This window comes from Pyruvatibacter sp. (assembly GCF_040219635.1).
Classification (GTDB): Bacteria; Pseudomonadota; Alphaproteobacteria; order CGMCC-115125; family CGMCC-115125; genus Pyruvatibacter.
The window spans coordinates 400,516-456,420 of the sequence record NZ_JAVJSC010000004.1 but is presented as its reverse complement, the minus strand read 5'-3'; the positions used below and the strand labels follow the sequence as shown (position 1 = coordinate 456,420).

Here is a 55,905-nt window from a genome sequence, read left to right as displayed (position 1 = left end):
CGGATAATGCGGATCATGGTCTTGTAGTCATCGACCACCAGAACCGGCATGGACATGTTCACAGCCATTTTTCTGCCTCAGCTTGCTCAATCTGTACGTGCAATTTCTCTGCACCCATCGGCAAAGTAGAGCGCTGGCTTTGAAAAACCGTTAACGCGCAGCATTTGTGCGCAATTCCGGCGTAACCATGATAATTTGTCATTTGGTCCGGGCATCTCGCTCAGGCCCGCGTATGCGGCACTTGACGGATCAGGACCGGGTGCCTAGGTGGACGCGGCCCGAATGTCCGCGCCTCACGTCTCAATATCGAAATCTCAGGGAAAGCCACGCCCCCGTCATGCGGATACTGCGTCATTACAACAAAGTGCCTGATGCAGCGCGCGGTGCCGTGGTGGCCATCGGCAATTTCGATGGCGTGCATCTTGGCCACCAGGCAGTGATTGCGCAGGCCCGCGAGACGGCGCGTGAGCTGGGTGTGCCCCTGGCTGTTCTGGTATTCGAGCCACATCCGCGCCAGTTCTTTGCGCCGGAGGCGCCGTTTTTCCGCCTGTCGTCATTTCGCGCCAAGGTTGCGCTGCTGGCCGGTGAAGGCGTGCAAATCGTCTTTGCCCTGCCGTTTGACGCCGACATGGCAGTTCTCACAGCACCGGATTTTGTCACCGACGTTCTGGTGCGCGGCATGGGTGCCGTGCAGGTGGTGGTCGGCTACGATTTTTGTTTCGGCAAAGGGCGCGCCGGTGACATTTCGGTGCTGCGCTATATGGGCGAGATGGAAGGCTTTGGTGTCACGGTTGTGTCAGCCAAAGGCGCGCGTGACGGCGAGGTGTTTTCATCAACCCGCATCCGCGATGCCCTGAGTGAGGGCAGGGTGGGGGACGCCGCCGCCATGCTGGGCCGCCCCTGGTTCATTGAGGGCAGGGTGCTGGATGGCGACAAACGCGGTCGGACCATCGGCTTTCCCACCGCCAATGTGCCCCTGGATGGTCTGGTGACGCCGAAGCTGGGCGTTTATGCGGTTGAGGTGGAAATAGAAGACGGGCCCCATGCGGGCACTTACAAGGGCGTGGCCAATCTGGGCAGGCGGCCGACCTTCAATAAAACCGACGTTTTGCTTGAAGTGAATCTGTTTGATTTTGCCGGCGACATCTATGGCGCGCATCTTCGCGTATCGCTGATAGACTTCATCCGCCCCGAGCAAAAGTTTGATGGTCTGGACGCTCTCAAGGCGCAAATTGCCAAAGATGCATCCACCGCGCGCGCCGTGCTGGGCGGATAGGCGGCCCAAAGGCTTTGCGCCGCCTGAATCGCACTGCTACAAGCATGTCATGCAGTGGATACCATCACGATTTGGCGGGCGAATTATCAGCCCGGTCCGGGGTTGATGCAGCCGTCAAGGCGCGTCACGGCCGGATCGGGGCTTTAATACCCAAACATTTCCCTCACGTCCTGCGCCTTCGGCCCGTCCGGCACCCGCCGGCACATCCTCAAGGCCCCTATCGAGCCCCTGAGACACATGTCTGAAACACCCGACTACCGCCCGACACTGTTTTTGCCGCAAACCGAGTTTCCCATGAAGGCGGGGTTGCCCGCGCGTGAGCCGGAGCTTCTGGCGCGCTGGGCCGAACTTGATCTGTATGCCCGGCTGCGCGAGGCGCGCAAGGGCGCTGAGGTGTTCAGCTATCACGACGGTCCGCCCTATGCGAACGGCAACCTGCATATGGGCCACGCCCTCAACAAGATATTGAAGGATATGGTGTGTCGTTCCCAATCGCTGCTGGGTCGCGACGCGTCCTTCGTGCCCGGCTGGGACTGTCACGGTCTGCCGATCGAGTGGAAGGTTGAGGAGAAATACCGCAACGCCGGCAAAAACAAAGACGAAGTGCCGGTGCTTGAGTTTCGGCGCGAGTGCCGCGACTTTGCCGCCCACTGGGTGGATGTGCAGCGTGAAGAGTTCAAGCGGCTGGGCATTCTGGCCGATTGGGATCGTCCGTACACCACCATGTCAAACGATGCCGAAGCGGCCATCGTTACCGAGTTCCTGAAGTTTGCCGTGTCCGGCGCGCTGTATCGCGGCTCCAAGCCCGTGATGTGGTCCACCGTTGAAAAAACTGCGCTGGCGGAAGCCGAGGTCGAGTATCACGACCACAATTCGCCCACCATCTATCTGGCGTTTCCCGTGCAGCGGTCCAAAAGTCCGTTTCTTGCGCCGGACCACGACAAGCGCCAGCCGCATCTGGTGATCTGGACCACCACCCCGTGGACCATCCCAGCCAACCGCGCCATCGCCTATGCGCCGGACATGAGCTATGTGCTGCTTGAGGGTGGCCACGACGGCCCGCGCGGCCTTGAGCGAAAATCCTATGTGATTGCAGAACCGCTGCTGGAAGCCTTCCTCAAGGACACCGGCCTCGACCAACCACAGATTGTCACAACCCTCAAGGGCACCGACCTTGAAGGAACCGTATGTGCGCACCCGCTGCGCGGGCAGGGCTATGACTACGATGTGCCCGCATTGGCAGCTGACTTTGTAACCGACGAACAGGGCACGGGCTTCGTGCATGTCGCCCCCGGTCATGGTCAGGACGACTATGTGCTGGGCATGAAGCACGGCATTGAGGTGCCGCACACAGTCTCTGAAGATGGCAGCTACTATGATCATGTGCCGCTGTTTGCGGGCAAGACCGTGCTGCGCCCCAACGGCAAGGATGGCGATGCCAACAAGAGCGTGATGGAAGCCCTGCGCGCGACAGGCCATCTGGTGGCGTCCGGCAGGCTCCAGCATTCCTACCCGCATTCATGGCGTTCAAAAGCGCCGCTCATTTTCCGCAACACGCCGCAGTGGTTCATCTCCATGGAGCATGATGACCTGCGCAAGAAGGCGCTTGCAGCGATTGATGCGGTTGAGTGGTTCCCTGAGCGCGGCCAGGCCCGCATCCGCGCTATGGTGGAAAGCCGGCCTGACTGGGTGGTGTCGCGCCAACGCGCCTGGGGCGTGCCGTTGACGATTTTTGTCAACAAAGACACCGGCGACGTATTGCGCGACGACGCTGTGAATGCGCGCATCCATGAAGCTGTTGCCATGCGCGGCTGTGATGCCTGGTACGACACTGACCCGCAGGTGTTTCTGGGCGAAGCCTACAAATCCGACGACTACGATCAGGTGATGGACATTCTGGACGTGTGGTTTGATTCAGGCTCCACCCACGCTTTTGTGCTGGAAGACCGCGAAGACCAGACATGGCCCGCCACGTTGTATCTTGAAGGCTCGGACCAGCACCGCGGCTGGTTCCAGTCGTCGCTGCTTGAAAGCTGCGGCACCCGCGGCGTTGCGCCCTATCAGCAGGTTGTGACCCACGGGTTCATTCTGGACGAGACCGGCAAGAAAATGTCGAAGTCCGGCAAGAATGCCATGTCACCGGAAAAAATCATTCAGCAGTCCGGCGCCGAGATTTTGCGCATCTGGGTGGCAAGTTCCGACTATCAAAACGACCTTGTGGTCGGCCCCACCATCATCAAGGCGTGTACGGAGAGTTATCGCAAGCTGCGCAACACGGTGCGTTTCCTGCTTGGCAATCTCGCAGGCTTCGATGATGCGGAGCGGGTGAGCGTGGCCGACATGCAGGCGGCACCAGAAGCCGACGGGCTGGGGTTGGAGCTGTTCATTCTCCACCGCCTGTCGGAGCTGGATGCCACCGTGCGTCAGGGCTATGAGACCTACGACTTCACCCGCGTGTTCCATGCCCTCACCAATTTCTGCGTCACTGAACTGTCAGCGTTCTATTTCGACATCCGCAAGGACGCGCTGTATTGCGACGCTCCTGACAGCCTGCGTCGCCGCGCTGCGCGAACGGTGATGGACGAGGTGTTTTCGTGCCTCACCGCGTGGCTTGCGCCGGTGCTGTCGTTCACCATGGAAGAAGCCTGGCTGTCGCGCTTCCCTGACGAAAAAGGGTCCGTGCATCTGCGCACGTTCCCGGACGTGCCGGAAGATTGGCGCAATGCGGATCTGGCAAGCCGCTGGCAGCGTCTGCGCCAGTTCCGCCGCGTGGTAACCGGAGCGCTTGAAGTTGAACGCCGCGAAAAGCGCATCGGTGCAAGCCTTGAGGGTGCGCCACATGTGTACGTAACAGACGACGCCATTCGCGCGGCGCTGGGCGATGTACCGCTGGATGATCTGTGCATCACCTCTGACCTTACCGTCATGCCTGCGGGCGCGTCCGTTCCCGATGGCGCGTTCTCCCTCGACGACGTTCGCGGTGTGGCGGTCATGCCGGTGCACGCGCAGGGTGAAAAATGCGCCCGCTGCTGGAAGCTGCTGCCAGACGTGGGCAGCAACCCGCATCACCCGCAAACGTGCTCACGGTGCGCAACCGCTGTTGCCGCGTGTTCTCAAACGGCGAGCGCGTGACCATGATTGAGTGGCTCAAACGTCATGCGCGGGACGCGGTAACGTCTGTCAAAAACCCCGAACAGCATTTCAGGTCCGGCATCATTCTGGCGGTTGTGCTGGCGGTGGTCGATCGCCTCAGCAAATGGGCAATCCTGTATTGGGTTGATCTGCCCGCACGCCAGAAAATCACCATCACGCCGTTCTTTGATCTCACAATGGTGTGGAACCCCGGCATCAGCTATGGCCTGCTGCCGGCGAACTCGGCTTGGGCGGTGGCAGTGCTGGTGGTGTTTGCGCTCACAGTCGTTGTTGCGCTTGTTGTCTGGTTGTCACGTATTGAGCACAGGTTGCTGGCGGTTGCCGTTGCCATGGTCATCGGCGGGGCCGTCGGCAACGCCTATGATCGGGCCATTTACGGGGCCGTGGCAGACTTTTTCAGCTTCCATGCCTTTGGCTATTATTGGTACGTTTTCAACGTGGCTGATGTAGCCATCGTTTTTGGTGTAGTGTTGCTCATATGGGACTCGGTCTTTGGTCCCTCTGCGCAAAGTGAGCGCGACAAACGATCCTGAGCCCGCGCGCGGGCGGTCAGGCAAATCCGTTGGGTTAATGAGTGCCCCTTTTCCCCGGTGGCGCGGCACAAGAGTGAGAGTGAAGCACGTGACACAGGTTATTGGTTTTTCAGGTTCACGCCTCAAAGGGCTGTTTGCTGCCATTTTTGCTGCCGGATTTCTCGCAGGCTGCGGTGGCGGCGTTGAGGATGCGCTGGGCCTTGGCAAGAACCCGCCCGATGAGTTTGCGATTGTCACCAAGGCCCCGCTCGCCATTCCGCCGGACTTCTCCCTGCGCCCGCCTGTGCCCGGCGCACCCAACCGGCAGGCCCGCTCGGCGCAGGAAATTGCCGCCAGCGCGCTATACCCGAACCGCAGCACCATTCCCGGCAGCGCCGTTTCCGGCAGCGCGGGCGAAGTAGCCCTGCTTGAAGGCGCAGGTGCGACCAATGCCAGCCCGGAAGTGCGTCGTCTGATCGAGAACGAATACCAGTCGCTGATCGAGGCGGACCGCAGCTTTGCCGACCGCATCATTTTCTGGCAGGATCGCACGCCCCAGCCCAGTGCCGTTGATGCCCAGGCTGAAGCCCAGCGCCTGCGCCAGAACGATGCTCTGGGGGAACCTGTGACCGAGGGCGAAACGCCGCGCATTGAACCAAAGCAGGATCGTGGCCTGCTTGAAGGTATCTTCTAGTCACCTTGCTTGCGGCCATCGGCGCCGGTCCCACTTCACCCATTTTTGAACCAGCGCTGCCCCGTGGCGGTAGTCGCATCTTCACGTTTGCGCCACACTCCCGCAGGATACTGAACTTGAATCTCTCCTATCCTCAACCGGACCTTTAGCCTCATGCGCTCAACGTTGCATCTGTCATCCGCCCTTATGCTTTGCCTTGCCATGCCCTTGCTTGTGGCCTGCGGTGAAGACACACCGGCCCCTGGCGACGATGCACAGGTGCCCGCAGTTGACGCTGTTCAGTCTGCGGCTGTTCAGTCTGCGGCTGTTCAGGATGCGCTTCCGCCGCAGCAATACGTGCCCCGTCCCGACGGCGAGGAGCGGGTGGTGGAGGCCACCGGCCAGCCGATCCCCGAAAGTTTCACTCTCGACAACGGTTTGCAGGTCGTCGTCATAGAGGATCGCCGCGCGCCTGTGGTCACCCATATGGTGTGGTATCGCGTCGGCTCTGCTGATGAACCGCGCGGCAAATCCGGCATAGCTCACTATCTTGAGCATCTGTTGTTCAAGGGCACTGAAAAGTTTCCCCAGGGTGAGTTCTCGGCCCTGGTTGCCCGCAATGGCGGCCGTGAAAACGCCTTCACTTCCTATGATTACACCGGCTATTTCCAGCGCGTGGCGCGGGACCGGCTGCCACTGGTGATGGAACTTGAAGCCGATCGCATGACCGGCATCGTCCTGACGCCTGAAAACACCCTGTCTGAGCGCGATGTCATTCTCGAAGAGCGGTCGGCACGGATCGAAAACGACCCCGGTGCCCTGTTGGCCGAGCAGATGAACGCGCTGCTTTACCTGTCGCATCCCTATGGCACGCCGATCATCGGCTGGGAGCACGAAATGGCCGCGCTGACCTATCAGGACGCGCTGGACTTTTACCGGACCTATTATGACCCCGCGAATGCCACGCTCATTGTGGCGGGCGACATCAATGCCGCGGAACTGTTTCCCCTCGCTGTTGAGTTTTATGGTGCTGTTCCCAGCAAAGGCGACATGCCTGATCGCGTGCGCCCGCAAGACCCGCCCCAGCGCGCGGCCCGCCGGGTGATCCTTGAAGACGCCCGCGTCGAGCAGCCTTACATGCGCCGCGCCTATCTTGCCCCCAGCTACGCCAATGGCGCGCCAGGCGAGGCAGAGGCTCTGGATGTGCTCAGTGAAATTATCGGCGGTGGTGCCACGGCCCGCATCTACAAGTCGCTGGTGGTCGATCAGAAAATCGCCGTCAATGCCAGCGGCTGGTACATGGGCTCATCACTGGATGATGGTTCTATCGGCTTTTTCGCCATTCCCGCAGAGGGCGTCAGCCTGGAGGCGGTGGAAGAAGCCATAGACGCTGAAATCGCCACGCTCATAGCTGATGGCGTTACGCCCGAAGAAGTGGAGCGTGCCCGGCGCACCCTGGTTGCGGACGCAATTTTTGCGCAGGACAGCCAGCAGACCATGGCGCGCTCTTATGGCGTTGCAGTCTCAACGGGCCTTACCGTTGAACAAGCCGCCACATGGCCCGATCGGGTGCTGGCCGTCACTGCAGAAGATGTCACCGCCGCCGCCCGAAAATATCTGCTCAAGGAGCGCTCGGTTACAGGCCTGCTGACACGCCCGGAGGAGCGCTCATGACCGCGCGCCGAACCCTGACTACTGCAACATTGCTTTGTGCGGCCCTGGCGCTGGCACTGTTTGTCACCATGCGGCCCGCGGCTGCATTTGAGATTGAGCCTGTCACCGGCCAAAGCGGCATCACGTCATGGCTGGTGTCGGAAGACGCTGTGCCCATCGTGGCGCTTGAGGTGTTGTTCCATGCAGGCTCTCATCTGGACCCTGAGGGAAAGGCGGGCCTAGCCGACATGACCGCCAACCTGATGACGGAAGGGGCGGGCGACCTCGACAGTCAGGCGTTTGCAGCGCGCCTGCGCGACCTCAACGTGTCGCTGTCTGTCTCGGCAGGTCGCGACACCATCCAGATTCAAATGCGAACCTTGTCGCAGAATGTCGAGGAAGCCTTCGAGCTGGTGCGCATGGCCCTGCTTGAACCGCGCTTTGATGATACGGCTATCGCGCGCGTGCGTGCCCAGTCGCTTGCGGGCCTTGCCCGTGACGCTGAAGACCCGGACACCGTGGCCTATCGCACGTTCTTTGCAGACGTATTTGCAGGTCACCCTTATGCGTCGTCGCCCTCCGGCACGCCTGACAGCATTGCGGCCATCACCGCCGACGACCTGCGGGCCTATGCAGCGCAGGCGTTTGCCCGCGACAACATCAGCGTCGCCGTTGTCGGTGACATTTCGGCGGATGCGCTTGGCCTGCTGATCGACAAGACGTTCAGTGCGCTGCCGGAAACAACACAGCGCAACGACCCCGCATCCGTTGCACCGCTGACGCCGGGCATCACGCTCGTTGAGCGGAATAATCCGCAGACTGTCATCGTGTTCGGCATGGATGGCATGACCCGTGATGATCCCGACTTCATCCCGGCCTTCGTGATGAACTATGTGCTGGGCGGGGGCAGTTTTGTCAGCCGCATGTTCAAGGAAGTGCGCGAGGAGCGCGGGCTGGTTTATTCGGTCTATACGTCGCTCTATCCGCTTTCGCATGGTGGACTGCTGCTTGGTTATCTGGCGTCCGGCAATGAGACCGCCGCACAGGCGCTGGATGTGGCGCGCGCGCAGATCGCAGCCGTTGCCAGCGATGGCATCACCGCTGAGGAACTGGACACAGCCAAGACCTTCCTGACCGGCTCTTATGCGTTGCGGTTTGACACCAGCAGTTCCATCGCCGGGCAGCTTGCCGCCATTCAGTTTGAAGACCTGGGCATTGACTATGTCGAGCGTCGCAACGCGCTGGTGGAAGCTGTGACCCTGGATGACATCACCCGCGCCGCAGCCCGGCTGCTGAACCCCGATGCCCTGCGCATTGTCGCCGTCGGCGCACCGCAAGGTCTGACGGCAACAGCCGAGCAGCCCTCGGCCAACTGATCCGGCATGGTGCCGGGCCTTTTGTATGCAGCCATGAGCTTTGCTACCGTTGCGGCAAGTGTTTGCCACGAGTCGCCCGCATAAAAAGGTGCTGTCACGCCATGTCGGCCCCCCTTCCCTTTGTTCAGAATGTTAGCGCCGTGATCGGTTCGGGCGGCCTCACGCAGGCACAGTTCGATGCCGCCCTTGAAGCGACCCGGCCCGCACTGGATGCCCTGCTTGAGCAACATGCGTCAGGCACCTTGCCCCTGCTCGCGCTTCCGGCCCGCCGCGATGATATTGAGGCAATGAACAGCATTGCCGCGCATCTGAAAAAAGACTCATCCGACATTGTTGTGCTGGGCATTGGCGGATCAAGCCTTGGTGCCAAGGCGCTGGCCCAACTCGCCTTCGATGCAACACCCGCGCGCTCCACTGCCGAGCCGCGCATCCACTTTTTTGAAAATCTCGACCCGTTCACCTATGAGCGCGCGCTTTCAGCGCTTGATCTTAAACGCACGCGCTTTTTGGTCGTCTCAAAGTCAGGCGGCACGGCTGAACCACTGATGCAGGCCAATGCCGCAAAAAACGCGCTTGAGGCTACCGGTGGTGGCGCGTATCTGGCGCAGCACTTCGCGGCGATTACCGAACCCACCGACAACGCCGTGCGCCGCTTTGCCCAAAGCATCGGCGCACCTGTCATCGATCATGAAACAGGCGTCGGCGGGCGGTTTTCGGTTCTTACCAATGTCGGCCTTGTGCCTGCCATGCTGATGGGGTTGGACGTTGTCGCAATCCGCGACGGTGCCGCGCGGGTGCTGGCCCCTGTTCTTGAAAACGCTGCCCCGCAAGACGTCGCACCGGCACTGGGGGCTGCCATGCAGGTAGCCCTCGCCGAACATGCCAACGCCGCCAGCAGCATCGTCCTCGCCTATTCCGACAGGCTTGAGCGCTTCGGTCTGTGGTACCGCCAGCTATGGGCTGAGAGCCTGGGCAAAGGCGGGCAGGGCACACTGCCTGCGACCGGCATCGGCCCGGTGGATCAGCACAGCCAGTTGCAGCTTTATCTGGCAGGTCCTGCTGACAAATCCTACACGGTGATGTCGGTGGCCAGTGCAGGCGCTGGTCCGCGCGTCACAACGGATGACCCGGCGCTTGCCTATCTCAACGGCAAGACCATTGGTGATCTGATGGATGCGGAATATCGCGCCACCGTTGAAACGCTCAAGAGCAACAACCGCCCGGTACGCACCATTGACGTGCCGGTGCTGGATGAAACCGCCATGGGCGCGCTGTTGATGCATTTCATGCTTGAAACCATCATTGCCGCCCACCTGATGGGTATTGACCCGTTTGACCAGCCTGCCGTTGAAGAGGGCAAGATCCTTGCCCGTGATTATCTGGGCAGGATGTAACGGCCATGCCAGCTCCCGCCGCGCCTGCGGTACATCAACCGCCCCGCATCCGCCTTCTGAGCGAAGGCACGGTCAACCGCATTGCTGCGGGTGAAGTGGTGGAGCGGCCCGCAAGCGCTGTGAAGGAGCTTTTGGAAAATGCGCTGGACGCCGGTGCCACCCGCATCGAGGTCACCATTTCGGCAGGCGGCAAGACACTGATTGCCGTTGATGACGACGGCTGCGGCATGTCCGCCGAAGAATTGTCGCTGGCTGTGCAGCGCCACGCCACCTCAAAACTTGCCGTGGATGCGGCGGGTACAGAAGACCTCGTGCATATTCAAAGCCTTGGCTTTCGCGGTGAGGCGCTGCCGTCCATCGGTGCCGTTGCGCGCCTTGGCATCGTCTCACGCGCGGCGGGCAACGAGGGCTGTGCGCTGCGGGTTGAAGGCGGCACTGTCACCGGCCCCAAGGCTGCATCCGCCGCGCCGGGCACGCGCATCGAAGTGCGCGACCTGTTTTATGCTACGCCCGCCCGCCTCAAGTTTCTGAAGTCGGATCGCGCTGAATCCCAGGCTGTTGGTGATGTGATGAAACGCCTCGCCATGGCGCATCCGCGCGTTGCGTTTTCATTGACCAGCGATGGTCGTGCGTCCCTGCGGCTGGAGGCTGAAACCAACGCAGACGACGAGCAGGCACAGCTTGCGCGGCTGGCGCGCATTCTGGGCCGTGATTTCAGTGACAACGTGATGCCCGTCGGGATTGCACGCGAGAGCGTGTCCATTACGGGTCATGCGGGCCTGCCCACCTACAACCGCGGCAACGCGCAGGCGCAATATCTGTTCGTCAACGGCAGGCCGGTGCGCGACAAGCTGCTGGCAGGCGCTGTGCGGGGTGCCTACGCGGATTTTCTGGCCCGCGACAGGCATCCGGTCTTGGCGCTGTTCGTGGAGGCCGACCCTGCGCTGGTGGATGTGAATGTGCACCCGGCCAAGGCCGAAGTCCGGTTCCGCGACCCCGGCCTTGTGCGCGCCCTCATCGTCAAGAGCCTGCGCATGGCGCTGGACGCTGCCGGTCATCGCGCTTCCACCACCGTCGCCGGTGCTGCGCTCTCAGCATTTCAGCCCGGCGGCTTTCAGCCACCCCCGCAACGCCACCTCATGGAGCTCGCGGCCCGCGCTTTTGAGCCGGCCCGTGCTTTTGAACCGGGAAGCGCCGCACAACCCGGACTCGCTGAAACCCCGCCGCTGCCGTCGCGCGATTACGCAGGCTTCGACCAGCCCGCCGCCCGCGTTGAACAGCCCACTCATGACGAGTTGATGGACCGCCCGCTGGGCGCAGCGCGTGGCCAGCTCCACCTCACATACATCGTGTCTGAAACCCGCGATGGTCTGGTACTGGTGGACCAACATGCCGCCCACGAACGGCTGGTGCATGAACGCATGAAAAAAGCGCTGGCGGCCAGCGGCATCAAACGTCAGGCGCTTCTGGTGCCCGAAGTGGTGGAACTGGGGAGCGACGAAGCCGCAGCGCTGGCCGACCGTTCAGACGAATTGGCAGAGCTGGGCCTTATCATTGAGCCGTTCGGCGACGGCACCATCATTGTCCGCGAAACACCCGCCATGCTCGGCGACGCAGATATTCAGGGCCTCATCAAAGACCTCGCCGACGAAGTGTCCGACCTTGGGCAGGCGCTGTCCCTGAAAGAACGCCTCGACGAAGTTTCAGGCACCATGGCCTGCCACGGCTCCGTGCGCGCCGGCCGCCGCCTGACGGCCGACGAAATGAACGCCCTGCTGCGCGAAATGGAAGTGACGCCGCACTCCGGCCAGTGCAACCACGGGCGGCCAACTTATGTAACGCTCAGCCTGCCAGACATCGAAAAACTGTTTGGGAGGCGGTAGCCAAGTTCGCCATGCGCATGACGCTCACCACCACACTAGATTGCCCATTAGAGACGGCCTGGTCACAGGTTCAACGGCTGGCGCTCTTGCAGCATGTGGCGTGGCCGCTGATACGGTTCACATTCCAGGAGCCCAATACCCCGCCATTGCGTTGGCGCGAGGGGCGCTACCGTGTCGGCATGTGGAGCTTCGGAGTTATCCCGCTGGGCAGTCAGTGGATTGTCATTGAATATCCTGATGGGCTGTCTATCGCCGATGGTAAGGCCACGTTGCGCGATAACGGTTCAAGCAGGTTCATAAGACAGTGGGACCACTGGATGATTTTTGAAGACATCGGCAACGGTCAAACCCGATATACGGACCGCCTTGATGTGCGCGCCGGAGTGCTGACGCCGGGTGTCTGGTTATTTGCCCGCATGTTCTATGGGCACAGACAACGCCGCTGGCAGGGTCTGGTAGCAACAGGTTTCAAGACGCTGGAACCCGGCGGGTAACAGCAGCGCGTGCGGGGGCCTTACCAAACCTTAGGGTCTGGTGGTGACCTGCATCACGACAACCTGCGTGTCGCCGTAAGCCCGCCGGTCAAGTTCATCAAAACCGTCCGGGCACGGCACAGTTGCGGATGTTGCTTCTTCCAGAATGCAGACGGCACCATCAGCGAGCCATCCGCCCGCCAATGCTTCGGCCAGCGCTTTTTCGCCCATGCCCTTGCCATATGGCGGATCGCAGAAGGCCAACATAAACGGCGGGCCGACGGAACCGCCACGGGGCCCGAGTTTCGTCGCGTCGCGGCGATAGAGTTTTATGCGGCCGGTCTCGCCCAGTGTTTCTGCGTTGTCGCGGATGAGGCCACGGCTTTGCGGGTGGTCGTCCACAAACAGCGCGAAGGAGGCCCCGCGCGACAGGGCCTCAAGGCCCAGTGCACCGGTGCCGGCAAACAGGTCCAGCACGCGCGCGCCTTCCAGCGACCAGCCGTCAAAATCGCCATGCGCCAGAATGTTGAAAATGGCTTCGCGCGTGCGATCTGATGTAGGGCGCACGCGGGCGTCTTTGGGGGCCTTGAGCGGACGGCCCTTATGGGTTCCGCCGACGATGCGCACTTGGCTTGCCTTTGGTAGGGCCGGGTTTGGTAGGGCCGGGTTTGGTGCGGGCAGGTTTGTTTAGTCTGGGTTTGTTCGGCTTGGGCTTGTCGCGCGGTTTTGCCTTGGCCCATGTGGCGGGTTTCCTGGGCCTGGGTGGTTGCCGGACGGTGCCGTCATCAGCCATTTCAGCTTTGGGGCCGCGTCCCATCTGGTCACGCAGCACGCGCCCTGGCACTTCCTGCACAGCGCCCGGCGGCAGGTCAGCCAGTTCAAACGGCCCGTAGGAGAGACGGATAAGCCGGTTCACTTCCACGTCCACAGCACCAAGCACCCGGCGGATTTCGCGGTTCTTGCCTTCGCGCAATCCAATCGTCAGCCACTGGTTTGTGCCACCCGACGATTGCTCGTCGCGGCTGACATTCATTTCGCCATAGCGAACGCCGTCAACTTCTATGCCTGATTTCAGTTTGGCGATCACACCATCGCTCACATTGCCGCGTGCCCGCACCCGGTAGCGTCGCAGCCAGCCTGTGGCCGGCAGTTCGAGCTGGCGTGCCAGTTCGCCGTCATTGGTCAGCAGCAGCAGGCCTTCCGACGCGATGTCGAGACGACCGACCGAAATCACCCGCGGCAGATCAGACGGCAGCTTGTCAAAAACCGTTGGTCGGCCTTCGGGATCTTTTGCCGTCGTTACCAGTCCTTCGGGCTTGTGATAGCGCCAGACACGGGTTTCTTCAGGCTTTTGCACTTCCTTGCCATCCACCCGGATCAGGTTGCCGCTGGCGACCTTGAACGCGGGCGTCGTGAGCCTGGTGCCGTCCACCTGCACACGACCTTCCTCAATCAGCTTTTCAGCATCGCGCCGCGAACAGATGCCCGCGCGCGCCAGATATTTGGCAATGCGCTCCCCACCGGGGGGAAACTCAAGACGGTTTTTGTCAGATGGCTCACTCATGGCCATGGTCACTAGCAGATGCGCGGGCCGCACGCGAGCATCATGCATGCCCGGCGCGATGCATCTTGAAGTATTGACGCGGGCCGTTTGCTGCGGGCACCGTGCCGCCGATGAACACTCCCTCCTTCATGGATATGGCCTACGAAGAAGCGCAAGCCGCCGCTGCCCGTGGCGAGGTGCCGGTCGGCGCCGTCATCGTGTCGCCGCAGGGGCAGGTGATTGCGCGCGCGGGTAACCGCACCGTGGCAGACACCGACCCCACGGCTCATGCCGAGATTGTGGCCCTGCGCGCTGCCTGCTTGGCGCTGGGGTCTCAGCGGCTTGTTGGCTGCGATCTTTACGTCACGCTCGAGCCGTGCCCGATGTGCGCGGCCGCTATTTCGTTTGCCCGCATCCGCAGGCTTTATTTTGGCGCAGATGACCCCAAGAGCGGTGGCGTTGAACACGGCGCGCGGGTGTTTTCCCGCGACACCTGCCACCATGCCCCGGAAGTGTATGGCGGAATGGATGCAGCCCGGTCGACGGCTCTTTTACAGGCGTTTTTTGCCGGCAGGCGCGATGGCGGCGATGCCTGAAAACCCCGCGTCAAAGCAGGAGGTGACGGCGGCCCGCCTAGGGGTTAGAGTCGCGCCCGAAACCACCCATTTCGCCATAAACGTGACAAAACAAGAGGAAACCCAGCTATGGATTTTGAACATTCCGACAAGGTGAAAGAGCTTATTGCCCGCCTTGAGCGCTTCATGGATGAGTACATTTATCCAAATGAAGCCACGTATGACGCTCAGATGGAGGCCTTCCGCAAGGAGGGTAACCCCTGGCAGGTGCCGCAGATTCTTGAAGATCTGAAACCCAAGGCACGTGAAGCCGGGCTGTGGAACCTGTTCCTGCCGAACTCCGAGCTTGGCGGCGGCACCAACAACCTGGAATACGCACCTCTGTGCGAAATCATGGGTCGTGTTGGCTGGGCATCAGAAGTCTTCAACTGTTCAGCGCCCGACACGGGCAACATGGAAGTGTTCGAGCGCTATGCCTCCGAAGAGCTGAAGGAAAAATACCTCAAGCCGCTTCTGGCAGGTGAAATCCGCTCAGCCTTTCTGATGACCGAGCCTGCGGTCGCGTCATCCGACGCCACCAACATCGAAACCAGCATCGTGCGCGATGGCGACGAATACGTCATCAATGGCCGCAAGTGGTGGTCGTCAGGGTTGGGCGATCCGCGCTGCGTCGTTGCCATTGTGATGGGCAAGACTGATCCGGGTGCGGACAGCTACCGTCAGCAGTCCCAGATCATTGTGCCGATGGATGCGCCGGGCATTGAAATCGTCCGTATGCTTCCCGTGTTCGGCTATGATGATGCGCCGCATGGCCACGCTGAAGTCATTCTCAAGGATGTGCGCGTGCCTGCAGGCAACCTCATTCTGGGTGAAGGTCGCGGTTTTGAAATTGCTCAGGGTCGCCTCGGGCCGGGCCGCATTCACCACTGCATGCGTACCATCGGTGTGGCGGAACGCTGCCTTGAAAAGATGGTCAAGCGTCTGCTGACCCGTGAGGCGTTTGGCAAAACCATTGCCGAGCATTCCGTATGGGAACAGCGCGTGGCTGAGGCCCGCACCAATATCGAGATGACCCGGCTGCTCACCCTCAAGGCGGCTGACATGATGGACAAGGTCGGCAACAAGGTTGCCCGTGCCGAGATCGCCATGATCAAGGTTGCCGGGCCGCGCATTGCGTTGCAGGTCATTGATGATGCCATTCAGGCCCATGGTGGCGGTGGCGTGACCAGCGACTTTGGCCTTGCCAAAGCGTATTCGGGCATCCGCACCCTGCGCCTTGCTGATGGGCCCGATGAGGTTCACAACCGCACCATCGCGCGGCTTGAATACAAAAAACACATGGAGCAACTGCGCGCCGCTGCCGAGTAGCAGTGTCGTGATTGCTCGACGTGTCTAGTTGTTAAGCTGGCGGCCCGGCACCATATGGTGTCCGGGCCGTTCGCCTGTTGGCCCAAGCCTAAACCTCATCCAGCGACTTGGCCGCCTGAGGTGACACGAAAAACAAAACCGCCCCGGCAAGGCCGGAGCCGGAGGAAACACGCCAATGAAACTCTACAACAACGATCTGTCGCCGTTTTCCGCGCGCTGCCGCATGATGCTTTACGCAAAGGGCATCGATGTTGAGATGATTGATCCGTTCACGCAGCTTGAACCGGAGGCGTTTAGGGCGCTGACACCGCTGGCCAAGGTGCCAACCCTTGAACTCGACGATGGCTGGGTGCTGCCTGAATCCGAAACCATCTGCGAATATCTTGAAGAAATCTATCCCGAACCGTCGCTGCTGCCGTCTGACCCCAAGCAGCGCGCCATGGTTCGCCTGATGGGCCGCATCGGCGATCTTTATCTGCTTGATCCGCTGACGACATTGTTTGGCAACATTGACCCTGGCGTCCGCAACAAAGACGAGGTGGAGACAGCGTTTGCGCGTCTTGAAACGGCGCTTGGCTGGCTCAATCATTATCTTGACGGGTCGGGCCATGCTGTGGGCGGCAAGCTGTCGCTTGCTGACTGTGCCCTTGTGCCGATCCTGTTTTTTGTCCGCCGCATTCCGGATTTTTTTGGCCGCTCCGGTTGTCTGCTGGACAATCAGCCAGACGCGACAGCCTATTGGCGTGGCATCTTTGCCGAACCGTCAGTAGAGCGGGTCTATGCTGAAATGGACAGTGCGCTCAAGAATATGAACTAGCGCGGATCAAACCAGCGAAGGGCGCACACCGCTGCTGATCAGGAACTGTGCAGCACGGTCGATGCTGCAGGTTTTGCCAGCGGCAGGGTGATGGTCGCAACCGTGCCCTCGCCGGGCTTGCTGGTGAGGGAGAATGTGCCGTCCTGCAGTTCCACAAGGGCGCGCACGAGGGGCAGTCCAAGTCCTGTTCCCTGACTTGCAAGCTCGGCGTGGCGCACCACCTGCTCGAACGGGTGCAACACCCGCTCCAGATCTTCAGCTTCAATCCCCACGCCGGTATCCGCGATGGATATGGCAATGCGCCCGGTGTCCAGTGACCGCGCGCTGACTGTAATGCGGCCGCCTGCCGGGGTGAACTTCACCGCATTGGACAGCAGGTTGATGGTGACCTGGGTGAGCGCGCGTTCATCTGCCCATGCGTTGCATCCCTCGGCGCCCTCAAGGTCCAGTATCAGGTCAAGCTCGCCTTCTCGCAGGCGGGTTTGCACCATGCGGGTGGCTTTTTGAAGCGCTGTGCCGACAGACACGTCTTCAAGCGCCAGGTCATACTTGCCGGCTTCGATCTTCGACATATCCAGAATATCGCCGATCAGTGACAACAGATGCGCGCCACTTTCGTGGATCATGCCGGCATATTCCTCATACTGAGGAACGCCAATCGGGCCGAATACCTGCTGTGTCATCATTTCGGAAAAACCCAGAATGGCATTCAGTGGAGTGCGCAGTTCGTGGCTCATATTTGCAAGAAAGCGTGACTTGGTGAGGCTTGCCTGCTCAGCACGCTCACGGGCCATCATCAGATCCTGCTCGTGTTTTTTCTGCGCGGTGACGTCACGTGTACATGCAACAAACCCATCGCTTTCACCGTCAGCACCAAACAGCGGGCTCATGGCTGATTCAAGCCACAGATACTCGCCACTGCGCGACATCATGCGAAACGATACGCGCTTGGTCTGGCCGGTGAGATGCATACTGTCAATCTCGGCGGTCACGCGGGCCAGGTCTTCGGGGTGCATCAGCGCGTCAGATTTGTGGCCGATACATTCCTCCGGCTTGAAACTCATCACGCGCTCAACCGATGGCGAGATATAGGCAACAACACCGTCGCGAGTGTAACGGGCGATAGCGTCTGTTGAGTGTTCCGCAAGCAGCCTGAACTCCTGTTCTGACTGCTGGATAACGTCATTGGCCTCCTGCAGAGCGGTCACGTCCTGCGTGATGCCGACAATAGAGGTGGCATCGCCGCTGCCGTCACGCTCGACATGGCCCATCAACATCACGCGGCGATCGTCGCCATCAGCGTGGCGCATGGAAACAATGCGGTTGAAAGACGCGCCGCTGGTCAGCGCCTCCATCACTTCGGTGATAACGACCGCCTGATCCGCAGGCGGCAAAAGGTCGAGTGTCCACGCCATATCGGTTGGCATATCGCTGCGGTTGAGGCCAAGCATGGCATACATGCCGTCAGACCAGTACGGCCCGGGCGCATTCTTGTCCCAGCGCCAGTGCCCAAACTTGACAGCGATTTCCGCCCGGCTGATTTCCTCCTCGCGCCGTTTTTGGGCGGTCACGTCGCGCGACACCATGACAATGCCACCGACGCGCGGGTCATCCACCAGGTTGACCGCATGGGTCTGCATCCACATCCAGTCACCGTCCGCAGATCTCATGCGGTGGTCAGGAAGCTGTTTGCGACCGCCTTGCTGGCCCAGTGCGATGAAGGCTTCAACGACATGGGGATAGTCATCGGGGTGGAAAACACTCTCCGGCAGTTCGTTGGTGGTACCAGGAATAATGCCGAAGGTGCGGGTTGCATTCGGGCTGGAGTAAATGAACTTCCCGTCAGGCGAAATCACCGAGATCATGTCCGCGGCATTTTCCACCACGGCATGAAAAAAGGCGTCCGAGAGCGCGCCGGTTGTCGGCACGTCGTCCTGCGACTGTCGCTCTTTACTAGGTATCCCGCTTGGCATTGTTCTGGTTCACAACAGTTGCCCATTAGCGGTACAGTCTGCACGTCAGTCGTTAACATCCCGTAGGCAAACGCTTTTCGCAGGTGCAGCAAAAAGAGCGTCGCGGAAAACAGCCGGATTTTGGCCGTCAGGTCGTGAGTTGAACAATCCGCCAGGCTTCGTCCGACAGCATATGGGCAACGTTGCCGTGCTGCGTGGCCTTTTCAGAGCTGGCATTGCCGTCGAGCCCGCGCTTGTAAACGCCCTGCGCAATGGAAGCGAGGCGGAAAATCGAGAAACCCACGTAAAACGGCCAGTTTTCAATGCCGTCTCTCCCGACGCGCCTGCTGTATGCGGCCACGTAGTCAGCCTCGCGCGGAATACCGGACGCTGCATAATCAATGCGCGTCAGCGAGCCCATGGTGGGGCTGTCGATGTGATAAAGCATCGAGTTATAGCCAAGGTCTGCCAACGGGTGGCCGATGGTTGAAAGCTCCCAGTCCAGCACCGCAATCATTCTGGGCTCGGTTGGATGAAACATTGTGTTCTCCAGCCGGTAGTCGCCATGGGCGATGGAGACCGATGGTTCGTCCGGCACATGCTGCGGCATCCATGCAATGAGATTTTCCATCGCCTCAATCGTTTCGGTTTGGGCGGCGCGATACTGCTTGATCCATCGGGCGATCTGCCGGTCGAAGTAGTTTCCCGGCCGTCCGTAGTTGCCAAGGCCGACAGCCTCATGATCCACCTTGTGAAGTTCGGCCATTACGCGGTTCATTTCGTCATAGATCGCGGCCTGATCGTCCGCGCTCATGCCCGGCAGTGTCGGGTCGCGGAAAACGCGGCCCTCAAGGTTTTCCATGATGTAAAAGCTGGTGCCCACCACGCTGTCATCTTCGCATAGTGCATACATACGCGGCACCGGCACGGGTGTATCCGCCAGCGCCCGCATTACCGTGTATTCGCGGTCAACCGCGTGGGCGCTTGCCAGAAGCTGGCCGGGTGGCTTTTTGCGCATCACATATTTGCGCGCCGGTGTGATGAGTTGAAAGGTCGGATTGGACTGCCCGCCCTGAAACTGTTTGACCCGCAGCGGTCCGGCGAAGCCATCCACATTGGCACGGCACCAGTGTTCAAGCGCTGTTTCGTCGAACTTGTGGCGCTCAAGTACGTCAATGGTTTCAGACATTGCGGGCCTCGTATTTTGGGGTCAGTTCTCAAATGGCAAATATGCCGTGTGTCTAGCATCCCGGCGACGCGGCGCACATAGCTGCATTCCCGCCTCCCTCGACACCCCCCTCGCCACCCCCTCGACAGGACGCATCGGCAATGCTGCAATGCTGCAATGTATCAAACGCCGCAGACGCCAGCCGTGCCAGACCTTGCCGAGGCAGCCGACGAAGCGGCTGGTCGTGTCAGTGACATCTGGCAGCAGTTACAGGCCTGGATTGCGTCTGACGTGGCAACCACAGATACCGCCATACAGGCCGGTCTCCTCATCTTCATTGCGGTTGCCGCTGTGTACACGGGCAGGAGCGCAGCCCCGCTGATCGCCCGGTTGGTTGCCCGCAGCGCCGGACGTGCCTGGTTACACGCGCGGGTGGACAAGCTCGGCGGTCTTGTTGCGCCGGCCTGTGCGCTGACACTCACATGGGTGGCGTCGGCCGTGCTTGCTGCTGCCGGCTACGCCACCAACCTGTTGGGCATTGCGTCCAGCCTGCTGGTGGCGTGGCTGCTTATCAGGCTTATCACAACGCTGACGCGTTCCAACGGGCTCACTCGTTTTGCTGGTGCCATCATCTGGTTTGTGGCGGCGCTCGCCATTGTGGGCTGGCTCAATCCGTTGATTGCCGCAATGGATGCATTGGCCTTCACAGCGGGCGAGATGCGCATTTCACTGCTGACGGTTGTCAACGGCATCGTGCTGGTCGGGGCGCTTGTCTGGGTGGCAGTGGTTTTTTCAACCCTTCTGGAAACGCAGTTGCGGCGTATAGAAGGCGTGACGCCTGCCGCGCGCGTGCTGGTGGGCAAGGTGCTGCGCATCGGCTTCCTGACCGTTGCCGTGCTTGTGGGCCTGACCTCAATCGGTATTGATTTTACCGCTGTCGCCGTGTTTTCCGGTGCCATTGGCGTGGGCATCGGCTTTGGCCTGCAAAAGGTTGTGTCCAACCTCATCAGCGGCATCATCCTGCTGCTTGATCGCTCAATCAAACCCGGCGATGTGATTGAGATCGGTGAAGCCTATGGGTGGATTTCAAAACTGGGTGCGCGCTACGCAGCGATTGTGACCCGCGATGGCAAAGAGTACCTGATCCCCAACGAAGATCTTATCACCCAGCAGGTCATCAACTGGTCGTTTTCCAACCGCGCGGTGCGTTTAAAAATAGGCGTTGGTGTCAGCTATCAGTCTGATGTGCGTAAGGCGCTCGATCTGATGATGCGTGCTGCTGAGGAAAATGCGCGCGTGCTGAAAACCCCGCCGCCGGCCACACGCCTCATGGGATTTGGTGACAGTTCCGTGGACCTTGAACTGCGCATCTGGGTCAACGATCCCGAAGCAGGTGTGGTCAATGTGGCCAGTGACGTGCGGCTGGCGATCTGGGACATGTTCCACGACAACGGCATTGAGTTCCCGTTCCCGCAGCGCGACCTGCACATAACATCCGCAGACGGACTGCGAGACGCTATGCGCGAAGTCATGGCGAAGCAGGGTGAGAAGCCGCAAAATCAGCGGTCGGACTAAACCGCGCCTGCCTTTTGTGCATAGAGCCAGCCTTCTTCTGCCAGCGGTGCCACATTTGCAGCCATTGTCTTGGCGTGGTCGCTGGCGGCGGTTCCATCACGAACGCGGCCTGCAATGCCCTGCAAAATGCCCGCAAGGCGCATGAAATTGTAGGCGTAATAAAAGTCGAGATTGTCGATCCCGTCGCGTCCCGTACGATCGCAATAGGCTTTGACATAATCGTCAAAGCTGGGAATGCCCAGCGCGGCAAGGTCGTGGTCCTTGAGCGAGCCGGTGCCGCCGCCGGTTCCCGCACCCGGCATTTTCCATTGCATGGTGTGATAGGTGAAATCGCCCAGCGGGTGGCCCAGCGTGCACAACTCCCAGTCCAGTACCGCCAGCACGCGTGGTTCGGTGGGGTGCAGCACCATGTTGTCCAGCCGGTAATCGCCGTGAACAATCGAGTTGGAGTCTTCTTCGGGGATGTTGCCCGGCAGCCATTCCATCAACTTGTTCATTGCCGGGATGTCCTGCGTCTCGCTGGCTACATACTGCTTCGACCAGCGCGAAATCTGGCGGGCAAAATAGTTGCCCGGCTTGCCGAAGTCGCCAAGGCCAATGGCCTCGTAATCAATCATGTGCAGTTTGGCGATGGTCTCGTTCATGGCGTCATAGATTTTGCCACGATTTTCCTTGCTCTCCTGAGGCAACAGCGCCTCCCACAAAATGCGCCCCTCGACCATTTCCATGACATAGAACATGGTGCCGATCACGCTTTCGTCCTCGCACAGCGCATAGGCCTGCGGCACGGGAAAGTCGGTGGCGTTGAGCGCTGAAATGGCTTTGTATTCGCGGTCAACGGCATGCGCTGACGGCAGCAGTTTGCCCGGCGGCTTGCGGCGCAGCACATATTTTTTCTTTGGTGTCACAATCTGGTAGGTGGGATTTGATTGCCCGCCCTTGAACTCGCGCACTTCCAGGGGGCCTTCAAAGCCTTCCACTGCGTCCGCCATATAGGCGTGCAGCTTGCTTTCATCAAAGCGGTGGGTCTCTGCTACATCCTTGGTGCCGGAGAACATCTCCTGGCGGTCATCCGCCGGTGCCGCGTCGCTCATCGTCATACTCCCTTGAGTGTCGTTTTTTGTATTTTGGAAGGCCTAGGCCTGTGTCTTGTTGTGTTCGCGTTCCACCGCGCGCCAGCCTATGTCGCGCCTGCAAAACCCTTCAGGCCAGTTGATTTTGTCTATTGCAGCATAGGCGCGTGCCTGCGCCTGCGCCACACTCTTGCCGCGTGCGGTCACATTGAGCACTCGCCCGCCTGCGGCCACAATGTGCCCGTCTTTTTCAGCCGTGCCTGCATGGAAAATCTCCACGGCATCGTCGCGCGCCGCATCATCCAGCCCACCAATAACAGTGCCCTTGTCGTATGTGCCAGGATAGCCGCCCGCCGCCATGACGACGGTCAGCGCCGGGTCGCTGTGCCATTCAACATTTTGACCGGCAAGCTGCGCCCGTGCGGCTGCATCCAGAAGCGGCAGCAGATCGCTCTTCATGCGCATCATCAGCACCTGGCATTCCGGGTCGCCAAAGCGTGCATTATACTCAATCAGTTCCGGGCCTTTGTCGGTTATCATCAGGCCTGCATACAGCACACCCGTATAAGGCATACCATCCGCCTTCATGGTGGCGAGTGTCGGCTCAATGATCCGTGTCATGACGGTTTTGACAAGGTCGTCTGTAAGCACGGGTGCAGGCGAGTACGCGCCCATACCGCCGGTGTTGGCTCCGGTGTCGCCGTCGCCCACGCGCTTGTGGTCCTGGGCAGTTGCAAGCGGCAGCGCTGTGGTGCCGTCGCACAGAGCGAAGAAGCTGGCTTCTTCGCCGTCCAAAAATGCTTCCACCACGACTTCTGCCCCGGCAGCTCCAAAGCGGCCGGAAAAAATGTCGCTGATTGCTGTTTCAGCTTCGGCAAGTTCCATTGCAACGGTCACGCCTTTGCCCGCAGCCAGCCCGTCCGCCTTGATGACAATCGGGGCACCGCGCGCGCGCGTATAGGCCAGCGCGTCAGCCGCGTTATCAAACCGGCCATAGGCGGCTGTTGGAATGTTTGCGCGGTCACACACTTCCTTGGTGAAGGCTTTTGAGCCTTCAAGCTGCGCGGCCTTGGCGCTTGGCCCGAACGCACGAATGCCGATATCTGACAGACGGTCTGCAAGCCCGGCCACCAGTGGGCCTTCGGGGCCGATGACCACAAGGTCAATCGCCTGGTCACGGGCAAACTGCGTCAGTGCGTCCACATCGTCCGCATTGATGGGCACGCACTGTGCGTTGCGCGCCATGCCCGCATTGCCGGGGGCGGCATAGAGTTTGGTCAGCAACGGGCTTTGCGCCAGCTTCCAGCACAGCGCGTGCTCGCGTCCACCAGACCCTACTACCAGAACTTTCATGCCCGTTTCGTCCAAACGTTGAGTGGGAAGATGTTTTGTCCACCGGTTAAAGACCGCTACTATCCGCAGCAGCCAAGTGCGGAAGGGTTCTAGCACAAAGGGCAAACGCCTTAGAACCCACCCCGGTCCCTAATGCTCAGCGGAATGCCTATGCCTCAAGACGCGTCCCCCGAACCCGAACTCGGCAATATGCCTGAATACTCGGTCTCCGAGATTTCGGGTGCCGTCAAACGCATGGTCGAGGACCAGTTTGGCCATGTGCGGGTGCGTGGCGAGCTGGGGCGCGTGTCGCGTCCCGCATCAGGCCATGTCTATCTTGACCTCAAGGACGACCGGGCCGTTCTTTCCGGCGTGGTGTGGAAGGGCAATGCATCGCGCCTGTCCCTCAAGCTGGAGCAGGGCCTCGAAGTAATCGCCACCGGGCGACTCACAACGTTTCCCGGCCAGTCGAAATATCAGATTGTTATTGATTCCATAGAGCCCGCTGGCGTGGGTGCGCTGATGGCGCTGCTCGAAGAACGACGCAAGAAGCTGGCTGCTGAGGGGCTGTTTGATGCAGACCGCAAAAAGCCGATCCCGTATCTGCCCGACGTGATCGGCGTGGTCACGTCGCCATCAGGTGCTGTCATCCGCGATATTCTGCATCGCGTGCGCGACAGGTTTCCGCGCCATGTGTTGATCTGGCCAACGCGGGTTCAGGGGGAGACGGCGGCCGCAGAAATCGCGGCGGGCATCAACGGCTTCAACGCCCTGAGTGCCGACGGCCCGATTCCCCGGCCCGACCTTATTATTGTCGCGCGGGGTGGTGGCAGCGTTGAAGACCTGTGGCCGTTCAACGAAGAAGTGGTGGTGCGCGCGGCGGCCCAAAGCGCCATTCCGCTCATTTCGGCTGTCGGCCACGAGACCGACACAACGCTGATCGACTTTGCCTCCGACCTGCGCGCGCCCACGCCCACTGCCGCCGCTGAACATGCCGTGCCCGTGCGCGCTGACCTGGTGGTGCAAGTCATGGACATGGCCGCCCGCCAGCATCGGGTGATGACACGGCGGCTGGAGCAGGCCCGCACAACAGTTCGTAGCCTCGCCCGCGCCCTGCCGCGTCCCGAGCGCCTGCTGGACATGCAGCGACAGCGGCTGGACCTCACAACTGAGAGACTGACAGCCCAGCGTGCCCGCATCTTTCAGGACCGCCGCAGCGCGCTGACCACCTGGTCTGGCCGATTGGAAGCGCGCCGCCCGCAGGCGCTTGTGACGCAGTCGCGCAAGGAGCTTGATACGCTTGCCCAACGCCTCGCCCGTCGTCGGCTAACGTCGGTGGAATTCGCGCGGCGTGCGTTTGAGCCCGCGTCCGGCCGCCTGCCGCGTGTGTTAGATCAACATCTCACAAGTATCAGGCAGCGGCTGGAGCAATCATCGCGTCTGTTGGTATCAATGTCTCACGAGGGCGTTCTTGAGCGGGGGTTTGCGCTGGCGCTGGATGCTGAGGGTGGCCTCATCCGTTCTGCCGATGCTGCCCGCAGTGCGGGCGCGTTTTCGCTTGAGTTTGCCAGACGCGATCGGGTGGTTGTGCAGACAGTGGACGGCAGGCCCGCACAACCCAAAACCGCCAAAGCGTCCAAAGGACCGCGCAAAGGGCAGGGCGAACTGTTTTGACGGCGCGCCCCGCGTGCTAGGATTTTGAGTATTCAAAACTTGACGGAGTGACGTGCGTGAACAGGTTTGACAGCCAAATGGGCGGCGAAGCGCGGCTGCGCTATCTGGATGCGGATTATGATGTGCTTGCGCCAGGCTCTTTCGTGCTGTGTGCCGTCACCGGCATCCGTATTCCGCTCGATGAGCTGCGCTACTGGAGCGTGGACCGGCAGGAGCCGTATGCAACGCCTGAAGCCGTTGTGCAGCGCGATCTGGGGCTTGCCTGATATGCGCATGATCCTTGCGGCAGCCGTTTTTCTGGTCAGCACACCTGCGCTTGCGGTCGATCTGGTGGGAGAGTTCCGCCAGGGCGGCATGATACTTGGTGCAGCCGAGCCGGGTTCGGAAGTTTCGCTTGATGGAAATGTCCTGTCGGTCACACCGCAGGGCAGGTTCGTGTTCGGCTTTGGGCGCGACCACGGGCCTGACGCAACACTGGCAATCACGCATCCTGATGGCACGCCTCAGTCTGTGTCCTTGAGTATTGCGCCGCGCGACTATGACATTCAGCGCATTGATGGTCTGCCGCAGGGCAAGGTGGGTGGCTTTTCGGAAGCAACCCTCAAGCGCATTCAGGCAGATAATGCGCAGGTGGCTGCCGCGCGCGCCAACACGGATTTGTCGGAGTATTTTCTGGACGGTTTCATCTGGCCCACCAAGGGACGTATCTCCGGCGTGTACGGATCGCAGCGGGTGCTTAACGGCGAGCCGCGCCGCCCGCATTTCGGCATCGACATCGCGGCACCTACCGGCACCCCGGTTGTAGCTCCTGCCAGCGGCACCGTGACGCTTGCTGAATCCGATCATTTTTTCACCGGCGGCATTGTCATCCTCGACCACGGGCATTCAGTCTCCTCCACGCTGTTTCATTTGCATAGCGTGGATGTTGAGGTCGGCCAGCGGGTTGATAAGGGTCAGTTGATTGGCACGGTTGGTGCCACCGGCCGTGCCACCGGCCCACATCTGGACTGGCGCATGAACTGGGGCTCACAGCGGCTTGACCCGCAGCTTGTTGCCGGCCCAATGCCTGAGTAACTCAGGATCGGCTGTTCAGTCTTTCCAGCGGTTGTGCAGCCATAGCCATTGTCCGGGCCGCTCGCGGATGCGGGCCTCCAGGAACCGGTTGAGCATCAGCGTGAGGGCGGCAACGTCGCCTGGCATGTCGCCGGTTTTTTCATATGCCAGCGGCGGCCAGAACCTGATCGTGAACCGGGTGCCGCCCACGCGCGCAAAACTGACCGGCACAATAGGTATGCCGTAGCGCAATGACATGGTGGCCGGGGCGGCGGGCGACATGGCGGGTCGTCCAAAAAACGTGCTTTCAATGCCGTCGTTCATTTTCTGGTCCGACAACATGCACAGGCTGACACCCGACCTCAAACACCTGACGATTTCCCGCGCACCGCTTGTTCCCTTTGGCACCTGGCGGGCCATTATATGTGTCTGTCGGGCATGGGTGATCCATGCATCAACAGCGGCATTGTTGGGGGCACGATAAACTTCAGCGCCCTCAACGCCGCCCTGAGCGACGGCAAGCGGCATCAACTCCCAGTTGGCAAAGTGGCCTGACACAAAAATCGCGACCTTGCCCTCAGGGGCAAATGAGGCAAGCACGTCGCGCCCTTCAACCTTGATGTCCGCGTCGTTTCCGCGTGATGTGAAGCTGCCAAGGTGGGGATACTCGCCTGCCGTGCGGCCCAGATTGTTCCACATTTCAGCCAGGGCTGCGCTTCGCTGCGCGGCGGTCATGTCCGGCAACGCCCGCGCCATGTTGGCATCAGCCTTTTTGTGCCTCGAAATGTAGGGGCCGACGCGCTGAAACAACCAGCCGCCAAACGCAGATGCGCGCTCGCGTCCCAGACCCCTGAACAGCGCCATCACATATCGGAACGCGGCCGCCTCAACTTTGTGTTGCCACGTGCCCATGTTTCAAAACGCCTTGTAAGCATCAGCGGCGGACGTGGTTTGAATGCGTGCCATCAAGAGCTGATCCAGCGCATCGCCATCATCAAACACAACCTCGACCTGAATGATTTGTGCCGCCTTGTATAATTCCGCCAGCGCGCCTGAATGGCCCGACCATTTGAGCCGGGCATTGTCCTTGCTGGTGGTGACGAGTGTCAGGCCGCGTGCCTGCGCAACACTCAGCATCGCCTGGGCTTCATCATCCGTGTACATATGATGATCCGGAAAAACCTCTGTTTCGCGAATGTCGGCGCCCAGCGAGCGAAGTGTCTGAAAAAACTTCGCGGGTCTGCCAATGCCGGCAAATGCCAGCACCCTCGTGCCTTGCCAGCGGGTGCCATCATCAACAGGTTGCAGCACGCCGTGCAGCGTGGGTACGCCTGATGCGTCCGCGCGCGCGGCAACGCTCTTTCCCGCCTCTCCTGCGCCCATGATGATCAGACAGGCTGCCCTCGACAGGGCGTCGTGCGCGGGTTCGCGCAAAGGGCCTGCCGGTATCAGGTGGCCATTGCCAAGACCGGACGCACCATCCACCACCAGAACGCCCGCATCCTTCCAGAGGGTCGGATTCTGATACCCGTCATCCATCACCACAATATCAGCGCCTGCCAGGGCAGCGGCATCCGCGCCCTTTGGCCGGTCGCGCGATACAATGGTTGTGAAATGCTGCGCCAGCAACAGCGGCTCGTCGCCCACGTCAATGGCGTGGGATGTTTCAGCATTGACCTGCACAGGGCCCGCCAGCCGTCCGCCATAGCCGCGCGTTAGAAATGCCGGACGCAGCCCACGTGCGGCAAGCCGGTGGGCAATGGCGATGGCAACGGGTGTCTTGCCGCTGCCGCCCGCGGTTATGTTGCCGACGCAGACCACCGGCACGCTTGCGCGCTGGGGCACGGTTAACCGTGTGCGCAACCGTGCTCCCGCGGCATAGACTGCCGCAACAGGTGCCAGCGCCCGCGCGCGCCAGCCGGGTGTTTGATACCAGTGCTCTGGTGCTTTCATGGACGCACCTGTGTTCCGGGCATCTTGACTGCTTTTGGCAGTGCGGCATCGAGCCTGGGCAGGATGTCGGCAAGCGTCGCCTCCAATGCGCCGGTCAGGCTCCCGGCGGTTTCAGCAGCGGCCGTTACCCGCGCGCCTGCGAGCACACCGTCAGACATCAACCGGCCGATTGCAGCCGCGAGCGATGGCGCATCGCGTACCGTTTCGCAGGCTGCATTAGAGATGAACGTCGCGTAGATGTCGGCAAAGTTATGTATGTACGGCCCGGTCACGAGGGCTGCGCCCAGAAGAGCCGGCTCAATCGGGTTGTGGCCACCAGCACGCACCAGCGACCCACCCATGAATACAATCGTCAGAATACGGAAAAAACCGCCCAACTCGCCCAACGTGTCGGCCAGATAGATGTCTGTTGTTCCTGTCACGCTTTGTTTGCGGCTGCGCTGGGCTATCGCGAGGTTCATCGTGGCAAGCATTGCTGCAATCTCGTCGCCGCGCTCCGGGTGGCGGGGCACTATTACCGTCAACAGCCCCGGAATTGCCTGCCTGAGAAGCGCATGAGCCTGCGCCACCACGCGTTCTTCACCGGCATGGGTGCTGGCGGCTATCCAGGCGGTGCGCCCGGCAAGCTGCCGTGTCAGGTTGCCCATAAGGTCGCCAGAAGCAGGGGGCGGCGGTGCATCCACCTTCAGGTTGCCCACAGCTTTCGCCGTTGGTGCACCGATGGACCTGTAGCGCGCTGCTGCTGTTTCGTCCTGCGCCAGAACCGTGTCAAAGCACGAGAGCACGGCGTGGGCTGTACGGTATCGCCGCTTCCAGCTACGGGCTGATCTTTCCGACATGCGGGCGTTTACAAGCGACATGCCGATGCCGCGCGCGCGTGTCATCGTTATGAGGTTGGGCCATAGCTCGCTTTCAACGAGCAGCGCATAGTCAGGCTGCCAGTGATCCAGAAAGCCGCTGACGGCAGCAGGGGTATCCACAGGCACATATTGGTGCAGGCACCCTTGCGGCAAGCGGCCATGCATCAACTGCGCGGAGGTGACTGTGCCGGTTGTCACCAGCAATACCATGTCGGGCCGCGCATCGCGCAACCGCTCGATCAGTGCCAGCACGGACAGGGATTCACCAACACTTGCTGCGTGCAGCCACACGAGCGGACCGTCAGGGCGCGGGTGTGAGGGCTTGCCCAGACGCTCATTGATGCGCGCGGGATCTTCTTTTCCCCGGCGCGCGCGGCGCTGCAGAAAGGCAGGCACAAGCGGCGCGACGAGCTGTGTTGCCAACCGGTAGGCAACTGGACTTTGAGGGTTTGCAGCACGCGTCATGCCGGTGTCGCTTCCTTGGCGGCAGGTGTTAAAGCGGCAGGCTCAATGAGCGGGCATCCCGCCAGTTTGCTTGCATCGCAGCTCAAGTCATTAAGGGTGACTTCAAGGTGCAGGCGCGTCGCCGCGATGGTGGCGGCATCGGCGTCGCGCGCAACATGAATTGGTGCCCCCCACACAATGGCCGCGCGCGAGAATGGCTTGTCGAGGCAAAACCGATCCCAACTGCCAAAAACCTTTCGCCGGTTGGAGGCAGCGGCCACAGGAATAATCGGCACGCCCGCCATTTTGGCGACGGTGATGATACCGTCCTTGGCGCGCATACGCGGACCCTTCGGTCCATCAGGTGTGAAGCCGATGCATTCGCCCTTGCGCAACGCGCGCACCATGGCAATGGCTGCCGCCCTGCCGCCTTTGTCCTTGCCGTCCTTGTCTGATGAGCCGCGAACACTGGAAATACCAAAGTGGGCGAGGGCCGCGGCAATCAACTGCCCATCATGGTTGCGGGAGATCAGCATCCGAACCGGTGCGGTGGTCTGCCATGAATGCACGAGCATCACCATCTGCCCATGCCAGAACGCAAGGATAAACGGCTTGCCGGCGTTCCAGAAACCATCCGGCGTTTGTTTGTTGTGAAACGTGATGCGGCTGGTCGCAAGCACAAGCCTGATGTACCCGGCCACCAAAAGGGCGACGAGGGCCGTTGTAAACCGGGACCGGGCAATTTTCTTCAGCAGTGTCGGCTCTCCCGCAGCGTCGCCAGTATGGCGGTATCAGGCATCGTCGTTCTCAGGGTCCAGCAGCTTGTGCAGATGGACAATGAAATACCGCATCTGCGCATCATCAACGGTGCGCTGGGCCGCCGACTTCCAGGCATTGTGGGCCTGGGTGTAGTTGGGAAAAACGCCCACAAGGTCGAGCTTCGATACGTCTTCAAACTCGATCCCGCGCATGTCGGTCAGCCGCCCGCCGAACACAAGGTGCAACAACTGCTTTTCGTTTGCCTGAGGCTCGTCACTCATCGGCGTTCTGCTCCCCTCAAAGATGGATTAACCCGGCAGCACAATGTCGCCGATCCGCCCGTGCAGTGCTGCATGAAGCGCGGGGCCTGCCGCCACAACGCTGCGGTGGCGCGGGTCGGCGCCATTATATGTCAGGCCGTTGCCACGATGGTCTGTCATGTGTCCGCCCGCTTCGTGCACAATCAGGTCAGCAGCGGCAATGTCCCAGTCGTTTTTCCAGGTCATTACCAGCATTGCGTCAAAATCGCCCGATGCTACCAGCGCGCCACGATAGGCGATGGAGTTACGTGTTGAAATATCCATCGGCGGCCATGTGCGCGGCCATGCCGGATGGCGGAACATATCGGCGGCACCCAGCATCCGGCAACCTTCAACCTCAGCTCTCGTGCTGACCGAAATCGGCGCATTGTTGAGCAGCGCGCCGTGCCCTGCCTGCGCCTCGAAAAACTCGTCCGTGGCCGGATTATAGATCGCACCACATATCGGGCGTCCGTTTTCAATCAGCGCCGCAACGACCGCAAAATGCGGTCTGCCCTTGACGAAGGCGCGCGTGCCGTCAATCGGGTCCACAATCCACTGGCGTGCCGTGGTCAGGCGGGTGGTGTCGTCTTCGGTTTCCTCAGACAGCCAGCCATAGTCGGGTCGTGCGGTGAGCAGGCGTTCTTTCAGCAACGCATCCACGGCAAGGTCGGCTTTGGTCACCGGCGTGTCATCGGCCTTCTGCCATGCCTTCACGCCGGCGTTGAAGTGTTCAAGCGCCAGTGCGCCACCTTCGCGCACGGCGGCACACAGGGTGGCGTGGTCGTGTGCTGTATCAGGCACCGGCAATGGTCATGCCTTCAACACGGATGGTGGGGGCGTTGGTGCCATACCGGAACACCAAGTCGTTGGCCGGGGTCATGGCCATGAACATGTCCTTCAGGTTTCCGGCAATGGTGATTTCCGTTACCGGAAACGCAAGTTCACCGTCCTCGATCCAGTACCCTGCCGCGCCGCGCGAATAGTCGCCGGTGATGCCGTTGACGCCCATGCCGATCAGCTCGGTGACGTACAGACCCTGCTTGATGTCGCGCATCATGTCTGCGGGGCTCATGCTGCCGGCCTCAAGATAAAGATTTGTCGTGGAGGGGCCCGGAGGTCCGCCTGTGCCCCGCGAGGCGCGCCCGGAGGTTTGCAGGCCAAGCTGCCGGGCAGATGACGTATCCATGATCCAGCTTTGCAGTGTGCCGTCAGACACGAGCGCCAACTTGCTTGTTTCAACACCTTCGCCATCAAACGGCTTGGAGGCCCGCCCGCGCACAATGCGTGCGTCATCCAGCACGTTGAGGCCGCGCGCCATCACCTGCTGGCCCATGCGGTTCTTCAGAAAACTTGTGCCGCGCGCCACCGCAGCGCCAGATACGGCACCGGCCAGATGCCCCACAAGCCCGCCGGAGACACGCGGGTCATAGACCACAGGCACCGCCTGGCTTTTCATTTTGCGGGGGTTGAGCCGTTTTACGGCCTTATGCGCCGCACTTGCGCCGACCGTTTCGGGCGCATCGAGGTCACTCAAGTGACGTGCCGACGTAAAGTCGTAGTCGCGTTCCATGCCGGTACCTTCGCCCGCCAGTACTGAACACGACAGCGAATGCGAACTGCCTGAGTATGTGCCTTCAAAGCCGCCGCTGGTAACGAGCGCCACCTGTGAGCGGCCCCAGCCCGCACCGGCCCCCATGGAGTTGGTGACGCCCGCCACATCAAGTGCGGCACGCTCAGCAGCTTCCGCCCATGTTGCCAGCGTATCGGCGTCGGTCTCCTGGCCGTCATCAAGGTCGAGGGCGGCAAGGTCTTTTTCGAAGTCACGTGCCAACCGGGCGTCGTCTGCGAGGCCGCAATATGGGTCGTCAGGGGCAAGGCGCGCCATGGCAACCACCCGCTCGACCGCTTCATCCAGCGCGTCCGGGCGGGTGTCTGTGAGGGAGACAACCGCCTGCCGCATGGCGCCGTCTTTGCCCTTCACCATGGCGCGGATGCCAAGATCCGTGCCCTCGGAGCGCTCCACATCCTCCAGCTTTCCCATGCGGAACGAGACGGAAAGGGATGTTCCCGCAGCGGCGATGGCGTCTGCCGCGTCGGCTCCGGCTTTCATGAGTTTTGTAACGGCGGTGCGGGCAATATCGAGATCGGTGGTCATGCTGGAAATACAGGGCCTTATCGGGAGAAAACAGCAAACTCAGGCAGCGCCGCGTCACAGATGCGTGAGCAGTGCGCTGCAGCGGTGGGTATAGCGCACAGATCAGGTATAACCCACCCTGTACCGCATATATGGATGCGGAAATGCGTTTTCCCCAAAAAGGTCTGCATGATGCTGAGGCGCGTTGTTTTTCTGGTTTTTGCGGTCACCATACTTACCGGCTGCGCGGGCGGTCGCGACCAACCGATTGCGGAACGTATTTATACGCTGCACCCGGAAGGCGGGCCGACGCCTGAAAGTTTCGTCATCTGCTCGGGCCACGGGTGCCGTGACCGACACACGGTGTCGCTCAGTCCCGGCCAGTGGCAAAGCGTGAAGGCTGTATTTGCCACGCCGCCCGCCAACGCTGCGGAAGAACGTGAATTGATACGCGTTGCCGTGTCGCGTCTTGAGCGGCTGGCAGGGGCTGCAACCGGCACCGACGCGGACCTTGCCGGCACATATTCCAACATGTGGATGCAGCGTCAGCTTGATTGCGCAGACGAGACGGTGAACACCACAACCTATATCCGCCTGCTGATGGCAGACAGGCTGGTGACCAAGCACAGGCTGGGTGGCCGTCTGCACAAGGGCAATATCATCGACTATCTGCCGCATATGGCTCCCTCCATCATAGATCAGGAAACCGGCACGCAGTGGGCGGTGGATAGCTGGTATCTTGATCACGGCGAGCCGCCGGAGATAGTCACTGCGCAGGTGTGGCACACCGACTATGAAACCTGGGGCTCAACCGGCAAGCCTGCGCGGCCCTGACAGCTTAGCCAAGCACTGCATACAAACAGCCACATCCCAGCACCAGAATGCCGATCCAGGTGGCCAGCGTGCCGATCTGCCGGAACGGCGTGATGGACCTGCTGAGGCCAATGGCATGACCAAGCCGACCCACGGTGACCAGAATCCCGGCAATGTGAATCAGCAGGCCAGACGCACCCAACAGGGCCAGCGCCAGCAGGCCGGGCAGGGCAATGGCCACATATTCCACGTTGTTACCGTGGACACGCATGGCGCGCTCAAGGGCGTCGTTGCCACCGTTGCCAAGGCTAATCCCGGTTTTCGCGCGGTGGCCCACCACCAATATGGCCAGCGTCAGTGTCAGCAACAGATTGAGGCCGATATACAGCCCGACGGCTTGTACCTGCGTTTCGATCATGGATCATTCTCCCCGCCGCGCTGTGATGAAAATGGGTGTGAGTCGCGCGTTGACGTGAGTTTAGTCAGTTGCCACCAAAGCGCCAGACGCGGGCGTTGCGTACATCCGTGTCGTCAAGTTCACGCGATGATTTCACGCTGTAGCCGATCACCGGCTCCAGATGGGTACGCGGCAAAAATGTGCGGCCGGGGTCGCCGATCAATACGTCGCGGCCTGCGTGCGCTTCAGCCTGCAGCCAGTCACCCACACGCTCGGCTACGGATTGCTCGTAACATATGTCGCCTGCAATGATGACGTCCCACGCGTCAAGCGGTGTTCCCACAAGGTCGTCTGTACACGTCTCAACGGCTACGCCATTCGCAGATGCATTCATGCGCGCTGCGGTTGCGGCGAGCGGGTCAATGTCAGCGGCAAGCACACTGACGGCACCTGCCTTCATGGCGGCAATGGCTGCGATGGCGCTGCCAGACGCAAAATCCACAACACGCTTGCCGCGCACCCGGTCGGGTTCATCCAACAGCAATCGGGCCAGCGCCTGCCCACCTGCCCAGGCAAATGCCCAGTAGGGCAGGACAATGCCGTCGTCCCACAGATCACGCTGCGTCTTGGTCCACAGGGGAGCGCGCTCATCGGCCAGATGCAGCATGATTTCGGGCACCAGCGGTGCGGATTGCAAAACCGAATTGCCCGCAACAAAGGCGTGCGGGTCTGCGATGGCCTCAGGCGGCATTTGGCGTGGCGGGCGGCGTGTCCGTTTCAGCAAAGCCTTCAGACACAATGCCTGCGACGCGGCGTTTGCGGGCGTTATGCACCACATTGCCCGGGCGGTCTTCATCATCGGGCCGCGAGGTCGCCATTTTCAGAACCTCGACATAGCTGTCGCGGATTTCCATCCGGTCACCATGGCCGTTGGCGATCAGGTACCCATGCAGCCTTGGCAGGTTATAGCAGGGCACCCACATGAACAGATGGTGTTCCACGTGATAGTTCACGAAGTTGGGGGCCAGCACCAGCCGCATGAACCAGTTGGCTTTGGTGGTGCGCGCATTGCGGAACGGGTCGTTGTTGTCGGGCACCATGGCGTGCTCGGCAATGTTGCGCACGCGGGTTACGGCCTGATGCCAGGTGAGCATGGGAACAACCCAAAGCAGAAAATAAAGATGCCACTGCCCGGCCATCGCCAGGGCTGAAAACAGCACGACATTGGCAAATACAGCCCGGCCCAGCTTGTTGGCGAAGCAGTCTATGCGCTTGTCCCATGCAAGCGATGCATCGCCCAGCGCATTGAGGAACTGGGCCTTGCGCTGCTGATAGCCGGTCTGCCCGGTGAGGTCGCGCAGCAGCTTGCGGCGGAAACTCTTGCGGGTGATGGGAAAGGGCTTGGAGAGGATAAGGTCCGGGTCATCTTCCTGCTGAGTGTTGCGATGATGCGTCAGGTGATAGCGCCGATAGGCCATGGTCTCGGCCAGCATCGGGTAGGCACACAGCCACTGCGACAAAAACATGTTGAGCGCCGGGCTTTTGGCCAGCGTGCCGTGTGCCCCGTCATGCATGAGCACTGCCAGCCCAAGCTGCCGGGTGCCAATGATGATGACCGCAGCCAGAAACGTCAGCACGCCGGGCCAGATGGCAAACATCGCCATGGCAGCACCGATCAGGCCCCAGTTGAAAGCGACCAGCCACAGCGCCCTGGCATCGGAGCGCTGCTTCACGTCGTCAAGCTGCTGTTGGGTGATGAGATCAAGCGGATTGATCATGGGAAGCATCCTTGTGTGAGATATCATCCGTATGGGGATCAAGACCAGACATGCGCAATACGGCGTTTACCAGAGAGCGGGCGTCTGGCACGCGGTCAGGCCCGTGCAGTGTCAGTGCGGAGGGGATGGCCCCTGCAATTGCTGCTGCTGTCACATGAGCATCCAGCGGAGCTATGTCGCCTGCCGCCTGTGCTTCACGCATCAATCGTTCAAAAATCATTGCATGGCGTCGCCGGTAGGCCATGCGTTCGTCGGCCAACGCGCCGTCCACGGGTTCTGCGAGCAGGGCATAGGCCTGCCGGGCACCGCGCACGGCACGGCTGACAAACCCATGCGCCACGTCCCGCAGCCGGTCTGCGGGACGTCCGGGTCCGGCGGCAATCGCTTCCAGCCGGGTCATCTCGACATCCGAAATGGCGCGAAACACATCCAGCAGCAGCGCTTCACGCGAGGCAAAATAACGGTAGAGCGTGCCCGTTGCCACGCCTGCGCGCCCGGCCACAGCCGCCACGCTGGCAGCCTGAAAGCCGCCCTCAAACACAAGCACTCGCGCCGCATCAAGGATGCGAGCCCGGTTGGCTTCAAGTTGTGCGACGACTTTGCCGGTTTTGCGGTAGGCCAAGGTATGAACTCCGGTTCAGTTCTTAAAGGAGTGAACCACGGTTCATTGTTTGTGTCAAAGCGCGCGCGCTGTCCGATCATGCACAAAAAAGCCTCCCGCCGACATGTGGTCGGGGGAGGCTCTTGTCGTGTGCGTCAGCGCGTCCTGCGCGCAGGGTATTCAGGCGGCCAGCGCGCCGGGCTCGCTTTTGCGTTCGGCGGGGGCGGCGTGAAGGCGGGCGCGATGGGCTACATTGCCGAACGGCAGCATCATCTGGTCGGTTTGGGGTGCGATGGCCGCAGGTGCCAGAGGCGGCTCATAGGCTACGCCCGCAAATGTGCTGACGGCGGCTGCCGCGGCATCAATCCATGATTTTACAAAAGGTGTCATTTCGCAGCTCCCGAAGCAGGAGGAGGGGCCATTCCCTCTCACAACACTATCTAGTGTGCAGTGCACAATTTCTCAACGCGTCGGCGCGCGACGCAGGCTTGCAGCCAGTGCATGGCTCGCTGGCGGTTAGTGCGGCAGCCGATTGCGCACATACACGACCTTGCGCTCATACATGCCGTTAAACGCAAACATCTGCGCCACAAAACGAAACGTGTCGTTGATAATCCGTGTAAAGACTGACTGCGCCATCGCCCGGCTCCCGGTTGCCTGCATCCCAATTACCTGAAATACGCAGTCGCACCGGCATTGGATCAGTTCATCACAGCGAACTTCCAAGGGTGCCCGCCAGAAGGGCGGCAAATACAATGGCCCCAAAGTCGCGGTTGGATTTGAATGCCGCGAGGCATTCTGCCCCATCGTCCAGATCGGTGTCGCGCACCTGTCGCAACAAATGAAAACTGCCAATGACGAGACCAGCGAAATAGACATAGCCGATACCCGCGGCCAGTCCCGCCAACGCCAAAAACACCAGCGTTGCGCCGTAAAAAACCCACAGCCAGCGCTTCGTGGCACCGCCCAGCCGCAGCGCCGTTGATTTCACACCAATCAGCGCGTCGTCTTCCTTGTCCTGATGCGCATAGATCGTGTCATAGCCCAGCGTCCACGCGATACCCGCAAGATACAAAAATACCGGCGCAAGCGAGATGCTGCCCGTCACCGCCGCCCACCCCATGAGCGCCCCCCAGTTGATGGCGAGGCCTAAAAACACCTGCGGCCACCATGTGAAGCGCTTTGCAAACGGATAGATTGCCACCAGCGCCAGCGACAAAACGCCAAGGCCGATGGCTGCCCAGGTAAGCTGAATGAGAATGCCAAAGCCGATGGCCAGCAAAACAATCAGGAACCACAGCGCCTGTGTGACGCTCACCTGACCACTGGGAATGGGCCTGCTGGCGGTGCGCGCCACGGCGGCGTCTATGTCGCGATCTGAAACATCGTTCCACACGCACCCTGCGCCGCGCATCACGAAGGCACCGACGCCGAACAACACCAGCAGCCACAGTATGGCCGGGTGCAGCACATATTGCCCTGTCTGGGGTGCGGCCAGCGTGATCGACCAGGCGCACGGCCAGAACAGCAGCCATGTCCCGATGGGCCGGTCGGCCCGCATCAGCCGCAGATAGGGGCGTGCGGGGGCGGGGGCCCACCGGTCCACCCAGTTTCCCGCCGGGGCATCGGCTACCCGGCCATCCTCAGGCAGGTCAGGCGTGTCCGGGGCATCCGGTCTGTTATCTTGAGACGGTGTCATGTCACACGTGATACTTGGGGGCACCATGTCGAGCAACCGGTCAAATCTGATTCGCCTATTTGTGGACGTACCGCTGGCAGCGAACGCAGCCGTTCCGCTTGCCCCGGAACAGGCCCATTACCTGGCCAATGTCATGCGCAAAAAGCCTGGCGACACGGTGCTGGTGTTCAATGGCGCTGACGGCGAATGGCTGGCACGGATTGATGACATCGGCAAAAAGCGCGCCAGCCTGACCACGCACGAGAAAACCCGGTCCCAGCCTTCAAACGCGCAAGACCTGCATTTGCTGTTTGCCCCCATCAAGCGCACCCGCATTGACTATGTGGCGCAAAAAGCAACTGAAATGGGCGCCAGCCTGCTGCAGCCGGTCATTACCCGGCGCACCCAGGCGGAGCGGGTGAAGACATCCCGCCTGCTGGCGAACTGTGTGGAGGCCGCCGAGCAATGCAACATGCTGTTTGTGCCGCAGGTGGAAGAGTCCCTGAAGCTGGACGCGGTGCTCACGCGTTGGTCTGCCGAGCGGCAGATATTGTTTTGCGATGAGGGTTTGGCGCGCGCAGGTGATGTTTCCCCTGCGGATTATCTGCGTGCTCTGCCGGCAACCGCCAAAAAATCGCCCTGGGCCATCCTCATCGGTCCCGAAGGCGGCTTTGACGAAGCTGAACGCAAAACCCTGGCCGCCATGCCCTGTGCCCACCCGGTGTCGCTTGGGCCGCGCATCATGCGCGCCGACACGGCGCTGGTGGCGGCCATGGCCCTGTGGCAGTCCGTGCTGGGCGACTGGCGATAGTATCGCCGCCCGCGATCAGAGCAGCTTCTGCCGGATACTTTATTACAGACACCTTCTGACTTGTGCGGATTTGCGCCAGCCCCTACATGTCGAGGGTTCAAAATAAAAACTGCCTGACAATGTGTGTGTTGCGGGGGCAGTGTGGCGGGGCTGCATGGACCCCGCTTCGAGGGTCTGAGGAAACCAGAGATGTCGGCACCACCCACCTCGCGCGCCGAGGCGCAGCCTGTTGAAACCCGCGACGAGCTGGTTGCGTATCTGGCGTCAGGCTCCAAACCTCAAAGCGACTGGCGCATTGGCACCGAGCACGAAAAGTTCGGCTACCGTACCAATGACTTAAGCCCGATGCCCTACGACAATGCGCCCGGCGAAGAAGGTGCGACCGTCAAGGCAATGCTGGAAGGCATGGCGCGGTTTGGCTGGGAGCCGGCCATTGAGGACGGCAATGTCATTGCCATGATGGGCAATGACCAGACCGGCGGCGGGTCCATCACGCTTGAGCCCGGCGGCCAGTTTGAACTGTCGGGTGCGCCGCTTGAAACCCTGCACCAGACCTGTGATGAGGTTCACACGCACCTGGCGCAGGTGGCAACTGTCGCCGGTGAAATCGGTGCGGGCTTCATCGGTCTTGGATTTGCCCCCCGCCGCACCCTTGAGCAGACGCCGATCATGCCCAAGGGCCGCTATGCCATCATGAAGCGCTATATGCCCACGGTCGGCAGCCGCGGCCTCGATATGATGTTTCGCACCTGCACGGTTCAGGTGAACCTCGATTTTTCATCCGAAGCCGACATGGTGCAGAAATATCGGATCGCCATCGCGCTTCAGCCGATTGTCACAGCGCTGTTTGCCAATTCGCCCTTCGTGGAAGGCAAGCCCAACGGCATATTGTCAAACCGCGCCGCCGTATGGCTCGATACCGACAAGGACCGTACCGGCATGTTGCCGTTTGTGTTCGAGCAGGGTTTCGGTTTTGAGCAGTACACGGACTATGCGCTGGATGTGCCGATGTATTTCGTCTATCGCAACGGCGCGTATGTTGACGTTGCCGGGCACTCGTTCCGTGACTTCATGGCGGGCAAGCTCACGGGTCTTGAAGGTGAGCGCCCGACGCTGGACGACTGGGAAAGTCATCTCACAACAATTTTCCCCGAAGCCCGACTCAAGCGCTTCATCGAGATGCGCGGTGCGGACGGTGGCCCGTGGCGCCGTCTGTGCGCGCTGCCAGCATTCTGGGTTGGGCTGCTATATGACGGTGCCGCGCAGGCCGCCGCGTGGGAACTGGTCAAAGACTGGACAGTTGAGGAGCGCGAGCGGCTACACCAACAAGTGCCGATTACGGTCCTCAAAACGCCGTTCCGTGATCGCACCGTGCTCGACATTGCCCGTGATGCCCTCACGATTGCGCAGGGCGGCCTCAAAGCCCGCGCCCGCATGGACGGCTTTGACGGCGACGAGCGCGGGTTTCTGGCCGCTGTTGAAACCACTATCGACGAAGCGCGGACGCCTGCCGAAGAACTGCTTGCGCACTACGAGGGCAAATGGAACGGCAATCTGGATAGGCTGTTTGCCGAGTATTCATACTGAGGCAGGCGTGTCCGGCTCGTCGGCCCAGACAATGGATTTATAATCGAACCCGCCTTCAATGGTGGGTTTGATGATGCTGAAAAACGGCGACACATCAAAATCACGCGGCACGAAAAGCGAGTAATGCCTGATGTGCAAAATCTCGTTGCGTGTATAGCTGGAGGCAACCCGCGGCGTCGGGTCATCCACCGTCGAGATCAGCGGCAGGATCGGATATCCCACCTCCTGAAACGCCTGCGCAATCATGGTTGAACAAATGGCCCGTGTCGGGTCGCCCGCTCCCAGCGCCAGCATCCGCCGCCGGTAGCGCACCGGCACGGGCGGCGTCGGCAGCAGGTAGCGCAACAGGTCAAACACATTGCGCATGTCATAGGTGTCGCCGATACGGCCTATCGCATAGTGCACGATGGCGTCCCGGTCATCGGGCCGCAGCCGCGACGCGCGGCAGATGCGTGTGTTGAAATCGGCGTATTTCGACAACGGCACAGCGACCACACCGTGTTTTACGTCAGCCTCCACCAACATGCAGCCATCACTGCCCGGTTCCGCCTCCACCGCATTACCCACATAGATGGCCGCGTGCGACCAGGTGGACTGGGTCAAATATTTGATTGCCGCCGACATCCGCCGGTTGCCTTCCACCAGCAGCACGTCGCCTGGCTGCAACACCCTGCGCAACGTCTCAGGATCAGACGGCGTGAATGGCTGATAGCCAGGCAGCGGCTTTTCGAGGAATGCTGTCACCCTCAGACTGACAAAGCGAAATACTGCGTGCAGCAGGCGCATTGTTGATAGTCCTGTTGTTGCGGTGCGGTCAGCACCGTGCATGCCGCCATAAGATAAACCTAGCCCATTGCACTTTGTATCTGAATGGGTGTGCTAGAAAGTGGTTTGCGTGTTGTTCCGGGAATGGGGTCTTGGCAGATGTCTGACAGCATTTTGATCCATACGACAAAGCTGAAGGACAAAGAGTTTTTGCACATTCAGCATCCCAAAGATGATGCTGCCGAAGTGCTGCTCGTTCCTTTGGCAGACAGGGCCGGTCTTAAACGTGCCCCGTTGCATCTGGTCAGGGTCGCACCCGGCAAAAAAGCGTTTCCGCTGCACGCGCATCATGCAGAAGAAGAGTTTGCGTTCGTGCTTTCCGGCACCGGCGAGGTCCAGCTTGACGACATTCGCACACCCATTGGCCCCGGTGACTTTTTGGGATTTCCCACCGATGGAACAGCACACGCTTTGTGGAACACGGGCGAGGAACCGCTGGTTTATCTCACGGGCGGCGAGCGCGCGGCTGTGGAGGTGGTGGATTTTCCCGAACTCGGCCTGCGTGCAACATCAACGCGGCGCGATGGGGGCCAGGTCTATTTCGACATCGCGTCTGGCCAGAAACGTCCGATTGCGGGCGTCGGTGATGATGATTCCTAGCGTCTATGCATCATGACCAAGCCTATGCGCCGTATCATGGTCATCGGCCCCGGCGGCGCGGGAAAATCAACGCTGAGCAAGGCCCTCGCGGCAAAGCTGGACCTGCCACTGATCCACCTCGACAAGCACTACTGGCAACCTGGCTGGGTGCCCATGACCGAAGATCACTGGCCTGCGGCTGTCGAAGAACTGGCCGCGCGTGAGACATGGGTCATGGATGGCAATTTCGCCGCAACCTTCGACATCAGGATGCCCCGCACAGACCTCGTGGTGTTTCTGGATTTTGGCCGCTGGGCAAGCCTGTGGGGTGCCGTTACCCGCGTGCTAAAACAGTCAGGTCAGGTGCGCAGTGACATGGCACCCGGGTGCCCTGAAAAGTTTGATGCCGCGTTCTTTGTCTGGCTGTGGAACTTCCCGCGCGATACGCGGCCCACGCTGACAGATGCGCTGGAACGCTACCCGCAGGTGCCCGTGGTGCGGCTGACATCGCGCCGCGCGATACAGCGCTGGCTTGCGGCTATTACTTGATGGTGTGATTGACTACGCAGCCGTCCCGCCCACCGTCAGTGCTTCCATATGCAAGGTCGGCTGGCCGACGCCCACGGGCACGCCCTGTCCGGCCTTGCCGCAGGTGCCGATGCCAGTGTCGAGCTTCATGTCGTTGCCAATGGCCTTGATGCGGGTCAAAGCGTCGGCGCCGTTGCCGATCAGCGTTGCGCCCTTGATGGGGGTGGTCACCTTGCCGTCCTCAATCATGTAGGCCTCGGTGCAGGAAAACACGAACTTGCCGTTGGTGATATCCACCTGGCCGCCGCCGAAGTTGGTGGCGTAAATGCCTTTCTTGACGCCCGCCAGTATCTCGCCGGGGTCGCGGTTGCCTTCGGTCATGTAGGTGTTGGTCATGCGTGGCATCGGCTGGTGGGCGAAGCTCTCGCGCCGCCCGTTGCCGGTTGCTGCAACGCCCATGAGGCGCGCATTGAGGCGGTCCTGCATGTAGCCCTTGAGAATGCCGTCCTCGATCAACACCGTGCGCGATGTCGGTGTGCCTTCATCGTCAACGGTCAGCGAGCCGCGCCTGTTGTCCAGCGTGCCATCGTCCACCACGGTGACACCGGGGGAGGCAACACGCTGCCCCATCAGCCCGGCAAAGGCTGATTGCCCCTTGCGGTTGAAGTCGCCTTCAAGGCCGTGACCAATCGCTTCGTGCAGCAAAATGCCCGGCCAGCCCGGCCCCAGCACCACGTCCATTTCCCCGGCAGGGGCGGGCGCGGCCTCAAGATTCACCAATGCCTGCCGCAGCGCTTCGTCAGCGCCTGCCTGCCAGCTTTGGGTTTCAATGAAGCGCGCATAATTTTCGCGACCGCCGGTGCCAAATGATCCTGATTCCTGACGGTCCCCGTCGCCCACGACCACGCTCACATTGAACCGCACGAGCGGGCGCACATCGCGCACGATCTGCCCGTCGGCACGCAAAATCATCACCGCCTGCCACTCGCCCGACAGCGAGGCTGAGACCTGCCGCACGCGCGGGTCTTTGGCGCGGGCATAGGCATCAATTTCCTGAAGCAGTTTGACCTTCTCATCAAACGACGGCCCGCCGAGCGGATTTTCATCGCCATACAAATGCGCGTTGGTGGCCTGCGGACCGGCAGCCATCGAGCCCGAATGCCCGGCCTTCACCGCCTGCACAGCATCTGCGGCACGTTTGACAGCAGCTTCCGACAGATCAGACGCGTGGGCATAGCCCGTGGCCTCACCGGCAACACAGCGCAAACCAAAGCCCTGGCCCGTATCAAAGCTCGCCGTCTTCAACCGACCATCATCAAAGGCCAAAGCCTCTGACTGGGTGTACTCAAGAAACAGCTCGCCATCATCCGCACCCGACAGCGTGTCGGCGACAATCCGCGTCAAACGGTCAGGATCAAGACCGGCGCGGGTGAAGAAGAGTTCATCGGGAGTGGTCATGGCAGGGCTTTCAAACGGCTGAGTAAAATAGACTAACGCTCAAGACATAGGACTAGCGGTCCGGCATGTCATCCAGCAGGGCGGCAATGCGTGCAGATCGTGGTTGCGGGTCATTCGCCACCAGGTCCTCAATCGGCACCAACCGCCCGGGCACGCGGGACAGATCGCAAGGCACGTGAGCTTTGGAGGTGCGATACATCGGCCACTGCACCACCCGCAGCGTCTGAAGATCAACCAGAAAAACGCCGTTAATGCGGCCAAACCAGTTGTCCCAGTCGCTGAACTTCCAGTTTTGCCACCCCAAGGGCGGCGGGGCGGTAATGTCAGCAACGGACTGCGGGTGCGCGGCGCAAAAGCCGACAGCCGAACGGCCGGGGTCACGCGGGTCCAGGTAGGGCGCGGCGACTTCAATCAGCGCAGGCGCTGACCCGCCATCTTCGGCGATGTGCAGCCCGGCGGATATTTTCCGTCCGTAATGAAAATGTATCAGCGCCTCGTCACGCATGCGCGGGGTCAGCCTTTGCTATTGAGTTTCAACACCATCATACAGTGAAAAAGGTAGCCCGCCAGCGTGCGCAAACAAGGCTTTGCGCGGGCACCTATGCGTGGCCGGCCTCAGCAGACAGTAGCGCTGGGTCAACGCCAAGTGTGGCCATGGCGCGCGACCATTTTTCATTGGGCGGTGGCACAAAAATCAGCTCCGGCCCTGCGTCACATACCAGCCAGCCATTGGCTTTTATTTCCGCTTCAAGCTGGCCTGCACCCCAGCCTGCATAGCCCAGCACCAGCAGCGTGTCGCGCGGGCCATCGCCGCCCGCAATGGCGCGCAGCACATCTGTTGTCGCGGTCAGGCCTACCCCGTCACCTACCTGAACAGTGGCGCCGGTACCTTTGTATTCGGTTGAATGCAGCACAAAGCCGCGCCCGGTTTCCACCGGGCCGCCAACATGGATAGGCACATTGGCAGGTGAGGCACCGGCGACCTCAATCGACAACTGGTCCAGCAGTTCGTCAAACGTGATGTGGTCAGCGCGTCGGTTGATAATCAGTCCCATGGCACCGTCATCCCCGTGCGAGCACATATAGACAACTGTCTGCGCAAAGCGGCGGTCTTCCATTGCGGGCATGGCAATAAGAAACCGGCCTTGCAGCGACCGCGAAGGGTCCGTCATGAATGGTGATTTATCTGCTGTCATGCGGTGATGTTACCCCGTCAGGCATCCACCGCCAAAGCCCGCATGGAGACGAGATTAACGCACCTCACGCAACAGTGACCGTCGCGGGCGCAGTTGGCAGGCAACGTTCAGCTTTCCGCGTTATGATGCGAACCATGCAACGAACTTTTTTCAACATGCCTTGTGTGGTGGCGTGCCTTGCTGCGGTTGCGCTGGGTATGGGTTTCTCAGCCCCCACACATGCCGGCGACACACGGCTTGGCGAGCGGCTGGCCACGCACGCAGCACCCCCCGGCGCTAGTGCGTGGGACGTAAGCATGGCATCAAGGTTGCGGCTCGTGGCAGCGCAAACATCTGCCACCTTGCAACCGGGTGAAACCGCTTTGGCGGCGGGGGTCGAAATCACCCTCGACAAGAACTGGAAAACCTATTGGAGCACCCCTGGTGACACAGGAATTGCGCCGATGTTCGACTTTTCCCGTTCCACTAACGTCGCATCCGTTGGTGTGTCGTATCCCATGCCGCAGCGCTTTGATCTGCCCGGTGATATCAGTTTTGGCTACGAGGGCCGCGTTGTGTTTCCGCTCACCGTGACCCCGCAGGTGCCCGGCGCGCCGGTGGTTCTGGCGGCTGATGTTGTGTACGGCGCCTGCGAAGAGCTGTGCATTCCCGTTGAAGCAAAAGCACAACTGACGTTCGCCGCAGCGCCCGCTGCGACGACGCGCTTCGCGAACGATATTGCCCGCTGGCGGGAGCGTGTGCCCGCGGCCCATGGGGCAATACTCGCGCGCGTTGAACCCGTCACTGACAACAAAGGTGCGCGGCTGGTGATCGACGTGAATGCCCCTGCGGCATGGTCGGCTCCGACCATCATTGCTGAACTGGTGGACGGCCCGGCCCGTGCCTATCTCGGCACGCCCACCTATCAGCCCGACGGCTCCCACGCGCGTTTTGTGTTTCCGGTCAAAATCCACAAAGGTGGTCCGGGTTTGCACGGTGGCGCGACACTGGCCATCACCGTTGCCGATGGGGCAGAGGCAGTGGCTGCAGCTGAGCCTGACACGCCGATGTGGGCGCAACACTTCGAGTATGTTCTTCCCCCACAATAGGCTGGCCATTCCGCTCCCTTGCGGGTTTAATGCGGGCCAAATTGACACCCGCAAAACACCTCACCATTCAAGGGAGATTTTCCAATGGCCATCAGCGTTGGCGATCGTATTCCGGACGCAACCCTCACCATCATGACCGAAAACGGTCCGACCCCGGTCGCTACAGCCGACATGTTCGCCGGCAAGAAAGTGGTCGTGTTCGCCCTGCCGGGCGCGTTCACGCCCACATGCTCAAACCAGCATCTGCCCGGATTTATTCAGCATGCGGATGAAATTAAAGGCAAAGGCGTGGACAGCATTGTCTGCCTGTCAGTCAATGATGCGTTCGTGATGGATGCCTGGGGCAAGGCGCAGTCTGCCGGCGACAAAGTGCAGATGGTGGGCGATGGCAATGGCGACCTGACAAAAGCCATGGGCCTTGATTTTGATGGGTCCGGCTTTGGCATGGGCACCCGCTCGCTGCGCTATTCCATGCTGGTGGAAGACGGTGTGGTGAAAAGCCTCAACCAGGAAGCCAACCCCGGCGAAGCCAAGGCGTCCGGTGCCGAGACGATGCTTGGTCAGCTTTAGCTCAATCAGAAACACCATCAGAAGCACTGTGTGGACCCCCGGTGGCGGGGGTCCATGCCACATCTGCCTGGTGCGCTACCGATAGGCCTCAAGCCCGTTGCGGGCCAATTCATCTGCCCGGTCATTTAGCGGGTGACCTGAGTGGCCTTTTACCCAGTGCCATTCAACGGTATGCCGTTCAGCGGCCTCCTCCAGTCGCTGCCACAGGTCGGCGTTTTTTACCGGCTTTTTGGCGGCTGTACGCCAGCCGTTTTTCTTCCACCCGTGAATCCATTTGGTAATGCCGTCGCGCACATAGGTTGAATCCGTGTGCAGATGAACTTCAACGGACCGCGTCATGGTTTCCAGCGCCATGATTGCCGCCATGAGTTCCATGCGGTTGTTGGTGGTGCCTGCTTCGCCGCCGGAAATCTCGCGCTCATTGTTGCCTGCAATCAGGATTGCCCCCCAGCCACCGGGGCCGGGGTTTCCTGAACACGCGCCATCCGTATAGACATCAACCCGCGTCATCAGCCGCCATATCCGTAGTCAGCAGCGCCCACGGCGTGTTGATGAAACCGCAGGCGTTTCAAATACTCGCGCGGGTCTTTTGGCTTCACCAGCGCATCCTGCGGGCCATCCAGCCAGTCCACCAGACGGGTCAGCAAAAACCGCAGGGCCGCGCCGCGTGCTAGCAGGGGCAGGGCGTCGGCTTCCGCATCATCAAGCGACCGCACTTTGTTGTAGCCTGAAAGCAGCGCCCGGCCTTTGGTCACGTTGAAACTGTCATCTGCCTCAAAGCACCAGGCATTAAGACAGATTGCAATGTCATAGGCATACGCATCAGTGCAGGCGAAATAAAAGTCGATCAGGCCCGACAGTTCCGCGCCGATGAAGAACACGTTGTCTGGAAAAAGGTCGGCATGAATGACGCCGGTCGGCAGATCATTTGGCCAGTGTGCCGCCATCAGCGCCAACTCATCCGCAATCAGCGCGCCCAGCCCTTCGCTCACACGGTCAGCGCGCCCGGCCACGGTGTCTGCGAGAGTATGCCACCCCGCGACCGAAAGCGCGTTGGGGCGCGTCATTGAAAAGTCGCTGCCTGCCTCGTGCATGGCGGCAAGGGCGCTGCCAACCTGTGCGCAGTGCGCTGCGGTCGGGCGTTTCACGTCCATGCCCTCAAGAAAAGTCACAAGCGCCGCCGGACGCCCCGCAAGCCGGTGCAGCAGGGTTCCGTCGCGTGCATGTACCGGCACAGGGCAGGCGAGACCTCGCGCTGCGAGATGCTCCATCAGCCCCAGAAAAAACGGCAGGTCGCTTTCCGCCGTGCGTTTTTCATACAGGGTCAGAATGTAGGGCGAGGTGGTGGTGTGCAGCAGAAAGTTCGAGTTTTCGACGCCCTCGGCAATGCCCTTGATGGAACTAAGCGTGCCGATGTCGTAGCGCGACATGAAGTCCGCCAGTGCATCGTCGGGAATCTCTGTGTAAACCGCCATTGCTTGTCGTATCAGGCTCGCGCGCAAAGGCGCAACACATCAGCACACCCGTGTCACGAAGCAATCAGTTGCTTGGGCAGCTTGAAGATTACGTCCTCGGACGACACCGTTACTTCTTCGGTGGTGACGGCAAAGCGGCGGGAAATCTCATCAATGACACCCTGAACCAGCGATTCGGGAGCTGAGGCACCCGCCGTCAGGCCCACAACAAACCGGCCGCCGTTGCGTGCGGCAACAGCAGTTTCAAGGGCTGTCCAGTCAACTTCAGATGCCTTTTGCACCAGTTGCGCCGTTGTGCAGCCCGCTTTCTCGGCAACTTCCACCAGCCGAACCGAGTTTGAGGAATTGGGCGCACCCACCACAAACAGCGTATCGCAGCTTTCCGCGATAGCCTTGACTGCCGCCTGCCGGTTGGTGGTCGCGTAACAGATATCGTTTTTGTGCGGTCCGCGAATGGCCGGAAAGCGCTTCTTGAGAGTTTCGACAACTGCCAGCGTATCGTCGAGCGACAGCGTGGTTTGTGTCACGTAAGCAAGGTTTTGGGGGTCCGGGGGGGTGACAGAGTTTGCGTCACCCACGGTTTCAATCAGCGTAATCGCACCATCAGGTAACTGGCCAAGCGTGCCTTCCACTTCCGGGTGCCCCTCATGGCCGATCATCAGAATGTGGCGGCCTTCCTCGAAGTGACGATTGGCCTCCACATGCACCTTGGAAACCAGCGGGCAGGTGGCGTCCAGATAAAACATGCCGCGCTGCTCAGCGTCCGCAGGAACTGACTTGGGTACACCGTGAGCCGAAAAAATCACCGGCCGTGACGGATCGCTGATCTCGTCAAGCTCTTCCACGAATACGGCACCCTTGCGCTCAAGCTCCTCCACCACGTGGCGGTTGTGCACAATCTCGTGGCGGACAAATACCGGCGCGCCGTATTTTTCGATGGCGCGTTCAACCATCAGTATGGCCCGGTCAACGCCGGCACAAAAGCCGCGCGGGGCAGCGAGCAGTATGGAAACAGGAGGGCGCTGGGTCACGAACGGTCTTTCCGCATTACGGCCAAAACAAAACTCTCACGGGCACAAAGAACCTTGTCACCAACATCCCTCGCGTGTTGTGCCTTGCTGGGGTGGGCGCGCTTGGCTTACTGTTCCTACCCGCTCACCATCTGACTGCGATACTTTGTTCTCACAGTCTTCAAGCGGCAGTCTCCAAGCGTAAGTGAGCCACCCGGCCCCCCAAGTCAAGGCATTGAAATACCGAATGGCAGCAGTAAAAAACCCCAGTCTATCAAGGGTATTTCCCTTTATACGCTCAGTCTCACGCGTTGGATTTATGGCAGCCGCAGCCCTTCTCATCGCCGGGTGCGGGTGGTGGAGCGGTGCCGACCGTGAAGTCGCTGTCAAACGCGGCTGCCCGAACGCGGGCATTCTGGCCGATGCTCAACTCAAAACCGAGTATCGCGACGCCCAGGGCCGCGACATCACCGATGTGGCGTATCGCTGGGAACTTCTGGATGCGGTTGCCGAGTGCTCCTACGACGATACCGAAATTGACGTGGACTACGCGCTGTCCATGGGTGTGACCGCAGGCCCGGCCGCCTCACGAAGCGTCGTGACGGCCCCCATCTTTGTGGCTGTCACCCGCAACGGCGAGACCATTCTCCAACGTTCCACGTTTGAGGCCGAGGTCGAGTTCGAGCAGGGCCAGCGACAGGCGGTTTATACCCGTACATTCAGGGGGCTAACCTGGGAGGTGGGTGAGGAAGACGGTCGCCTTTATGAGGTCGTCATCGGTTTTGAGCTGACACCTGAACAGGTCGAAGAGAATCGCCGCCGCGCCCGCTTTTGATCATCATGCATCGTGCCGGCATGGGCGCCGCCAAAACGCGCGGCGCTGGTGCCACATATCCCCAGCTTTGTTGCTCATATTGAGTTGGCTTCGTTGACTCCTGCCCGCGCCTCCCTATCATCGCATCGGTCAGCCTAACCCGCGCGGGAGAGACTGGCGGGTGGGTGGTTTCATGTTTGAACACCTGCCCAAAGGCGCCGAAGGAGCAACCGCCCCGGAAACTCTCAGGCACCAGGGACCGCGTGGGGATGACACTCTGGAAAGCAGTGCGCAGGTCATTTTGCGACGCTCACCGAAGGAGTAAGCCCGCCACCGAGGCTTGTGCCGGTTACAGCACATCGCTTCAGGTTGGGTGAATCTCTCAGGTTTTTCGACAGAGGGGGCGCTTTGCCATTGGCTCTTTATGTTGAGCGCCGGGGGCGGGCGGTCTCATGAGTCTGTCGAAAGCAAATACCCAGTGGCTGATGGTTCTTCTCACGATCTGAAAACAACTCCCCTGCATTCGCTGCATGTGGAGCTGGGGGCCAAAATGGTCCCCTTCGCAGGCTACGATATGCCGGTGCAATATCCGCTCGGCGTGCTTGGCGAACACAACCACACCCGTGCCAAAGCCGGTCTGTTTGATGTTTCGCACATGGGGCAGGCGTTTCTTGAAGGGCCGGACCATGAGACCACGGCGCGCGCGCTCGAAGCCCTGGTGCCCGGTGACATGCGGGGCCTTGCGCGCGGCCAGCAGCGTTACACAGTTCTCCTCACCGACGACGGTGGCATCATCGATGACCTGATGGTCGCGCGTTCAGCATCAGCCGATGACGATGGCCGCCTGTTTCTGGTGGTCAATGCCTCGCGCAAGGATGTTGACTACGCGCACATCGCGTCGTGCCTGCCACAAGGTGTTACGCTGGCTCCGGCCACTGAACGTGCGCTGCTTGCCCTTCAGGGGCCAGCGGCAGTTGAGGTAATGGCGCGTCATTGCCCCCAGGCCGCTGACCTTACTTTCATGAGCGCCACAAGCGCGGAGTTTGTTGTCGGGGGGCAAAGCATCGACTGCCACGTCAGCCGTTCGGGCTATACCGGCGAAGACGGCGTTGAAATCTCCGTACCGGCTGCCCACGCGCAGACGATGGCTCGCGCGCTGCTGGCGCATGATGAAGTGGAGCCGATCGGCCTTGGTGCCCGCGACAGCCTGCGTCTTGAGGCCGGGCTTTGTCTCTACGGCAATGACATTGACGAAACAACCTCGCCCGTTGAAGCCTCCATTGCCTGGGTCATTCCCAAACACCGCCGTGTGGCCGGAGATTTTCCGGGTGCGGAGCGTATTCTCAGGGAGCTTGCCGATGGCCCGTCGCGCAAGCGCGTCGGCATTCTGCCCGACGGCAAGGCCCCCGCGCGCGGCCACACCGAAATACAGGTGGCAGGCGCGGCGGTGGGCGAAATCACCTCCGGCGGCTTTGGCCCCACCACAGACGGCCCCGTCGCCATGGGCTATGTGGCCTTAGCGCACGCCAAGGTAGGCACTTCTCTTGATCTCATTGTGCGTGGCAAGCCGCGCACCGCGCATGTGGCCAGGTTGCCCTTCGCGCCCCATCGCTACGCAAAATAGGAATCGACATGGCTGATATCAAATACACCAAGGACCACGAATGGGTGCGCGTTGAAGGCGATACCGCCACCGTGGGCATTACCGATTACGCGCAGGAGCAACTGGGCGACGTTGTATATGTGGAACTGCCCGACATCGGCAAAACCGTGGGGCAGGGCGACGAGGCTGCCGTTGTCGAATCGGTCAAGGCGGCCTCTGAGGTCTATGCGCCGGTCTCCGGCGAAGTTATCGAAATCAATGACGGGCTGGCGGATGCGCCTGCCGGCGTCAATGACGACGCAATGGGCAGCGGCTGGTTCGTCAAGCTCAGGCTGAGCAACACCAGCGAACTCGAAAAACTGATGTCCGAAGACGAGTACAAAACCTATCTGGCGGAGCTCGATTGATGCGTTACCTTCCCCTCACGGCGGACGACCGCCAGCAGATGCTCGGCGTCATTGGTGCCAAAAGCATTGATGATCTGTTCATTGATGTGCCGGAAGCCGCGCGCATCAAGCACACATTTGATCTGCCGCCTCACCAGGGCGAACTTGAGGTCGAGCGCGCTTTGTCTGCCATGGCCGCTAAAAACACGAGCGCGGGAAGCGTGCCGTTTTTCGTTGGCTGTGGCGCCTACAAGCACCACGTGCCCGCCTCGGTGGATCACCTGATCCAGCGCTCGGAGTTTTTGACCTCCTACACGCCTTACCAGCCGGAAATCTCGCAGGGCACGCTGCAATATCTGTTCGAGTTTCAAACCCAGGTAGCCCTGCTGACCGGCATGGATGTGGCCAACGCCTCCATGTATGACGGCTCGACCGCGTGTGGCGAAGCCGTGCAGATGGCGCACCGCGTGACCCGCCGCAACAAGGCGCTGCTGTCGGGCAACCTGCACCCGCATTACCGCGCCGTAATTGAGACATCGGCCCGGTTTGCAGGCGATGGTGTTGTTGCGCTGGATGCCGCGCCGACCAGTGCTGAAGACATTGCAGGCCGGATCGACGACGACACGTCCTGCGTCGTCGTTCAGTACCCGGACTTTTTCGGCAATGTGCGCGATCTGACCGACATTGCTGCTGCGGCGCACGCCCAAGGCGCATTGATGATTGTCGCCATTCCCGAAATCATTTCCATGGGTGCCCTCAAGACCCCCGGCGAGATGGGGGCAGATATTGTGGTGGCCGAAGGCCAGTCCATCGGCAACGCGCTTAATTTCGGCGGGCCGTATGTGGGTCTGTTCGCCACCCGCCAGAAATACGTGCGTCAGATGCCGGGCCGTCTGGCCGGTGAAACCGTGGATGCGGATGGCAAGCGCGGCTATGTGCTGACACTCTCTACCCGCGAACAACATATTCGCCGTGAGAAAGCCACCAGCAACATCTGCACAAACTCGGGTCTGTGCTGCCTGGCTTTCACCATTCATCTGGCCCTGCTGGGCGAAAAAGGCTTCACCCGCCTTGCCGCCCTCAATCACGAAAGCGCCATCAAGCTGGCGGACGCGTTGTCTGCCGTACCCGGTGCAGACGTGCTGACACCAGCATTCTTCAATGAGTTCACAGTGCGGACACCTAAACCTGCCGCGCAGGTGATTGAGGCTCTTGCCGAAAAAGGCGTGCTGGGCGGTGTGCCCGCGTCACGGCTGATGCCCGATGATAAATCGGTCAGTGATCTGATTATTGTCGCCGCAACTGAAGTCAACACGGATGCTGACCGCGCAGCCTATGCCGCAGCGCTTACCGAGGTTCTGTCATGAGCAGTAAAACAACATTCACCGGCCATCGCGGTCTTGACCACGAAGAGCAGCTGATTTTCGAGCGCGGCCGCGAGGGTGCCTGCGGCGTGGACCTGCCCGAACCCGACGGTGTGGCGTCACGCCTTGGCGGCCTTGAACGCAAGGGGGCCGTTGGCCTTCCCGGTCTGTCAGAGCCTGAAGTGGTCCGCCATTTCGTGCGCATGTCACAGAAGAACTATGCCATTGACGCAGGCTTTTATCCGCTGGGCTCATGCACCATGAAGCACAACCCGCGCCTCAACGAAAAAATGGCGCGCCTTCCGGGCTTTGCGGACGTGCACCCGCTGCAGCCGCAATCCACTGTGCCCGGCGCGCTCGAACTCATGCACGAACTGGCCCGCTGGCTGATGGAGCTTACCGGGATGCCTGCCGTCGCCATGTCGCCCAAGGCAGGTGCCCACGGTGAGCTGTGCGGCATCATGGCCATGCGCGCAGCCCTTGAAGCGCGGGGCGAAGCAGCCACCCGCACCCGCATTCTGGTGCCTGAAAGTGCCCACGGCACAAACCCGGCAACGGCGGCAGCCTGCGGCTTTACCGTTGACGCCATTCCAGCCACCGACGAAGGCCGCGTGGACCTTGCAGCCTTCGAGGCCAAGCTCGGCCCGGACGTTGCGGGCATCATGCTCACCAACCCCAACACCTGCGGCCTGTTCGAACGTGACATCCGCAAAATTGCCGATGCCGTTCACGAGGCAGGCGGCTATTTTTATTGCGACGGCGCCAACTTCAACGCCATTGTCGGCCGCGTGAAGCCGGGCGATCTGGGCGTGGATGCCATGCACATCAACCTGCACAAGACATTTTCCACACCTCATGGCGGCGGTGGTCCCGGTGCAGGCCCTGTAGTGTTCTCGGATGCCCTGGCCCCCTTCGCGCCGCTGCCTTATGTGGTGAGCGATGCAAAAGGTCTGCGGCTGGTGGAGGACGACGCATCGTCAGACGCAACGCCGTTTGGCCGCATGGTCGCCTTCCACGGCCAGATGGGCATGTTCGTCCGCGCGCTGTCCTACATGATGAGCCACGGCTCGGATGGTCTGCGGCAAGTGGCCGAAGACGCCGTGCTGAACGCCAACTACGTGCTGGAAACCCTCAAGAGCGAAATGACGGCGAGCTTTGAGGGTCCGTGTATGCACGAGGCACTGTTCGATGATCGCTTCCTCAAGGGAACCGGCATTGAGACGCTGGACTTTGCCAAGGCAATGATCGACGAGGGCTACCACCCGATGACGGTCTATTTCCCGCTTGTTGTGCATGGCGCGATGCTGATTGAGCCAACGGAAACCGAGTCCAAGGAGACATTGGACGAGTTCATCGGCTGCATGTTGGATCTTGCCAAAGCTGCAAAAGCCGGCGATACGCAACGCTTCAAGAACGCCCCCGAACTCACACCACGCCGCCGCCTTGATGAAACCACCGCCGCCCGCAACCCGGTGCTGCGCTGGACACCACCAGCCCCGGCGCAGGCAGCGGAATAGGGGTAGCGCGCTCGAGCAGTAGTAATGGCGCTTCGCCTCATTCCCGTATCCCCGGGCTTGACCCGGGGTCCACTCGCTGATCTGCAGGGAAAAGCCACTGAGAGTGCATTTGGTGTTGCTTCGGGCGGTGCTCAAATCCTAGGTGCAGGGTCGCAAATGCGAGTAGGCCCCGGGTCAAGCCCGGGGATACGGCAGTGGGCTGGTACAAGAAAGAATCGGCGTAAGGTCTGAAAGTGACCGACGCCGACTTTCTCACCCTCATTCAAAGAAACCCGGCCAATGCTGCCATTCTGCATCGTGCGCCGACGCTTGGTCTTGCTGATGCGTGGCTGGTCTCAGGCAGCCTGTTTCAGACCGTCTGGAACGCGCTGACAGACCGGCCCGCCGGACACGGTATCAAGGACTATGACATTTTCTATTTTGATCGCGACACATCCTACGAAGCGGAGGACGAGCAGATACGCCGTGCGGCAGACCTGTTCCAGGATCTCGACATCAGTATCGAGGTGCGCAATCAGGCACGCGTGCACCTTTGGTACAAAGATCATTTCGGCATCGACTACGCGCCGCTGTCTTCCGCCTGCGAGGGCATTGATCGCTTTCTGGCGATCGCCTGCAAGGTCGGCGTGTCGCTTGACGGACAGCAGCGCATCTATGCGCCTGATGGCCTCGACGACATGGCGCAGTTGCGCATTCGCCCGAACGCGAGTGCCAACTTTTTAGCCGAGCACTACGCTGCCAAGTGCGCGCGATGGCAAGGCATGTGGCCCGAACTAACCATTGAGGCCGTTTAGCCGCCGCGTGGATCCCCGGTCAAGCCGGAGGATGGCGGGGTTCTATCGTTGTTGAAAA

57 protein-coding genes and 2 riboswitches (1 of these 59 only partly in view) are annotated in these 55,905 nt (G+C 60.8%); of the genes, 29 read left to right on the top strand and 28 right to left on the bottom strand.

All coding sequences use genetic code 11. The annotated features are described in order from the left end of the window. On the bottom strand, window positions 1-68 hold the 5' end (the start) of the coding sequence (locus RIB87_RS10955; RefSeq protein WP_350146496.1) for a response regulator. The gene continues 319 nt to the left of window position 1, outside the view; 68 of the gene's 387 nt are visible here — the first part of the coding sequence; the start codon lies at window positions 66-68; its stop codon lies off the left edge, out of view. Between the two features lie 269 nt (window positions 69-337). Between RIB87_RS10955 and RIB87_RS10950 the strand changes: the two genes are divergently transcribed. The 9 genes from RIB87_RS10950 to RIB87_RS10910 all read left to right on the top strand — a co-directional run bounded on the left by RIB87_RS10950 (window position 338) and on the right by RIB87_RS10910 (window position 12,414). Further along, window positions 338-1,276, top strand: a complete 939-nt coding sequence (locus RIB87_RS10950; RefSeq protein ID WP_350146493.1) for a bifunctional riboflavin kinase/FAD synthetase — start codon at window positions 338-340, stop codon at window positions 1,274-1,276. A gap of 237 nt (window positions 1,277-1,513) precedes the next feature. Further along, complete coding sequence (ileS, locus tag RIB87_RS10945; RefSeq protein ID WP_350146491.1) at window positions 1,514-4,408, top strand: isoleucine--tRNA ligase; 2,895 nt, start codon at window positions 1,514-1,516, stop codon at window positions 4,406-4,408. Window positions 4,409-4,410: 2 nt separating this feature from the next. Beyond that, window positions 4,411-4,962: a signal peptidase II gene (gene lspA, locus RIB87_RS10940; protein WP_350146578.1), complete on the top strand. Its 552-nt coding sequence runs from the start codon at window positions 4,411-4,413 to the stop codon at window positions 4,960-4,962. An 88-nt stretch (window positions 4,963-5,050) separates the two neighbouring features. After that, entirely contained in the window at window positions 5,051-5,635 is a 585-nt protein-coding gene (locus tag RIB87_RS10935; protein WP_350146489.1) for a DUF3035 domain-containing protein, read from the top strand. 153 nt (window positions 5,636-5,788) lie between these two features. Further along, the gene (locus RIB87_RS10930) at window positions 5,789-7,288 is read left to right on the top strand and encodes a M16 family metallopeptidase (RefSeq protein ID WP_350146486.1); all 1,500 of its coding nucleotides are present in this window, start codon (window positions 5,789-5,791) and stop codon (window positions 7,286-7,288) included. Further along, window positions 7,285-8,643 (top strand): M16 family metallopeptidase, encoded by a 1,359-nt coding sequence (locus RIB87_RS10925; protein WP_350146482.1) that lies wholly within the window; start codon window positions 7,285-7,287, stop codon window positions 8,641-8,643. Before RIB87_RS10930 ends, RIB87_RS10925 begins: the two co-directional genes overlap by 4 nt. A 101-nt stretch (window positions 8,644-8,744) precedes the next feature. Beyond that, window positions 8,745-10,037, top strand: coding sequence for a phosphoglucose isomerase-related protein (locus tag RIB87_RS10920; protein ID WP_350146480.1), 1,293 nt, complete (start codon window positions 8,745-8,747; stop codon window positions 10,035-10,037). Between the two features lie 5 nt (window positions 10,038-10,042). Continuing rightward, window positions 10,043-11,920 carry a DNA mismatch repair endonuclease MutL gene (mutL, locus tag RIB87_RS10915; protein WP_350146478.1) on the top strand — a complete coding sequence of 626 codons (1,878 nt, stop codon included), beginning with the start codon at window positions 10,043-10,045 and terminating at the stop codon, window positions 11,918-11,920. A gap of 17 nt (window positions 11,921-11,937) precedes the next feature. Then, window positions 11,938-12,414: a hypothetical protein gene (locus tag RIB87_RS10910; protein ID WP_350146476.1), complete on the top strand. Its 477-nt coding sequence runs from the start codon at window positions 11,938-11,940 to the stop codon at window positions 12,412-12,414. A 30-nt stretch (window positions 12,415-12,444) separates the two neighbouring features. Here RIB87_RS10910 and rsmD read toward each other — a convergent pair whose 3' ends face one another. After that, entirely contained in the window at window positions 12,445-13,020 is a 576-nt protein-coding gene (gene rsmD / locus RIB87_RS10905) for a 16S rRNA (guanine(966)-N(2))-methyltransferase RsmD (RefSeq protein ID WP_350146474.1), read from the bottom strand. Then, window positions 12,995-13,957, bottom strand: a complete 963-nt coding sequence (locus RIB87_RS10900) for a pseudouridine synthase (protein ID WP_350146472.1) — start codon at window positions 13,955-13,957, stop codon at window positions 12,995-12,997. Before RIB87_RS10900 ends, rsmD begins: the two co-directional genes overlap by 26 nt. A 110-nt stretch (window positions 13,958-14,067) precedes the next feature. Between RIB87_RS10900 and RIB87_RS10895 the strand changes: the two genes are divergently transcribed. From RIB87_RS10895 to RIB87_RS10885, 3 genes are all read left to right on the top strand, one after another. Beyond that, on the top strand, window positions 14,068-14,532 hold the full coding sequence (locus tag RIB87_RS10895; protein WP_350146470.1) for a nucleoside deaminase: 465 nt from the start codon (window positions 14,068-14,070) through the stop codon (window positions 14,530-14,532). Window positions 14,533-14,640: 108 nt separating this feature from the next. After that, window positions 14,641-15,879 carry an acyl-CoA dehydrogenase family protein gene (locus tag RIB87_RS10890; RefSeq protein WP_350146468.1) on the top strand — a complete coding sequence of 413 codons (1,239 nt, stop codon included), beginning with the start codon at window positions 14,641-14,643 and terminating at the stop codon, window positions 15,877-15,879. A gap of 175 nt (window positions 15,880-16,054) precedes the next feature. Further along, window positions 16,055-16,696, top strand: a complete 642-nt coding sequence (locus tag RIB87_RS10885) for a glutathione S-transferase family protein (RefSeq protein WP_350146466.1) — start codon at window positions 16,055-16,057, stop codon at window positions 16,694-16,696. Between the two features lie 38 nt (window positions 16,697-16,734). Here the strand turns inward: RIB87_RS10885 and RIB87_RS10880 are convergent, their stop codons facing one another. Further along, window positions 16,735-18,669 (bottom strand): sensor histidine kinase, encoded by a 1,935-nt coding sequence (locus RIB87_RS10880; RefSeq protein WP_350146464.1) that lies wholly within the window; start codon window positions 18,667-18,669, stop codon window positions 16,735-16,737. A gap of 127 nt (window positions 18,670-18,796) precedes the next feature. Then, entirely contained in the window at window positions 18,797-19,837 is a 1,041-nt protein-coding gene (locus RIB87_RS10875) for a phosphotransferase (RefSeq protein ID WP_350146462.1), read from the bottom strand. A gap of 183 nt (window positions 19,838-20,020) precedes the next feature. Here RIB87_RS10875 and RIB87_RS10870 point away from each other — a divergent pair, with 183 nt between their 5' ends. After that, complete coding sequence (locus RIB87_RS10870) at window positions 20,021-21,391, top strand: mechanosensitive ion channel family protein (RefSeq protein WP_350146460.1); 1,371 nt, start codon at window positions 20,021-20,023, stop codon at window positions 21,389-21,391. On the opposite strand, the gene RIB87_RS10865 is transcribed toward RIB87_RS10870, so the two are convergent. After that, a complete protein-coding gene (locus RIB87_RS10865) occupies window positions 21,388-22,485 on the bottom strand; it encodes a phosphotransferase family protein (protein ID WP_350146458.1) in 1,098 nt (365 codons plus the stop codon). The genes RIB87_RS10870 and RIB87_RS10865 overlap by 4 nt on opposite strands. Window positions 22,486-22,527: 42 nt before the next feature. Further along, window positions 22,528-23,817, bottom strand: coding sequence for a phosphoribosylamine--glycine ligase (purD, locus tag RIB87_RS10860; RefSeq protein ID WP_350146456.1), 1,290 nt, complete (start codon window positions 23,815-23,817; stop codon window positions 22,528-22,530). 150 nt (window positions 23,818-23,967) lie between these two features. On the opposite strand from purD, the gene xseA reads away from it, so the two are divergent. The 3 genes from xseA (at window position 23,968) to RIB87_RS10845 (ending at window position 26,544) form a co-directional block, all read left to right on the top strand. Then, on the top strand, window positions 23,968-25,470 hold the full coding sequence (xseA, locus tag RIB87_RS10855) for an exodeoxyribonuclease VII large subunit (protein WP_350146454.1): 1,503 nt from the start codon (window positions 23,968-23,970) through the stop codon (window positions 25,468-25,470). 77 nt (window positions 25,471-25,547) lie between these two features. Then, the gene (locus RIB87_RS10850) at window positions 25,548-25,736 is read left to right on the top strand and encodes a DUF2093 domain-containing protein (RefSeq protein ID WP_350146576.1); all 189 of its coding nucleotides are present in this window, start codon (window positions 25,548-25,550) and stop codon (window positions 25,734-25,736) included. A gap of 1 nt (window position 25,737) precedes the next feature. Continuing rightward, window positions 25,738-26,544 (top strand): M23 family metallopeptidase, encoded by an 807-nt coding sequence (locus RIB87_RS10845; RefSeq protein WP_350146452.1) that lies wholly within the window; start codon window positions 25,738-25,740, stop codon window positions 26,542-26,544. A gap of 15 nt (window positions 26,545-26,559) precedes the next feature. Here the strand turns inward: RIB87_RS10845 and RIB87_RS10840 are convergent, their stop codons facing one another. The 7 genes from RIB87_RS10840 to RIB87_RS10810 form a co-directional block, all read right to left on the bottom strand. Then, complete coding sequence (locus tag RIB87_RS10840; RefSeq protein WP_350146450.1) at window positions 26,560-27,435, bottom strand: lysophospholipid acyltransferase family protein; 876 nt, start codon at window positions 27,433-27,435, stop codon at window positions 26,560-26,562. A 3-nt stretch (window positions 27,436-27,438) separates the two neighbouring features. Beyond that, complete coding sequence (lpxK, locus tag RIB87_RS10835) at window positions 27,439-28,476, bottom strand: tetraacyldisaccharide 4'-kinase (protein ID WP_350146448.1); 1,038 nt, start codon at window positions 28,474-28,476, stop codon at window positions 27,439-27,441. Next, window positions 28,473-29,801: a 3-deoxy-D-manno-octulosonic acid transferase gene (locus RIB87_RS10830; RefSeq protein WP_350146446.1), complete on the bottom strand. Its 1,329-nt coding sequence runs from the start codon at window positions 29,799-29,801 to the stop codon at window positions 28,473-28,475. The genes lpxK and RIB87_RS10830 overlap by 4 nt, the downstream gene beginning before the upstream one ends. After that, window positions 29,798-30,481 carry a lysophospholipid acyltransferase family protein gene (locus RIB87_RS10825; RefSeq protein ID WP_350146444.1) on the bottom strand — a complete coding sequence of 228 codons (684 nt, stop codon included), beginning with the start codon at window positions 30,479-30,481 and terminating at the stop codon, window positions 29,798-29,800. The genes RIB87_RS10830 and RIB87_RS10825 overlap by 4 nt, the downstream gene beginning before the upstream one ends. Before the next feature lie 90 nt (window positions 30,482-30,571). Continuing rightward, window positions 30,572-30,820, bottom strand: coding sequence for a DUF4170 domain-containing protein (locus tag RIB87_RS10820; protein ID WP_350146442.1), 249 nt, complete (start codon window positions 30,818-30,820; stop codon window positions 30,572-30,574). Window positions 30,821-30,847: 27 nt separating this feature from the next. Further along, window positions 30,848-31,642, bottom strand: a complete 795-nt coding sequence (locus RIB87_RS10815) for an inositol monophosphatase family protein (protein WP_350146440.1) — start codon at window positions 31,640-31,642, stop codon at window positions 30,848-30,850. Then, a complete protein-coding gene (locus RIB87_RS10810) occupies window positions 31,635-32,996 on the bottom strand; it encodes a TldD/PmbA family protein (RefSeq protein ID WP_350146438.1) in 1,362 nt (453 codons plus the stop codon). Before RIB87_RS10810 ends, RIB87_RS10815 begins: the two co-directional genes overlap by 8 nt. A gap of 168 nt (window positions 32,997-33,164) precedes the next feature. On the opposite strand from RIB87_RS10810, the gene RIB87_RS10805 reads away from it, so the two are divergent. Continuing rightward, window positions 33,165-33,809, top strand: a complete 645-nt coding sequence (locus RIB87_RS10805) for a hypothetical protein (protein WP_350146436.1) — start codon at window positions 33,165-33,167, stop codon at window positions 33,807-33,809. Window positions 33,810-33,813: 4 nt separating this feature from the next. On the opposite strand, the gene RIB87_RS10800 is transcribed toward RIB87_RS10805, so the two are convergent. The 7 genes from RIB87_RS10800 to ubiA all read right to left on the bottom strand — a co-directional run bounded on the left by RIB87_RS10800 (window position 33,814) and on the right by ubiA (window position 38,263). After that, complete coding sequence (locus RIB87_RS10800; RefSeq protein ID WP_350146434.1) at window positions 33,814-34,206, bottom strand: MAPEG family protein; 393 nt, start codon at window positions 34,204-34,206, stop codon at window positions 33,814-33,816. Window positions 34,207-34,270: 64 nt separating this feature from the next. Further along, a complete protein-coding gene (locus tag RIB87_RS10795) occupies window positions 34,271-34,936 on the bottom strand; it encodes a class I SAM-dependent methyltransferase (RefSeq protein WP_350146432.1) in 666 nt (221 codons plus the stop codon). Beyond that, entirely contained in the window at window positions 34,926-35,963 is a 1,038-nt protein-coding gene (locus RIB87_RS10790) for a fatty acid desaturase family protein (RefSeq protein WP_350146430.1), read from the bottom strand. Before RIB87_RS10790 ends, RIB87_RS10795 begins: the two co-directional genes overlap by 11 nt. Then, window positions 35,947-36,585 (bottom strand): TetR/AcrR family transcriptional regulator, encoded by a 639-nt coding sequence (locus tag RIB87_RS10785; protein ID WP_350146428.1) that lies wholly within the window; start codon window positions 36,583-36,585, stop codon window positions 35,947-35,949. The genes RIB87_RS10790 and RIB87_RS10785 overlap by 17 nt, the downstream gene beginning before the upstream one ends. 159 nt (window positions 36,586-36,744) lie before the next feature. Then, window positions 36,745-36,954: a hypothetical protein gene (locus RIB87_RS10780; RefSeq protein WP_350146426.1), complete on the bottom strand. Its 210-nt coding sequence runs from the start codon at window positions 36,952-36,954 to the stop codon at window positions 36,745-36,747. 126 nt (window positions 36,955-37,080) lie between these two features. Continuing rightward, window positions 37,081-37,203 (bottom strand): hypothetical protein, encoded by a 123-nt coding sequence (locus RIB87_RS10775; protein WP_350146424.1) that lies wholly within the window; start codon window positions 37,201-37,203, stop codon window positions 37,081-37,083. A gap of 70 nt (window positions 37,204-37,273) precedes the next feature. After that, the gene (gene ubiA / locus RIB87_RS10770) at window positions 37,274-38,263 is read right to left on the bottom strand and encodes a 4-hydroxybenzoate octaprenyltransferase (RefSeq protein ID WP_350146422.1); all 990 of its coding nucleotides are present in this window, start codon (window positions 38,261-38,263) and stop codon (window positions 37,274-37,276) included. On the opposite strand from ubiA, the gene RIB87_RS10765 reads away from it, so the two are divergent. Beyond that, on the top strand, window positions 38,262-39,053 hold the full coding sequence (locus tag RIB87_RS10765) for a 16S rRNA (uracil(1498)-N(3))-methyltransferase (RefSeq protein ID WP_350146420.1): 792 nt from the start codon (window positions 38,262-38,264) through the stop codon (window positions 39,051-39,053). The genes ubiA and RIB87_RS10765 overlap by 2 nt on opposite strands. Before the next feature lie 189 nt (window positions 39,054-39,242). Further along, window positions 39,243-40,640, top strand: a complete 1,398-nt coding sequence (locus RIB87_RS10760; protein ID WP_350146418.1) for a glutamate--cysteine ligase — start codon at window positions 39,243-39,245, stop codon at window positions 40,638-40,640. Here RIB87_RS10760 and RIB87_RS10755 read toward each other — a convergent pair. Then, a complete protein-coding gene (locus tag RIB87_RS10755) occupies window positions 40,632-41,426 on the bottom strand; it encodes a YiiX/YebB-like N1pC/P60 family cysteine hydrolase (RefSeq protein ID WP_350146416.1) in 795 nt (264 codons plus the stop codon). The two genes, RIB87_RS10760 and RIB87_RS10755, sit on opposite strands and share 9 nt — an antisense overlap. Window positions 41,427-41,564: 138 nt before the next feature. Here RIB87_RS10755 and RIB87_RS10750 point away from each other — a divergent pair, with 138 nt between their 5' ends. Both RIB87_RS10750 and RIB87_RS10745 read left to right on the top strand, forming a co-directional pair. Beyond that, complete coding sequence (locus tag RIB87_RS10750; protein ID WP_350146414.1) at window positions 41,565-42,065, top strand: cupin domain-containing protein; 501 nt, start codon at window positions 41,565-41,567, stop codon at window positions 42,063-42,065. Window positions 42,066-42,077: 12 nt separating this feature from the next. After that, window positions 42,078-42,593, top strand: a complete 516-nt coding sequence (locus RIB87_RS10745) for a P-loop NTPase family protein (RefSeq protein ID WP_350146412.1) — start codon at window positions 42,078-42,080, stop codon at window positions 42,591-42,593. A gap of 12 nt (window positions 42,594-42,605) precedes the next feature. Here RIB87_RS10745 and tldD read toward each other — a convergent pair whose 3' ends face one another. From tldD to RIB87_RS10730, 3 genes are all read right to left on the bottom strand, one after another. Continuing rightward, window positions 42,606-44,030 (bottom strand): metalloprotease TldD, encoded by a 1,425-nt coding sequence (tldD, locus tag RIB87_RS10740; protein ID WP_350146410.1) that lies wholly within the window; start codon window positions 44,028-44,030, stop codon window positions 42,606-42,608. 52 nt (window positions 44,031-44,082) lie between these two features. After that, window positions 44,083-44,535, bottom strand: coding sequence for a hypothetical protein (locus RIB87_RS10735; protein ID WP_350146408.1), 453 nt, complete (start codon window positions 44,533-44,535; stop codon window positions 44,083-44,085). 94 nt (window positions 44,536-44,629) lie between these two features. Next, on the bottom strand, window positions 44,630-45,226 hold the full coding sequence (locus RIB87_RS10730) for a YqgE/AlgH family protein (protein ID WP_350146406.1): 597 nt from the start codon (window positions 45,224-45,226) through the stop codon (window positions 44,630-44,632). A gap of 134 nt (window positions 45,227-45,360) precedes the next feature. On the opposite strand from RIB87_RS10730, the gene RIB87_RS10725 reads away from it, so the two are divergent. Then, window positions 45,361-46,314 carry a protein-disulfide reductase DsbD domain-containing protein gene (locus RIB87_RS10725; RefSeq protein WP_350146404.1) on the top strand — a complete coding sequence of 318 codons (954 nt, stop codon included), beginning with the start codon at window positions 45,361-45,363 and terminating at the stop codon, window positions 46,312-46,314. An 84-nt stretch (window positions 46,315-46,398) separates the two neighbouring features. Next, window positions 46,399-46,884 carry a peroxiredoxin gene (locus tag RIB87_RS10720; protein ID WP_350146402.1) on the top strand — a complete coding sequence of 162 codons (486 nt, stop codon included), beginning with the start codon at window positions 46,399-46,401 and terminating at the stop codon, window positions 46,882-46,884. Between the two features lie 75 nt (window positions 46,885-46,959). Here the strand turns inward: RIB87_RS10720 and rnhA are convergent, their stop codons facing one another. The 3 genes from rnhA to ispH are packed head-to-tail and all read right to left on the bottom strand — an operon-like array spanning window position 46,960 to window position 49,390. Then, window positions 46,960-47,394 (bottom strand): ribonuclease HI, encoded by a 435-nt coding sequence (gene rnhA, locus RIB87_RS10715; RefSeq protein WP_350146400.1) that lies wholly within the window; start codon window positions 47,392-47,394, stop codon window positions 46,960-46,962. Then, window positions 47,394-48,359, bottom strand: a complete 966-nt coding sequence (locus tag RIB87_RS10710) for a homoserine kinase (protein WP_350146398.1) — start codon at window positions 48,357-48,359, stop codon at window positions 47,394-47,396. The genes rnhA and RIB87_RS10710 overlap by 1 nt, the downstream gene beginning before the upstream one ends. Before the next feature lie 53 nt (window positions 48,360-48,412). Then, window positions 48,413-49,390, bottom strand: a complete 978-nt coding sequence (gene ispH / locus RIB87_RS10705; RefSeq protein ID WP_350146396.1) for a 4-hydroxy-3-methylbut-2-enyl diphosphate reductase — start codon at window positions 49,388-49,390, stop codon at window positions 48,413-48,415. Between the two features lie 298 nt (window positions 49,391-49,688). On the opposite strand from ispH, the gene RIB87_RS10700 reads away from it, so the two are divergent. The 6 genes from RIB87_RS10700 (at window position 49,689) to RIB87_RS10675 (ending at window position 55,847) form a co-directional block, all read left to right on the top strand. Continuing rightward, window positions 49,689-50,204 carry a hypothetical protein gene (locus RIB87_RS10700; protein WP_350146394.1) on the top strand — a complete coding sequence of 172 codons (516 nt, stop codon included), beginning with the start codon at window positions 49,689-49,691 and terminating at the stop codon, window positions 50,202-50,204. 134 nt (window positions 50,205-50,338) lie between these two features. After that, window positions 50,339-50,455: riboswitch (glycine riboswitch) on the top strand. Window position 50,456: 1 nt separating this feature from the next. Then, window positions 50,457-50,585: riboswitch (glycine riboswitch) on the top strand. 76 nt (window positions 50,586-50,661) lie between these two features. After that, complete coding sequence (gcvT, locus tag RIB87_RS10695) at window positions 50,662-51,807, top strand: glycine cleavage system aminomethyltransferase GcvT (RefSeq protein WP_350146392.1); 1,146 nt, start codon at window positions 50,662-50,664, stop codon at window positions 51,805-51,807. An 8-nt stretch (window positions 51,808-51,815) separates the two neighbouring features. After that, window positions 51,816-52,193 (top strand): glycine cleavage system protein GcvH, encoded by a 378-nt coding sequence (gene gcvH / locus RIB87_RS10690; RefSeq protein ID WP_350146390.1) that lies wholly within the window; start codon window positions 51,816-51,818, stop codon window positions 52,191-52,193. Next, window positions 52,193-53,539, top strand: a complete 1,347-nt coding sequence (gene gcvPA, locus RIB87_RS10685; RefSeq protein ID WP_350146388.1) for an aminomethyl-transferring glycine dehydrogenase subunit GcvPA — start codon at window positions 52,193-52,195, stop codon at window positions 53,537-53,539. The genes gcvH and gcvPA overlap by 1 nt, the downstream gene beginning before the upstream one ends. Further along, window positions 53,536-55,053, top strand: coding sequence for an aminomethyl-transferring glycine dehydrogenase subunit GcvPB (gene gcvPB / locus RIB87_RS10680; protein WP_350146386.1), 1,518 nt, complete (start codon window positions 53,536-53,538; stop codon window positions 55,051-55,053). The genes gcvPA and gcvPB overlap by 4 nt, the downstream gene beginning before the upstream one ends. Window positions 55,054-55,286: 233 nt before the next feature. Beyond that, a complete protein-coding gene (locus RIB87_RS10675; RefSeq protein ID WP_350146384.1) occupies window positions 55,287-55,847 on the top strand; it encodes a nucleotidyltransferase family protein in 561 nt (186 codons plus the stop codon). Window positions 55,848-55,905 lie beyond the last annotated feature (58 nt).

Excerpts from the sequence above, each read along its gene's own strand:
- RIB87_RS10950 (WP_350146493.1), top strand. The coding sequence starts at position 338 with ATGCGGATACTGCGTCATTACAACAAAGTGCCTGATGCAGCGCGCGGT.
- ileS (WP_350146491.1), top strand. The coding sequence starts at position 1,514 with ATGTCTGAAACACCCGACTACCGCCCGACACTGTTTTTGCCGCAAACC.
- lspA (WP_350146578.1), top strand. The coding sequence starts at position 4,411 with ATGATTGAGTGGCTCAAACGTCATGCGCGGGACGCGGTAACGTCTGTC.
- RIB87_RS10930 (WP_350146486.1), top strand. The coding sequence starts at position 5,789 with ATGCGCTCAACGTTGCATCTGTCATCCGCCCTTATGCTTTGCCTTGCC.
- RIB87_RS10925 (WP_350146482.1), top strand. The coding sequence starts at position 7,285 with ATGACCGCGCGCCGAACCCTGACTACTGCAACATTGCTTTGTGCGGCC.
- RIB87_RS10920 (WP_350146480.1), top strand. The coding sequence starts at position 8,745 with ATGTCGGCCCCCCTTCCCTTTGTTCAGAATGTTAGCGCCGTGATCGGT.
- mutL (WP_350146478.1), top strand. The coding sequence starts at position 10,043 with ATGCCAGCTCCCGCCGCGCCTGCGGTACATCAACCGCCCCGCATCCGC.
- RIB87_RS10910 (WP_350146476.1), top strand. The coding sequence starts at position 11,938 with ATGACGCTCACCACCACACTAGATTGCCCATTAGAGACGGCCTGGTCA.
- RIB87_RS10900 (WP_350146472.1), bottom strand. The coding sequence starts at position 13,957 with ATGAGTGAGCCATCTGACAAAAACCGTCTTGAGTTTCCCCCCGGTGGG.
- RIB87_RS10895 (WP_350146470.1), top strand. The coding sequence starts at position 14,068 with ATGAACACTCCCTCCTTCATGGATATGGCCTACGAAGAAGCGCAAGCC.
- RIB87_RS10890 (WP_350146468.1), top strand. The coding sequence starts at position 14,641 with ATGGATTTTGAACATTCCGACAAGGTGAAAGAGCTTATTGCCCGCCTT.
- RIB87_RS10885 (WP_350146466.1), top strand. The coding sequence starts at position 16,055 with ATGAAACTCTACAACAACGATCTGTCGCCGTTTTCCGCGCGCTGCCGC.
- RIB87_RS10880 (WP_350146464.1), bottom strand. The coding sequence starts at position 18,669 with ATGCCAAGCGGGATACCTAGTAAAGAGCGACAGTCGCAGGACGACGTG.
- RIB87_RS10875 (WP_350146462.1), bottom strand. The coding sequence starts at position 19,837 with ATGTCTGAAACCATTGACGTACTTGAGCGCCACAAGTTCGACGAAACA.
- RIB87_RS10865 (WP_350146458.1), bottom strand. The coding sequence starts at position 22,485 with ATGAGCGACGCGGCACCGGCGGATGACCGCCAGGAGATGTTCTCCGGC.
- purD (WP_350146456.1), bottom strand. The coding sequence starts at position 23,817 with ATGAAAGTTCTGGTAGTAGGGTCTGGTGGACGCGAGCACGCGCTGTGC.
- xseA (WP_350146454.1), top strand. The coding sequence starts at position 23,968 with ATGCCTCAAGACGCGTCCCCCGAACCCGAACTCGGCAATATGCCTGAA.
- RIB87_RS10850 (WP_350146576.1), top strand. The coding sequence starts at position 25,548 with ATGGGCGGCGAAGCGCGGCTGCGCTATCTGGATGCGGATTATGATGTG.
- RIB87_RS10845 (WP_350146452.1), top strand. The coding sequence starts at position 25,738 with ATGCGCATGATCCTTGCGGCAGCCGTTTTTCTGGTCAGCACACCTGCG.
- RIB87_RS10840 (WP_350146450.1), bottom strand. The coding sequence starts at position 27,435 with ATGGGCACGTGGCAACACAAAGTTGAGGCGGCCGCGTTCCGATATGTG.
- lpxK (WP_350146448.1), bottom strand. The coding sequence starts at position 28,476 with ATGAAAGCACCAGAGCACTGGTATCAAACACCCGGCTGGCGCGCGCGG.
- RIB87_RS10830 (WP_350146446.1), bottom strand. The coding sequence starts at position 29,801 with ATGACGCGTGCTGCAAACCCTCAAAGTCCAGTTGCCTACCGGTTGGCA.
- RIB87_RS10820 (WP_350146442.1), bottom strand. The coding sequence starts at position 30,820 with ATGAGTGACGAGCCTCAGGCAAACGAAAAGCAGTTGTTGCACCTTGTG.
- RIB87_RS10810 (WP_350146438.1), bottom strand. The coding sequence starts at position 32,996 with ATGACCACCGATCTCGATATTGCCCGCACCGCCGTTACAAAACTCATG.
- RIB87_RS10805 (WP_350146436.1), top strand. The coding sequence starts at position 33,165 with ATGATGCTGAGGCGCGTTGTTTTTCTGGTTTTTGCGGTCACCATACTT.
- RIB87_RS10800 (WP_350146434.1), bottom strand. The coding sequence starts at position 34,206 with ATGATCGAAACGCAGGTACAAGCCGTCGGGCTGTATATCGGCCTCAAT.
- RIB87_RS10795 (WP_350146432.1), bottom strand. The coding sequence starts at position 34,936 with ATGCCGCCTGAGGCCATCGCAGACCCGCACGCCTTTGTTGCGGGCAAT.
- RIB87_RS10790 (WP_350146430.1), bottom strand. The coding sequence starts at position 35,963 with ATGATCAATCCGCTTGATCTCATCACCCAACAGCAGCTTGACGACGTG.
- RIB87_RS10780 (WP_350146426.1), bottom strand. The coding sequence starts at position 36,954 with ATGACACCTTTTGTAAAATCATGGATTGATGCCGCGGCAGCCGCCGTC.
- RIB87_RS10775 (WP_350146424.1), bottom strand. The coding sequence starts at position 37,203 with ATGGCGCAGTCAGTCTTTACACGGATTATCAACGACACGTTTCGTTTT.
- RIB87_RS10765 (WP_350146420.1), top strand. The coding sequence starts at position 38,262 with ATGTCACACGTGATACTTGGGGGCACCATGTCGAGCAACCGGTCAAAT.
- ubiA (WP_350146422.1), bottom strand. The coding sequence starts at position 38,263 with ATGACACCGTCTCAAGATAACAGACCGGATGCCCCGGACACGCCTGAC.
- RIB87_RS10760 (WP_350146418.1), top strand. The coding sequence starts at position 39,243 with ATGTCGGCACCACCCACCTCGCGCGCCGAGGCGCAGCCTGTTGAAACC.
- RIB87_RS10755 (WP_350146416.1), bottom strand. The coding sequence starts at position 41,426 with ATGCGCCTGCTGCACGCAGTATTTCGCTTTGTCAGTCTGAGGGTGACA.
- RIB87_RS10750 (WP_350146414.1), top strand. The coding sequence starts at position 41,565 with ATGTCTGACAGCATTTTGATCCATACGACAAAGCTGAAGGACAAAGAG.
- RIB87_RS10745 (WP_350146412.1), top strand. The coding sequence starts at position 42,078 with ATGACCAAGCCTATGCGCCGTATCATGGTCATCGGCCCCGGCGGCGCG.
- tldD (WP_350146410.1), bottom strand. The coding sequence starts at position 44,030 with ATGACCACTCCCGATGAACTCTTCTTCACCCGCGCCGGTCTTGATCCT.
- RIB87_RS10735 (WP_350146408.1), bottom strand. The coding sequence starts at position 44,535 with ATGCGTGACGAGGCGCTGATACATTTTCATTACGGACGGAAAATATCC.
- RIB87_RS10730 (WP_350146406.1), bottom strand. The coding sequence starts at position 45,226 with ATGACAGCAGATAAATCACCATTCATGACGGACCCTTCGCGGTCGCTG.
- RIB87_RS10725 (WP_350146404.1), top strand. The coding sequence starts at position 45,361 with ATGCAACGAACTTTTTTCAACATGCCTTGTGTGGTGGCGTGCCTTGCT.
- RIB87_RS10720 (WP_350146402.1), top strand. The coding sequence starts at position 46,399 with ATGGCCATCAGCGTTGGCGATCGTATTCCGGACGCAACCCTCACCATC.
- rnhA (WP_350146400.1), bottom strand. The coding sequence starts at position 47,394 with ATGACGCGGGTTGATGTCTATACGGATGGCGCGTGTTCAGGAAACCCC.
- RIB87_RS10710 (WP_350146398.1), bottom strand. The coding sequence starts at position 48,359 with ATGGCGGTTTACACAGAGATTCCCGACGATGCACTGGCGGACTTCATG.
- RIB87_RS10700 (WP_350146394.1), top strand. The coding sequence starts at position 49,689 with ATGGCAGCCGCAGCCCTTCTCATCGCCGGGTGCGGGTGGTGGAGCGGT.
- gcvH (WP_350146390.1), top strand. The coding sequence starts at position 51,816 with ATGGCTGATATCAAATACACCAAGGACCACGAATGGGTGCGCGTTGAA.
- gcvPA (WP_350146388.1), top strand. The coding sequence starts at position 52,193 with ATGCGTTACCTTCCCCTCACGGCGGACGACCGCCAGCAGATGCTCGGC.
- gcvPB (WP_350146386.1), top strand. The coding sequence starts at position 53,536 with ATGAGCAGTAAAACAACATTCACCGGCCATCGCGGTCTTGACCACGAA.